Consider the following 57,671-nt stretch of genomic DNA (forward strand, 5'->3'; position numbering starts at 1 on the left):
TGCTGATAATGCTTACATCATGATTGTCCACAATCAGTGTATAAATCTTTTTTCTTGTCATCATTCTGTAAAATCCCCCTTGTTTTTGATTGGATACAGGTGATATGTTGAGTCTTTATTGAGACTGTACATGATTCTTGTCTTGAAACGATGCCAGTTGAGGTATCCGTTTGAACTGTGTTTCAGCAGCTTGATGGATTTGTTTCTGTTTTCAATCAGGCCGTTTGATATGCGTCTTCCATTTGCCGGCACAAATGAATTCACAATCTCATATTTCCATTTGACCAGTGTATTCCCAAAATCCATCATTTCCTTGATCTGGGAATTCCTGAAGGATATGATCAGCTCTTCTATGTTCTTCAATGCGTTTTTTTTCATTGGATCTGCTGTAAAATTCATCCAGCTCATATTTAAGATCATAGGCTAGATCCAGTACAGGGTCATGTCTGACCATGAACTCAAGGATATCATAATAGTTGTAATACCCCTCAAGGGTATGATTGTATATCTTCTTTTCGTTAGGGTCGAATATTCTATTGTCATTGGAGAAGAGCATCCAGTTGAATTTCTTTAATGCATAATAATGCTTGGATGCTTCCTTTAACTCAAGCTTTTCAGTCTTGGTTTTTTCTTTTTTCTTCTCAAGATATTTTTTTCTGGAATAATACTTATTCATGACATCGATTCTCACTCTGTCAATTTTTCTTCCAAATTCCTGCTTCACATGAAAATGGTCGGTTGCACATATTGCATTTGGAAACATGATTTTCGATACGATTCTGTATGTTTCCCACATGTCAAAGGAAACAATTTTGACATTCTTCCTTTCCTCAAGAGGAATGGAGAAGAAATAATCCATGAGTGTCTGCTTTCTTCTTGACGGAAGGACATCGACTATATTTTGTGTTTCGAAGTCGACAAGAACGCATACGTACTTACTGTGAGCAGACTTGAATGCATAGACCTCATCTATCAGCAGATACTCAGGCAGAGGTCTTCTTGATATGGAGACAAATGAGTCAAATACATGTGCAGCTGTTGTCTGGGATATGTGGTATCGTTCGGCCACATCCCTGAATGTCATGTTTGGCTTTCTCAAATCCTCCAGGATATTATATACAGTCGCCAGAGAGATTCTTGAGCCAGCAACGGTAAAGGGATTGGACTCCATAAATGTCTTATGGCATTTTGGACATCTATATCTGCGAGCTCTGTAATTGATGATGCATTTCTTGTTTGTCAGTATGGAATGGTTGATATGCTTGACACTATAGTCCTTGACTCTGTCTGTCATGTTGAGGCAGACAGGACACTGGTGGGGCTTCTTCTTCAGTGTCACATCAATATAGATACCATCCTTTTGATGATGGATATCGAATGTTTCGATATCCTTGTCCTCGATATTGAAGAAAACAAGGAAATCATTCTGGGAAATGATGCAGCTGGACATGGTCGTGGTATTATCACACATCGTCATCACCATCCAAAGCCAATAGAATCTGTAATTTCATAAAACATCCCGTCCTTTCTTTTTCTACATCTTCATGATAGAGGAAATGGAAGCAGAAAGACATAAAGGTCATGTGGTTTGAAAAGAGAAATACAGTTTTCTGGAAAATTTCTTATAGATGAGCAGTTCATCTATTGGGCAGTTGCCAAGCTTAACGATGAAATAGTATATGTGAGACAGTTCGATAATAAGATGATCTGTTGAATCAGAAAGAATGGAAACAATATCATCGAAGGAGACGGCAGATAGGAAAGGAATCATGGGAAAAAGAAGCAGCGCATGAGTTTTGCCGCAATGAGGGCATATGACTCTCTGGATGTTGATGGAGCTGTCCTTGAAGTTTCTTTTATAGTAGCCATGAACAGACAAGCCTCTATGAGAGCATTTTGGACATGACAGAAGAGACAAATCCAGTGAAAAGATAACATTGGAATAATTTTTTTGATTAATGGTATTGATTTTTCTGCTGGTTTTTAATATTATCATATTGTCGTTAGGACAAGATGAGACTCAACTTTGGTCGGGAGGGTTTCATCTTTTTTTCTTTCTATAGATTTCAGAAGATATATCCTGATAATACCATTATAGAATTTCCCGTGATTTTAAACCAGCATAAGAGAAAACAAAAAAAGAGATTTCCCGTAAAACTTATTCGTTTTGGGAAACCCCGTGACTTCTTAGACTATCTAAATAACTTGCATGAGAATGTCTTAGTCCATGTACTGTTATTTTTTTTAGCCCAGATTTTTTTATATCTTCATTAAACCATCTTCTAAGTGTAGCTATAGAGATGTAAGTTTGATCTTTATATAAATAATAATCATCATTAAATCCCTCTTGTTGAGAAACAATAATATATCGCCTTTTTAATTTTTCTACCAGTCTATTTGGTAATTGAATAATTCTATTTGAATGTGAAGTTTTAGGTGATGTTATTTGTGATGTAATCGCACTTAATGATTTAGATATTCTTAGTTTATTATTAATAAGATCGACATCTTTCCATTGTAAAGCACAGAATTCACCAATACGTAAACCAGTAAGAAACATAAATTCATAAATATCCCTTTTATATTCATCTTCAACGCTATTAATAAATTTGTGATATTCATCTATTTCCCAAAAATTTTCTTCACTAGATTGTCTTTTTATAATCTTATTTGGATCTTTAGGTGGTTTAACTTTATGACATGGATTCTTTTGTAACCAGTCATGATCAACAGCATATGTGAATAAACCTGACAGGTGCAGTAAAATATTACGTGTAGATGATTCGCCATAAATTCTCCCATCATATCCACTTTGTGAAATAGCATTAATCCAACGTGTAATTTCTAATGTTGTAATATCATCAATATAACGATTACCAAAACTAGGTGATATGATATTTTTCTCAAATCTCTTATAAGCTTTGATAGTTGATTGTTTGATATGATTGGGAGCATCTTTATGATACTCCTCAATCAAATCATTTAATTTTATACGAGTTGGTAAAATATTATTATATTGTTTCAAAAATTCTGCTTCCGCTAATTTTGCTGCTTTTTTACTTTTAAATCCCCTACGTTTATAATTCTTTCTTTTTCCATTTTCATCTTTCGGTAGTTTTCCATAAAATGACCATGTTCCATTACTTTCCTTTTTTTGAGCCATCACATTGCTCCTACAACAGCATTGTGATAATTCTTTCTATTGATGTCATCTTGTTTACGTTTTTCAACAGTCTGTTTACTTATAATAGCTTTACTTTTATTACTGACATCTAAACCAATATAGTCATCTTGGAAAGCACGAATAATTTTTTGAGGAAACATATAGTTTTTACCTGTCTTAATACCATCTATTATCCCTACTTCTCGTAACATTGATACAGTATTCACATGAACATGTAGAAATTCTGCTACTTCTTCTCTTGTTAACATTTTTAAATCTTCCATATTATATATCACTCCTAACGCATTATATTTTTCATTGTATGACTATCACTATCTTGTTTTATGTTTTCATTTGTAGGTCGATTTTGACTTTCTAAGAACATAATTCTGTTTGCGATACTTTCAACTTTCTTAGATACTTTCTGTAAGACGGTTATTCCAATATCTTTAAAAGATTTTATATTCATTTCATAATCGTTATGAATAAGCATTTTTTTAAATTTTTGGAATACTTTATCTAAACCTAACCATGAAATAAATGTTTGGAATATTGATAGCTCATTTTTTAATTTTGTTACTTTATTATCTAAATGATGATTATTATCTCTTAATATTTGATTATCATTTTCATAATCATGAATTTGATTTTCTAGTGAATCAATAGATTGATAAAGATTGTTGATAATTTCTTCCTTTTGTTTAAGTTGTTTCGCTAAAGGCATGGATCTATACATGTCTAGTTCTTCTTTTTGAATCGTGACAAGATGTGTTAAACCTAATACTTCTTTTTGATATTGATTTAGGCTATGTTTAAGCCCATCAATAACTTGATTGCATTTTTTAAGTGTTCTTGTCTTTTCCAACAGTCCGGATGGATTGTAATTGATTTGATTAGATTCATCAATAATGTTTTGAGTTGCTTCATTATGCTTATAAATGTTTTCTAAACTCTTTTTAAAGCTTAAATCTTCTTGTTGTTTCAACTCTTTTATTGTGCGATTTCCGTTGATTGTAGCGTTATTTTGAATGGAAGGCATATAACCTAAGGCTTGTTCAAGAAACGCCCCTAAATCTGGATGAAATCGCTTGAGTTCTTTCTTTGTGAGAATATCCTTGCATTTCAATCTTTCAACTCCATCTATTTCAATAACTGGTATAAATGAAAAGTGTATATGTGGTGTTGCTTCATCATTGTGCACCCAAGCACTGACAACGTTCTTTTGATTATATTTTTGGGTAAGAAATTGGAATGTCAATTCAAAGAATTTCTCTTGATCTTCTTGAGGTACATCTTTAGGAAGTGTCACAATCCAATCCACCATATAAATAATATCATCTCTCTTGAGATGTTTGACTTCACTTATTCTTTTCTTTAAAAACTGTTCAGGTTTCATTGGTTGAATATCACATGCTAGATTATAATTAAGATGGGTTCTACTTTTATCTATATCCTGATTAGACAGTTCACAGCCCTCTCGTCTTTCACAATGGATAACCAATCCAATGACACCTTGCTTTTTCATTTTTTGGGCATGAGCCATATGATTTCATCCTTTCCAAAAGCCCCCCGGCAGGGCAAGTTTCCAAAAGGCTTTGGCATTTTGGTATAACTTGCTAGACCAATGTTTTGGTCTTTCTTTTTAAAGATTGCCGATAGGCTTCATATTTTATTTTCAATGTTCTTGTTCTGTGACAGAATGACAGTTGTTTTCGTACCGATTTCATCTGTCATACTGTCATTTTTCATTTTCATCTTTATGATAAATAATCTTAATTGTTCTTTTTTGACCAGTTCTATCATTAGTAAATGTAATATGATTTTCATCTAAATATCGTTTATTTTGTTTCAGATATTTTGTAAGATAATTTGGATTGAGTTCCATTTTAGACTTTTGAACAATTTCTTGACAAGTTCCAATAAGTTCATGTTTTTCTAGACCAACTACTGCGTTAATCAACTGAAGAATATTTTTAGGTATTTCTTCCGTTACAGTCTGTTCATCAGTATCTAATACCCAGTTAATATTCTTTTCATCCTTTTTAATTTTAATGATAGATTTATTGTTTCTTAGTATCAGTTTCAATTCCCCATGTGTATCAAATTCATTTCTTACAGAAAGCAATAATGTACCTGTAGTTGCTCCTGAAAGTGCCTTTGAACCTATGAGATTATCTTGATCTATTCTTTCTTTATTTTTCTTTGTATGATGAATAAGAATACATATAAGACTTTTCTTCACAACAATATCTCTTAGTTCCTTTAAAATTGGATAAACTTCATAATAACTATCATTAGAAGAAATAACCTCATCTAGTCCAACATAAGAATCAATAATAATGAGTTTGTATTTTTCAATATCTGATATTTGACTCAATCTTTCATTAATATCATATATTGATTTTGAATCATTAAATTCATACAATACCTCATTCGTCTCTGAAAGATTTAATGAAATAATTCTACTCTTTGTTTCAAAATCATAATTATCATTATCAAAATAAATAACTTTACCTTTAGGCATAGGTCTACCAAGAAAATCATTCCCTTGTGCTACACAATTTGCCATTGTTGTAGCAATCATTGATTTCCCTACTTTGCTTGATCCAGCTAAAACATATAAACCCGGTCTAAGTAACCCACCGAACAGATTAACTCCTTCAGATTTAAATTCTTTTTCCAATAATTCTTTTTGAGTTATCGGCATATAAAAACTCCTTTCTTAAAATTTGGTTTGAAAGGAGACACATTGTCTGATATAATTCTCTTTGAAAGAGCATTATAAAAACATGTCTCTTTTCGGGTATGACTATCTAGAAAGTTTGGCGATGGACTAGATAGTCTTTTTGTTTGATTCAATTTCAATGGACTGATCAAAATATTTTTCAACCAAATCCAAAGGTAATGTACCTGCTTTAGGTAATCTTTTCTTATCAATATGAAATGCATTGATAATTCTTTTAGAATGTACTTGGGCAACTTGTTGATAGCTACACCCAAGAGCATCTGCTAATTCTTGATAAGTAATAAATTTAGTCTTTAATATCACTTTACTTCACCTCCTTTAGGTATAAAAATATTTATTTTTTATATTATTTTTTTATACCTACAATTAGAATATCATATTGGTATATATATTTCAACACAAAAATATATTTTATTATACTTTTTTGTTTTCTTTTAAAAAGAAATATCATATAATATAATCTATAAAGGCGGTGAAAAAATGTCATTTCAACAATATTTTAAAGTATTAAGAGAAAGTAAAAATCTAACCCAAAAAGAGTTGGCTCATGAGTTAAATATATCAGTACCAACAATAAAAAAAATTGAAGGTGGATTTACTAAAATGCCTAGTAATAAATTATTAGAAATACTATCTGTTTATTTAGACACACAACCAAGAAATATTATAAGAGATATATTATTTTACGATGAAACAATATACCCAATTAATACACCTATTTTTCTTCAATACTTTTTGTCATCAATGTATATAGAAGGTTGGAATATTCAAATAGGTCCAATTTATAAATCACCATATGTTGGAAAAAGAATTTTATCAGCATTGGTTTCATCAAGGAGTGGAACTTTAGTAAAAGGGGTAGTAGATATTCCTAATGCATTAGCTGGTTATAAAGACTTACAGATAGATGAACAACAAGTACAAGCATTTATAACTAATAGATTATTAGAAATAGCTGAACTTGAAGATTTACCATCAATTAAGCAAATTTGGTTGGTATTTGCTGCCGACAAAGAAAAAGATGTCCAAGTTTATAATGCCATCAAAAGATTACCAACTAAATTTTTTAAGATAGACATTATAATTTTCTTGTATGATCAAAAAACAAATGTTGTAAAAGAAAAAGTATTTAAATAAATTTTTTAGCTTATAGGACAAAAAACTGTCATCACACATCTATATGATGACAGTATAATTTGATTGATCAATATTTTTCAATACACAAGATATTTTTTTCAAGATGCATATCTAACTTTTTTATGATAGATTTCCATTTGCAGAACAAGTCAATGTCACTGATGAATTAACAGTTTTGGCGCATATTCCTAAAAAAGTATATTCTTTCGCAGTTACCGAAGCATTTGCTGTAGCTCCGGACTTTGTTGCTTTCTTATTGCTAAGTTTCCAATTGGATGCATTACATGTTGTATCTATAGTAGAACTAGTACAAGTTGCCGATTTTCCTGTATATGTAAATTTTCCTATTACTTTTAATGACCAAATAATTTTTCCATTTGTATCTTTATAATTCTTTGTTTTAGCTCCTGATATTGTAGAACTTCTTTCCAAATTAGCAAATTGTTCAGTAATAACTTCAATGTAACTACCATCCTCAAACTTTTCTTCTATATATACCTGCGTATTATGTACATCATTTTCTAAAGCATAAATATTTGTGCGACTAAATCCTAAAATCAATGAAATAAACAAACAAAAAACAAGTATTTTTCTCATATTTTCACTCCATATTACTATAAAATTAATTTTCTTTGTAAACTAATTTATTAAATTTAATTTTCAATTTAATTCTTCCACTACTTATAACCAATTATATATTCGTTTAAAAGGCAACTATGCAGTATAATGATTATACTCTTATCATATTATAGACCAACTCAATATAGCTGATATAGATAAAATTTAAAATTATATCATGCATATATAAAACTTACTTATCATAAATCTCGACAATTTCCTCCTCCTTTATAATTTTTTGATTCATTATTTCATAAATACTATATAATTCAAATATAGAAATAAGTGTTATAAGTATCAGAAAAAATATAAGTGTCTTTTTTAAAAATGCAGCTACCTGCATTTTTTTTAATACATACTCATTCTCGCATGATCTAATGTATGATTCTATAATATCTTTAGGTGTTCCAAATTCTTTTTCAATATCTTCATAACTTGTCAAATCTGTTGAATCACAATATGTTAAAACTCCTTGCTTTAGTCTTGAAAAAAACTGTTTTTCCTTTTTTCCAAAAAAAGGAAAAACCTCTCTACAATTTTTTATATATTGTTTCATGTCTTTATTCATTATCATCATCTCCCTTCCATTTCATAATAGAATCAATACATAAACTCATATCTTGATACTCACTATATATTTTTCCCAAATACTCTTTTCCTTCATCAGTTATAGAATAATATACTCGTGTTCTTCTTTTCCCAACCAACTCTTTTTTATCATTAACATATCCAGCATCTACCAGTTTATATAAGATAGGATATAATGTACCTTCAGCCAAGCATATCTTATCACACGATAATTGTTTTAATATTTGGCTTATCTGATATCCATAGCATTCTTGCTCATTAAGTATTTTCAATAATAACATTTCAACTTTAAAAAAACTATTAGCACTTTTAGGCATATCTTCAACTCATCTCCTTACAACCCCCTTTTATAAAAATTATAAATATAAATAATATAATATTCAATACCTATAATATATAAATAATAGTTGACGATTATAATATTTATTATTATAATTAAATTAAAGAGAAAACGGAGAGTAGTAATACAAATCAATATAATAATATATTTTAACCTATTCACTCATACAACCTATTTTTAAAATTAAAATGGAAATTTGATACTGAAAGGAGAAGAAATTTATAAAAAAAAATTATGGTATTATTAGCAGCAATTAGTATGACACTATGTAATACTGTTTGTGTTAGTGCAAAAGACGATATTGATTTGGAAAATATCTTATCAAGAGAGGCAACTATAGAAGAAGTAGAGGAAGTAGGAAAAAGAATTGAACAAGAAAAAAATTCAAACAATAAAGCAAGAATGGACGAAGAAGTGTGGTCATTAAAGACAAAAACCAAATTATACAGTAGACGAGCAATAAAAGGAAAATTTGGTAAACAAGTAGCAAGTTATACTGATGAAACAAGTTCAATATCTGTTCCATTATCAGCAAAGTTTGATTATAAGCCAACTTCGACTATTACACTGAGCTTAACAGGTGGAATAACTAAAAGTGCTTCAGTTACTTACAAAGGACCAAACGGAGAAAAGTTACCTAATGGACAAAAAGCAACTGCTAGACTATTTTTTGCCATTATGTATGGAGAAATATATCAATACAAATATGAAGTAAGAACAAAATATACAAATTCTTTTGTAAGATACGAATATGTAAATGCAGTTGTTGCTCCAGAAGTATTTGCTTTATCGCAATTAATGACACTAAATTCTGGTGGATCAATAACAGTCGCAAATAAGAATGGTACAGCATGTAAGAATTACTCAAATTTAGCATCATATGCTTGTGAACAAGTTTATTTCTTTTAACAGATAAGATTAAATAATAGATTCCAAATTAATTATGAAAAAAAAACAATAAAATATACTACATCATTATTTCATTAGTAATGTTATGTATTGGTTTTTTACTAGGATCAAGTCAAAAAAAGAACATTGTATATGAAAAATATACGAAAGGAAAGTATATAAATTATATTTTTAAATATTGTTATTTGTGGAAAGGGGGAGGTGGTACCAATGGTGTTTTATATGAAAATTATATCAGTTCAATAACACGATTACAAAAAATATTTATCTCATTACTATCAAAAGTTACGTAAATTTATTTAAAAAAGGAGTTTTTTATGAAATTATTTAAAATATTACTAATAAGTTCACTTATTATACCTAGTGTTGTAACAACATCTCATGCAAAGAATCTTAATCAAGATGAATTAATTTCAAAATTATCAACTCAATTAGTGATAGAAAATATTGATGTAGAATTCGAATTAAGAAAAACAATATCTGAGTATGAGAATGATATACTTTATGAAACAAATCAATCAGAAATTTCAAAACTTAAAAATTTAAAGCTTGCTACTGAGAAATTATTAAATGACTATTTGATAATTTCAAATAAAAATACTTATGCCAATCCACCTAATGTTGCCGTTACAATGGTAGTTGCATATTTTTCAAACAAAAAATATTATTTATCTCGTGAATTACTTTTGCAATCGACCTTAAATACAAACAAAAATTCGACATATAAGCCTTCCAATGGAAGTGTTATAAAATCTACATCTGCTATCAAAAAAATAGCGAATGGAACTTCAACTAGTGGTTCATCTATATTCAGTAGTACTTCTACTGTTTCTGAAGGGGATGCCAAATATGCACTCCATAGATTTAAATACACAAAGTCTAGTTCTAACAGTAGGACAGTTAAAGTGACCGATTATTATGATTTTGCTTCTGGAGATTATAATGGATTGGAAGGTTTGGCTGTTGATGCCATGGTCAATGCTCAAAAAAATGGATCGATAGTTCCGTATAATGTATCAATTACAGTTACTGTTAATTAAAAAGGATGATATAGTTTGAGAAAAAGGAATATTTTGATTATTTTGTTTTGTATTATAATGTTTGTAGGTGGTATTTATTACTTTAATCAAAACAACGATGATTATTTGGAAAATAACTGGAATCTGAATTTAAAATCCCAAGCAAATTCAATTTTGAAAAAATATCCAGAACCATCTTTTCATAACGATGGAATATATTATGAAGTATTAGAAACCTTGACATATAACTCTTCAATTGATTTTAATGATAATAAAAATTCAGAAATTGAAACGATGTTTTTAGAATATACATCGGAAGCAAATATTTCTGAAGAATACTTACCTTGTTTTTCAAATAAATATGAATATTATACAAAGAATAAAGAAAATGCTTCACTAATTATTATTAATCAAAATCAAAAGTTATATGTTGTATCATATAAGATATAGCTAATAGTCGAATAAAAAAATTAAAGTTGTTTTACTTTACTTGGTATGACGTATGTCTGATTGTGTTACGTGAACAAAGAAATAAATATGTTGTTAATAAAAAAGGAACTCAACGTGAAACGGGGATTGTAGATGATTATTAATCTCATTCATCAAATCCTTATTAACATTATAAGAAAATGGATTGTTATCATGAAATAAAAAAAGATAAATATACTAATAGGTATATCAATAATAGCAGTATTATATATTCGCTATAGTACCTAGTATAATTGATGTTGATAATTTAAAGGTTATGTATCATATAGATGATAGACAAACAGATGAGTATGTATATTTATTAATTATATTCTCTTTAAATGATCTCTCTTTTATTGAAAATTTGAACAAATTGAATGTAGTAGCATCATATCATTGATTATATGCATTTTAAGTTTGGCATACTCTCTGGCATACAAATTAAAATATATATGTATAAAAAACTAAAATTTCATGTGTTTTTGAATATGAAATAACACAAAAAAACATATAAAAACGCATATAAAAATTATATAAGGATTGAAATGGATTTAGATTATGTAGAAGCTTTGGAATACGGATTACCACCAACAGGTGGAATGGGTATGGGTATTGATAGATTTGTGATGTTATTAACTGGCCAAGAATCTATCCAAGAAGTTATCTTGTTCCCACAAATGAAACCAAGAAATAAATAGCGATAAAATTAAGATAATTTGAATTTGATGATCAAAAAATATAAATCACCGAAAGGACTACCGAAAGACCACCGAAAGACTACCGAATCATATTAAATATCCGCTTTTTCGGTACCTTTAACAGTGAATACCCAAAATGCTAGACAATGGTAAAATATCATAAAATAGAATTTCATTTTACAATTAACATTTTTTGATGTATGAAAATGACTTATACAATCTATTCATCAATCGAACTTTTTATATCACAATGCAAAAAATGTAAATAATCGTATTTCTCAACTTTCCCTGTTTTAAAATAAACGAAACACTAGATTAGTTATCATTATAAAAAGAGTTCTTACTATCATTTAAGCAAGAACTCTTTTCATTATCCATTCATTTTTTTAGTATAAGCTTTTCTTCTTTCATTTTCTGTTAATAAACGTTTTCTTAAACGAATATTCTTTGGTGTAACTTCTACAAGCTCATCATCATTAATATAATCTAAACAAGCTTCAAGATTGAAAACTCTTGGTTTCTTTAATACAACTGTTGAATCTTTTGTTGATGAACGTGTATTTGTTAATTGTTTTCCTTTTGTGACATTAACAACCAAGTCATTATCACGACTATGTTCACCAACAATCATACCTTCATAAACATCTACACCTGGACCAACAAACATAACTCCACGATCTTCAACACCACCAAGAGCATAAGCTGTTGTTTGTCCTGTATCTATAGAAACAAGTACACCTAACTGTCTTTCTCCTACAGAATCTCCTTCCATTGGACGATAATCTAAGAATGAGTGATTAATAATTCCATAACCCTTTGTCATAGTGAGGAAGTTTGTCATGAACCCAATTAAACCACGAGATGGAATGATGTAATGCACTTTTGTCATCCCATTATCAGATTCCATATTTTCCAGTGTTCCTCGTCTAAATCCTAAAGATTCAATAATACTTCCTATACATTCATCAGGAGCTTCAATAAACACTTCTTCATATGGTTCACATTTGACACCATCAATTTCTTTAATAATGACTTTTGGTTTAGATACCTGTAATTCAAATCCTTCACGACGCATATTTTCAATTAAGATAGATAAATGTAATTCTCCACGTCCTGAAACAATCCATTCTTCAGCATTTGGCACTCTTTCAATCTTTAAAGACACATCTCTGTTTGTTTCTTTAAACAATCTTTCTTCAACCTTACTGGCTGTGACAAATTTTCCTTCTTTTCCAGCAAAAGGTGAAGTATTTGTACCAAATACCATTTGAATTGTTGGTTCATCAACACGTAACAATGGTAATGGTTCTTCATGTCCAATTGTACAAACTGTTTCTCCTACACCAATATCTGCAAGTCCTGCAATAGCAACAATATCACCAGCACTGGCTTCTTCAATTTCAATACGATGCAATCCTAAAAAACCAAATAATTTTTGAACTCTAAATTGTGTTTTTGTGCCATCAGCTCTTAAACAAACAACTGTTTCATTGACTTTAACCTTACCTCTTTGAATACGACCAATACCAATACGTCCTACATAATCATTATAATCAAGTAATGCAGGTTGGAATTGCAATCCACCTTCTTCATCAACTAATGGTGCAGGAATTTCTTTAATAATCATATCAAATAAGCAATCCATATTTGGAACCTGTGTTGAAATATCAGGATCTAAACTTGATGTTCCCATCAATGCTGATACAAAGACAGTTGGGAAATCTAACTGATTATCATCAGCACCTAATTCCATAAATAATTCCAATACTTCATCCATAACTTCATGAATACGTACAACAGGTCTATCTACCTTATTAATCACAACAATAGGTTTGACCTTTGCTTCAAGTGCTTTCTTTAATACAAATCGTGTTTGAGGCATTGTCCCTTCATATGCATCAACAACTAATAATACACCATCAACCATATTCATGATACGTTCTACTTCGCCACCAAAATCAGCATGTCCCGGTGTATCCATAATATTAATACGATAATCTTTATAATGAATAGCTGTATTTTTTGCTAAAATTGTAATTCCACGTTCTCTTTCAATCGCATTTGAATCCATTGCTCTTTCAGCAATCTGTTCATTATCTTTTAAAGTTCCTGATAATTTTAATAACTGATCTACTAAAGTTGTTTTCCCATGATCAACGTGTGCAATAATTGCTATATTTCTAATGTTATTCATGTATTTTCACTCCTTTTTTGCCTTTTTGATTATAACACAATTCATTGAAAAGACAATACAAAAAGCTTATCACTTTATGTAATTCATAACGAAAAATACAGGGTTTTTATCCCTGTATAAAAAAATCATATGTTAATTGAATAACTTGACGAATATGTTTCAAATTATCATAGTTATGTGTAGCTCCTTCAATAGGATAAAAAGTTGGATTTACAAATCCTTTTAAATACTTTTTTGATATTTGAAATGGAACTGTTGTATCCTCTGTTCCATGAATAATCATTAAATCATTTTTATAAATATCCAAATCCTTATATAAATCTCTCGATGTTATATCTTCAACAAACTCATGAGAAATTTCAAAACCACCATGATCATAATAAGGAGCCTGTTCAACATGTCCTTTTAAATATTCAATCGCATCAGGTAGATTAAAAGCTGGTGCCCATAAACACATTTTAGAAATATCCTGTGGGAATCTTTTTGCTACTTCACTTGCAATGGCTCCACCCATAGAATGACCTAATAAATAAATATCTGTCACACAATCCATTTTCTTAACTTCTTCTAAAAGCTGAATAGCTGAATCCAGTTCATTTTGAAAAGTCATATCTTTAAATTCCAAATCTGATTCTCCACTTCCTAAAAAGTCCATACGCAAAGTTCCAATATTTTGCTTTTCTAACATTCTTGACAACTGAACATAAGAAAATTTTGTTCCTGTTTTTTGACCTGTAAACCCATGAAAAATAAGGCATACAGGAAACTGATTAGCATGTGGTTTATGAAAGAAACCTCTCATTGTTCCACGTTTTGTTTTCATTTCATAATACTCTTGCATATCATTTCTCCTTTATGGCTTTTAGAATCACTTCTGTTAAAACTTGATAACCATCTTCATTAATATGTAAACCATCAATAAAACAATTTGCATTTAATTGTCCATTTTCAAATAAAGAATCATAAACATTAATAAAATGAACATATTCATAAGGAATCATACGTTTATATTCTTGCATAATCATTTGTAAAATATCGTTACTTCTTAATCCTTGATGCATTGATTGATAACCATGAAGCTTTTCAATACACGGAATAGGACTTAACAAATGAATTTGGCATTCTGGTAAATTATAATGAATAATCTCCACCATCTCTTTAACATTCAAAGCAATATCTCTAGGACTTGCCATAATCGTATTTCCTAAATCATTTGTTCCTATTAATATAAAAACTTCACGTGGGCGATATTTAATAACACCTTCATCAACAAAATGCAGCAACATATCAGAAGTAATCCCACCAATACCACAATTATAAACAGGCCCTAAATCCTTAAAAACATGTTCTACATCATAATATTCAATAATAGAATCCCCATAGAAAACAATACTATTGTCTTGAATATATCTTTGTTGTTGAATAATTTGAATCATTCTTTTTAAAACTGATTCTCTCAACTGATAAACATTTGTATCATATTTCATACTTTCACGCATACAACCATCTCCTTATCACTATTATAACATAGCTTATATGAAAAGAATTTGAACAATGTATGTATTTATTGTTAAAGATTTTTTATATATGATATAATTATTATTGCATTTATCAATAGTGTGCTATGGAGGAAAACTGGTATTGATGTGATTTAATGGAGGAATATTAATGGAGTATTTAATTATACTCTATTTAATTCTTGTAGTTACATACAAGTTTTTAAATAAAAACTAGTGAAAACTACATTTCATTAAATTTATATCTTTAACAGTTAGCTAAAATAGCTAAAAGGAAGAGTTCCTGCTCTTCCTTTTCTTTATATCTTTACCAGTCTTTTGACTACACTTATAGTATAGCACAAACAATAAAAATGTAAACTTATTTATTTTATATGAAAATAATTTGAACACATAACATATAAACAAGAGTTCCTCCAATAATAGATAATAACGTGTTACGTTTGATAAGATGTAAAAGAATGACAGTTCCTACACCAATCATTTCACAAATCCCATGATTTCCACTCAGTAAATCAACACTTCTTAAACAATACACTACGAGCATTGCCATAATAGCATAAGGTAAAACATCTCCAAGATATTCAATGATAGGATATGATTTATTTTTAAAGATGAAAAAAGGTAGAACTCTGGTTAAAAAGGTTATAACTGCAATAATACTAATCAGTATAATCTCATGCATTTCCCTTTCCTCCTTTTTCGTATACATAAATCAAACTTAAAATAATACCTATCATAGACGGGATAATAAAAGCATCACTACCAAAAATCAATAAGCAAACAATACTGATTCCAAAACCAATATAAGTATAAAGATGTTTTGTTGAATTTAAATATTGATCTACAACAATCACAACAAATAATGCCGTCATTGCAAAATCTAATCCCGTTGTATTGATTGTTAGTAATGAACCAACAATACTTCCTATTAAACTCCCTATCACCCAATAACATTGATCAAAGAAAGAAATAAAAAACATATAATATTGAGGTAAACATCCTTTTGGTGTTTTTGCACTCACTAACAAAGAATAAGTTTCATCCGTTAAAGAAAAAATCATATAAGGCTTTAACTTCCCCATATCCTCAAATTTTTTAATCATAGATAATCCATAAACCAAATGTCTAGCATTAATCAATAATGTCATTATAGCCACATTTATTAATGTTGCTCCTGATGTTAATAAATTAATAGCGACAAATTGCATACTTCCAGCATAAATAAAAACAGACATGGCCAAAGCATAAATAAATGAATAACCTTTACTTTCTAAAAGCATACCAAAAGCCATACCTAATACAATATAACCCATCATAACCGGAATAGAAGCAATTAAGGCTTCTTTCATTGTTCTTTTCATTATTTCACCCCAAATCTATATGGCTCATATTTTAACATTATTCAGTTAATTTGTGAAATACAAAAATAGATTTTAATCATGAAAAATATAAAATTATATATTATTTTTGTTATTTATACAAAAAAAAGAAACACATCTTACAATGCATTTCTTTTAAAAGCATTATTATTTTTTAATTAAAACAAGAGATTCATATGGTTTTAATTGAATTGTATTTTCTAATGTTTGACGCCCTACATTAGATAATAGAATATCATATTGTGAAGCCTCAACTTCAATAGTTGTTGTTTCATCACCATAGAAATGATTATAGACAATGATTTCTTGATCTTGATATTGACGTTTATATGCATAAAGTGTTGGATGCTCTAACAATACAGGTTCATATGTTCCCAAACTAATGACTTGATATTGCTTTCTTAATTGAATTAATTTTTGATAGTAATAGAATACTGAATCTTCATCTTCTAGATTTTTTTCTACATTAATATCTTTATAATTATAAATTGGTTCTATCCATGATTCAACATCACTAAATCCTGCATAAGGTTTATCATTCCATTGCATTGGTGTACGTGCATTATCTCTTGATTTTGCTAATAAGATTTGATAAATTTCATCTTCTGGTATACCTTTGTCTCTTAAAATCTGATAAGCATTCAAGCTCTCGACATCACGATATTGATGAATATCTGTAAAATAAGCATTTGTCATACCAATTTCTTCACCTTGATAAATATAAGGTGTTCCTCTTAGCATATGGATTGTTGTTGCCAGCATTTTCGCTGATTCTTTTGGATAATTTTTGTCATCTCCAAAACGTGATAAAACACGTGGTTGATCATGACAGCACCAGAACACAGCATTCCATCCATGACCTTCTTGTATACCTAATTGCCAATCGTTTAATAATTGTTTTAATTCTTTAAAATCAAAGGGCATTAATGTCCATTTTTCTTTATTTTTATAATCAACTTTTAAATGATGGAAATTAAAAGCCATTGAAAGTTCATGATGTTCAGGATTAGTATATCCAATACAATTTTCAATAGAAGTTGCTGACATTTCTCCAACAGTGATAATATCATCATATTGTCCAAAAGAATTTTGAGCAAGTTCTCGAAGATAAGTATGAACCAAAGGACGATCTGTATAAAATCTCTTTCCAACACCTTCAAAGTCATCTTCAAAAGACTCTTTATCAATCAAATTAATAACATCAAATCTAAATCCCTTAATCCCTTTTTCAATCCAGAAATTAATAATATTTGCCATTTCTTTTCTCACTTCTGGATTTTTCCAGTTTAAATCAGCCTGTGTTTCATCAAAAAGATGAAGATAATATTCATCAAATTCTTCAACATATTTCCATGCATTTCCACCAAATTTTGATTCCCAGTTAGTTGGTGGATTATCATTCTTTCCTTTTTTAAAGAAATAATAATCTTTGTATTTTTGATCTCCTGATAAAGCTTTTTGAAACCATTCATGATAAGTTGATGTATGATTAAACACCATATCAAACATCAAATAGATATTTCTTTTCTTTGCTTCGCTAATTAATAATTCTAAATCTTCCATTGTTCCATAACGAGAATCAATAGAATAATAATCTTGAATGTCATAACCATTATCATTTTGTGGTGATACAAAGATAGGATTCATCCAAATATAATCAACACCTAATTTTTGCAAATAGTCAAGATGTTGAATAATTCCTTGTATATCTCCTAATCCATCATGATTCGTATCTTGAAAAGATTTAGGATAAATCTGATAAACAACTTTATCTTGAAAAGTCATCATTAGTTATCAGCTCCTTTCCATTGAAAAATATTTTCTTGTTTATATTGAACATCCTGGCCTTGACATTCAATATGTTGTCCACTTGTAAAAACGACAGGGGAAACAACAGATTTTCCTTGTGATAAAACATAATCAATATCAACTTTAGCTAAAACCTGTCCTTGAACAACTTGATCACCTTGTTGAACATAAGATTCAAAACCTTCACCATTTAATTGAACAGTATCCATACCAATATGAATCAAAACTTCCAGACCATCTTCACGTCTTAAACCATAAGCATGTTTTGTTGGGAAAGTCATGACAACTTCACCACTAAATGGAGCAAGAACTTGCCCATCTTTTAATTCAACTGCAAAACCATCACCCATTAATCCTTGAGAGAAAACTTGATCTTCTACTTCCGTTAATGGCATCAAACGTCCTTGCATTGGTGAGATAAAATCTTTTTCTTCTTGTTTTGTTGGAACTGTTAATTTCTTTTTACCCACAATCATTGTTAAAGCAAAAGGAACGACAATGGCAACTGCCATAGCTAATAAGAAATAAACCCAAAATTCTGGTTTAATAGAAATAATTCCTGGTAAACCTCCAACACCTATACTAAATGCCTGTACGCCACAACCAACAGAAATGACTGCTGCAATTGCTGATCCAATCATTCCACAAACAAGTGGGAAACCATATTTCATATTGACACCAAATAACGCTGGTTCAGTAACTCCTAAATAACAAGATATACATGCTGGAACATTAATTTGTTGAGCACGTTCATTATGTCTTTGTAAAATAGACATAGCTAATACACTTGATCCTTGCGCAATATTAGATAAAGCAATCATTGGCCATAAAATAGTTCCACCAAACATATTTGTTAATGTTGTATCAATAGCATTTGTCATATGATGTAATCCTGTCATAACGATAGGTGCATAAACCAATCCAAACACAGCAGCAAATAATACACCAAAACTTGAAGTTAAACCACCATAAACAACATCAGCAATACCATTACCAATAGCCCATCCAATTGGTCCAACAACAGTATGTGCAATAATCACTGCGGGTACTAATGAACAAAATGGAACAACAATCATACTAATGACACTTGGTGTGACTTTTCTAAAGAATTTTTCAAGATATACCAAAACAAATCCAGCCATCATGGCAGCAATGACCTGCCCTTGATAACCAATCATCTGCACTTGAGCAAATCCAAAATCCCATACTGGAATTTGATTAGCCGGTGTACTGGCTACACTAAATCCATTTAATAACTGAGGCGATACAAGTGTTAATCCAAGCACAATTCCCAGCATTTCTGTTGTTCCCATTTTCTTTGTGATAGACCAGACAATACCTACTGGTAACAAATGGAAAACAGCTTCACCAATTAACCATAAAAAGCTATATGTTCCAGCCCAGAATTGTGAAATATCTGCTAAACTTTGTGTTCCATTATTAAAGAAATTAATTTCTCCAATAATATTTCTAAATCCTAAAATCAAACCTCCACAAATCAATGCTGGAATCAGTGGAGCAAAGATTTCTCCTAATGCTCCCATCATTTTCTGTAACCATGTTTGATTTGTTTTTGAAGCATTCTTCACAGCTTCCTTACTTACACCTTCAATACCACTCACTTTAACAAAATCGTTATAAAATTCTGAAACTTCATTACCAATAATGACTTGAAATTGTCCTGATTGTGTAAATGTTCCTTTTGCAGAAGGTAGTGATTCAATTTTATCAATATCTGCCTTCTTAGAATCAACTAAAACAAAACGCATTCTTGTGACACAATGTGAAACAGCATTAATATTTTCTTTACCACCCACATACTCTAATAAATCTTTAGCATCCTTTTCAAACTTTCCCATTTTTTCTCTCCTTATCCTGTACGTACATGTTTTGTTTTCGCTTACATTTTAACTTGTACGTACATCTTTGTCAATAAGAAAATATGATTTTTCCACAAAAAAATAGACACATGACGTGTCTAATAATCCATATGTGATCTTCTGGCAAATTCAACAAATCTAAACTTATCTGGACGATGTTTTGATTCCGTGTATTGAAACAATGTCGCATCTTCTAAATAGGTATAACTTTTCACACATACAAGCAAATCAAAACCATCCATATCTAATAATTCTTTTTCCTGATCACTTGCCTGAATGACTGTAATTTCTTTTTTTGCAAAAGAAACTTTTAATCCCAAATCATTTTCAATATATTCATAAATAGAATCTTGAACAATTTCTTTTGTTAAATGAGGTATGACTTGAGCATTAATATAGTCAATATCTAAGATAATTTTTTCCCCATCAATATCTCTAATTCTTTCGATATGATAAACATCACCTTTTTGCATATAAAGTTCTTTTTTCAAATAAGTTGTCACAGGTATCTTTTCAAAACAATGCACAATAGTCATTACATCTCCCGGTAAAGTATGTGAAAGTTCTTTAAAGCTTGTTAAACCAGCAACTGGAAAAGCAATCTTTTCATGATCCAAAACAAGTGAACCTTTCCCTTTAGATGTATGGATATACCCATTTTGTTGTAAAAGAGATAATGATTTACGTATAGTATCTCGTGATGAATGGTAAAGTGTCATCAGTTCATTTTCGCTTGGTAAGAAAGTATGTGATGGAATTTCTTTCTTTTCAATTTTTTGTTTCAAATCTTCATAAATTTGCAGATATTTACTTAACATTTTCCCATTCCTCTATGATTTCTTTTAATTCCTTTAAATCTTCAACAATATAATCACAATGATATTGTTGAAATTCCTCTAAATTTCCATAACCATATAAAACGCCAATACATGGTATATGATTTTGATGTGCTCCAACAATATCATGTTGACGATCTCCTACCATGATACAATCTTGATTATTTAAATGCTCTTGCTTTAAACAATGTGCAATAATATCTCCTTTATTTTTAAGTTTTCCATCTAAACTAGCTCCATAAATTTCAGTAAAATAAGGAGTCAAAGAGAAATGATCCAAAATTTTTCTAGCAAAGACTTCAGGCTTACTTGTACATACATATAAATGTTTATCAGATAAGGATTGTAAAAATTCTTCCATTCCATCATACACCTTATTTTCAAATAATCCTTTAGTTGAAAAATATTCACGATATTTTTCGACAGCTTCCCAGCTTTGCTTTTCATCCATATGATAATATTCTTGAAAAGACACATCTAAAGGAGGTCCAATAAAAGGCTTTAATGTTTCTAAATCATGCACCTCAATACCAAAAGATTTCAAACTATACGCAACAGAGTGTGTAATACCTAAAAAAGGATCAGTCAAAGTTCCATCTAAATCAAATAAAATATTTTTCATTTCATCATCACCATTATCTATTATACATGATTTCCAAAAAGAAAAAAGAATCAGAAACCTGATTCTTTCTAGAATACATATTTTAAAGGGAGTTTTTATGAATTCTATTATCTTTACACCCATAATATACTTTGTCAATATGAATTAGATATGAACATTTCATTTTTCTTTAATTTTCTTTATATAAATGTTGAGGTATTTCAATATCATCAAATGTGACATAAGATATTTCATAACCTCGATGAATCCCCCTATAACAAGAATCTTTCCATAAGGGATTAACACTATAACCCCTGTTTTCTATTTCTTTAATAATATACATATGGAAAGTATAAAGATATAAATAAGGGTATGCAAAAACATAATGTTGCGTTTTTTGCCATCCATCTCCTCTTAAATAACAAATATAATCATGTTGTTGGAATAACTCTTGATTTGATAGTTGAGATATATTTTCCTGATGACATAAATCCATATGAACCCCTCCTCATATATGATTATGCATCAAACAAAAAAATATACAAAAAAGTGAAAGAGATGCTTTGGGGTTGCATCTCTTTCTTAGGGATATATGATAGATTTGAGGGGAATCAATACTATCGTATTTGTCTTTCGACACTATTAATATATATGAGAAATATGTCTTGAGTATGAACTTTTAAAATTTATGTGGTTTATTTAAAATTTCATGACAATGACGACAACGTGGTTCATAATGATCAACTGCCCCTACTAGAACAATGGGATCTTCAAATGATGCAGGATGTCCATCAACAAGTCTTTGCGTACGTGTTGCTGGAGCACCACATTTTGCACAAACAGCTGTTAATTTTGTTACAAATTCAGCACGTGTCAACAATTCAGGTAAAACACCAAAAGGTTCACCTCTAAAGTCTTTATCCAATCCAGCCACCATTACACGTAATCCTTTATCTGCCAGATATTCACATACATCAACAATATCTCTATCAAAAAACTGGACTTCATCAACGGCAATCACTTCTGTATCGGGTTTGACATATTTTAAAATTTCCTTTGAATCTTTCACCACAATACAAGGAACTTTCGTCCCAGCATGAGAAACAATTTCTTTTTCCGAATAACGATTATCAATAGCCGGTTTAAAAACAATGATATTTTTTTTAGCATAAGAAAGAACATTAATACGACGAATCAGTTCTTCTGTTTTTCCAGCAAACATACATCCACAGATGACTTCCAGCCAACCTTCACGATATTGATTATACATAATTTCAACCTCCACGAATAATTATTATACTATAAATATCCACAAATTTATACATCATTTATAAAATTATAGAAGTACATATTTCATTCATAATTCATCTTTATAATAAAGCACAGGTGATAAAAATGAATTGGTTAAGAAATTTTATGTATGGTAGATATGGTGTCGATCAATTGGGTAACTTTTTGTTTATCAGTTATATTATTTTGTTTGTTATTTCCTTATTTGTTCCTTATGTTGGATTTTTATGCTATGCTTTGATTATTTATAGTCTTTTTAGAATGTTCTCTAAACAAATCTATAAACGACAGGCAGAAAATGAATGGTTCTTATCAAAAACAACTGGGATTAGAAAATTCTTTAATCGTCAAAAAAACAAATGGAAATATCGTAAAACACATAAATATTTAAAATGCCCCCATTGCCATCAGTATTTAAGAGTTCCTAAAGGTAAAGGAAATATTACTATTACCTGTCCTACATGCCATCAACAATTTGATAAACGCACATAAAAAATGATATTCATCTTTTGATGTCTATCATTTTTTTATTGATTTTATTTTGTACGTTCAATTGTATATAAATAATGAAGTGTCTCTCCGTTATAATATCCTGTCATAAACTCATCTACCTTTTTCATACCAAGACTCTCTGCCACCTTGATAGATGAAATATTATCAGCTTTAATGATGGCATATAACTGATCTGCCTGTAAATTTTCAAAAGCATATTTTTGACAGCTTAATGCAATTTCTTTGGCATATCCATGATGCCAGAACTCCTCTTTTAACAGATAACCCACTTCCAATATCTGGGTATTCTGATAAAGCTGCATTGTCAGCCCTGCCTGACCAATCATTTCATTTGTCTCTTTTAAAATCATGGCCCATAATCCAAAACCATATTCCTTATATCTTTTTCTTTGACGATCTAGCCATGTCTGAACATCTTCTTTTGAAAAATCATGTTCATAAGCATACATCACATGTGGATTCTGTAATATTTGAGCTAAATCATCAAAATCACTTTGTTCTCATTCTCTTAAAAACAAACTATAAATGCTACTATTAATATGTACAAAAATGATCATATAAAAATGTACAAAATCAATTCAACATAATATAATAATTCAGTTTTTATTGGAGGTTATATTATGATTATGAATTTAACAGTCAATTCAAGTATTGAGATTAATTGCTTGCTTGATTTACCAAAATTGAAAGTATTAGTAGAGGAGTTAAAATTGAAAATAAATAAATCACAGATTGCCAGAGAGCTTGGTGTCGATAGAAGATTGATAGATAAATATATGAATGGTTATACTAAGCCAAAGAAAAGAGAAAGAAAAAGTAAGTTAGATAAATTTTATCAAATAATATATGACTTACTGATCAATCAAAATACTCAAGTTTTCTTTTATAAAAGAGTTTTATGGCAGTATCTAAAAGATAATCATGGATTAGAATGCTCAGCTTCACATTTTAGAAAGTGGATCAGTCAACATGAGGAATTCGATAAATACTTTAATGGCAGAACAAACAGGACAGTGAATGGTAAAGTTAGAAACAGTACTACAAATCATCAGTCAATCAAAAGAGAGACGGGTATGGGAGTTGAAGCACAATTAGACTGGAAGGAAAATATGCATTATACCTTAAATACAGGTGAAGTTATTGAATTAAATATCTTTGCACTTGTTTATTCCTATTCAAGATATAAAGTTAATTTTATTTCGCTTACAAAAAAGCAAGGTGCTCTATTCCATTATCTTGATCAGGCATTTGAAGCAGCAGGTGGTGTGCCTGACATTTTAAAAACCGATAATATGAAAACGGTTATGGATGAGGCAAGAACAGAATATTCGAGTGGAAAGGTCAATGCGAAGTTTCAACAATTTGCAAATGATTATGGCTTTGTAGTGAAACCATGTATTGCCGGAAAACCATGGAGTAAAGGAAAAGTTGAAGCACCAATGAAATTATGGGATGAACTATATGCCTATAATGGAAAATTAAACTATGCACAACTGAATGAAAAAGTAACGGAAATTAATGAAAGGCATAATTGCCAGGTGCACAGTGAAATAGGAAAAATTCCGAAGCTTCATATTCAAAAAGAAAAAGATTTCTTATCCCCCTTACCACAAGAAAAGATAAGAAATCAATATAAAATCACCATTAAACCAGTAAAAGTAGATTCACAAAGCTTATTTTCCTATAAAGGAAATAAATATTCCGCACCACCAGAATATATTGGTAAAACAGTGAAACTACAAATATTTGATGATTATATACATGTGCATTTTAACACAAAACTCATAACAATTCATCAAATATCTCAGTCAAAATACAATTATCATGAAGAGCATTATCAAAAAATATACGAAGTAAGTTTTAAAGATAGTTCGGATGAAATTAAACAACTAGCTAAGGAAAATTTAAATTTGATAGGAGAAATATACAATGAGTAGTACATATATGCAATTAAGAAATAACCTGAATTATTTGAAACTAAGTCAAATGAATGAAAATTTAGATGAGATATTGGATTACATAACTAAGAACAATCTATCCCTTACTGAAGGATTGATTAAATTGACCCAAATAGAAATCGATCATAGAGAAAAGAATATGATCAAATCAATGGTTAAAGTAGGAGCTTTTCCTCACCATAAAGAATTAAGGGATTTTGATTTTGATTTTCAATCATCAATTAATAAACAACAGATATTGGATTTTGAGACACTCAGATTCATTGAGAATTGTGAAAATATCGTATTTCTAGGTAATAGTGGTGTAGGTAAAACACACTTGGCTGTAAGTATAGGCATCGCCGCAGCAAAGCGTAGAAATAGTACATATTTCATCAAATGTCATGACCTTATTCAACAATTGAAGAAAGCAAATAATGAGAACAGATTGGAAGATCGACTTCGCCATTTTACCAAATATAAAGTATTGATCATAGATGAACTTGGCTATCTTCCAATTAATAAAGATGATGCGAAATTATTCTTTCAACTGATAGATAGACGTTATGAAAAAAGAAGCACGATATTAACTACAAATATCAATTTTAGTGAGTGGGATGAAGTTTTCTGTGATGCGGTAATGGCAAATGCCATTTTAGATAGAGTCCTTCATCACGCGCATGTGGTAACTATAACGGGTAAATCCTATCGGTTAAAAGATCATATGAAGCCAAACGAAGAGGAATCCTAATATTAAGAAGTATTCCTAGTTATATTGAACAGGAACATAATTGTACATCATAAATGATCATTTTTGTACAAAATTATATTGACATTTATACAAACGTTCTGTTTCTAAAATCATGATATTCCCCCTTATCTTTTATCTATAATATGCTTTGAAAAAAGAAACCTAAACAAAGCACAATCACTCCCACAATTACAAATAATGTCCCTACAAGACAACGTATCCATTGTCCACTCTTCTTGATATATGAAAGATGAGGTTTTTTCTGATTATAGATGACATCACATGTTTTTCCAACAATAAACACACCATTTGATGTCCATTGCGTTTTTTGTGTATAGTGATGTCCATCCACATCATACTCAAATATAGCTATGGCATTTTGTCCATTATCCTCTATTTTTGTTATTGTTCCTATGACACGACCATGATACCTTAATAATCTCACATATTCAGGTACACAACATAAAAGCCCTACAACGAAAAATAAAATTCCTATAATCCAAAAGACAATCATAATATAACTTTCCTTGTGTTTTTATATAATTTCAAAATCTTCATTACGATAATGTATCCAGTCTACTTCATTGATATGCGCTTGTACCTTTTTAATTTTATCAAAATGATTTTGATGACATATCAAATAGAAAGTCAGTGTAGCTTCTGGATTCGTAATAGGAATATAAACTCTATCTTCATAGAGATGAAATCTTGGTATTGTCAAACTTGTTCTAAAAGTCAACAAAGAAGATTGTCTTTGAAGAATCCCATACAATTCCAAATCATCCTGTACAATAAAATGTGAATCAGGCATATTGTCTACACACACTTCATGCCAATAACCTGTATTATTATATTCCAAAAAATTTTCACCGTTTAATTCTTCAAAAGTTATGGTTTTTTTATTTGCTAAGGGGTGATGGGATGTTGTTGAAATGTTTAAAACTTCCTGGCATATTTGAAAACAAACAACATCTTCTTTATTTATTGGATAGTCTAAAATAATAGCTGAATAATCATGTTCATTGAAGCCTTGAATCAATTCTTCAGCGTCAGCCTTTGTTTCATATCCAAAAGACATATCAGGGTATTGACGTTTCATCGTATATCTCAAAGCCCATAATGGTGCCGGGGCACAAGAACCAATGAACATATTCATATTGCGATTATATTGATTCTTGACTTTCTCCTGTAGCTTATCAACATGATTGAGTATATCTTTTCCTTCTTCCACAACTGTTTTTCCATATTCGTTTAATATGAGTCGATTGTTGATACGATCAAATAATTCCATACCAAGTTCTTTTTCTAATGTTTTTAAAGAACGTGTTAAACCCGATTGTGATATATACAACTCTTGAGCCGCTTTGAGCATTGTGCCACATTCTGCTATTTTGATAACGTACTGTAATTGTCTTAATTCCATATAACATCTTCTCCTTATGCCTTGTAATCATATTATACTATGATTTATAGTCATATATCTATGATTTCTAACAATTATTTTTTTATTAATCTCTTTGATAAAATGATGTTGTCAAAAGGAGGAAAATCAAATGGAAAATGTAGAAAACAAAGTCATTATCATTACAGGAGCCACTTCTGGTATTGGTGAAGCCACAGCTAGAGTTTTAGCAAAGCATGGCGCTAAAGTTGTATTAAGTGGCAGAAGAGAAGAACGTTTAGAAAAATTAGCTAATGAATTAGGTGATAGTGCTATTTATTTAAAATCGGATGTAACAAATATAGAAGATATGAAAGCTATTGTAAAATTAGCTAAAGAAAAATTTGGAAAGGTCGATGTCTTATTTGCAAATGCAGGTATTATGCCAGCTGGAAATATGTCTGAATTAGATCTCAAAGGATGGATGGATATGGTTGATATCAACATCAAAGGTGTCCTCAATTCCATGTACGCTATTATTCCAGAATTCTATCAGCAAAATTCTGGACATATCATTATTACCTCATCAAGAGCAGGAACGACATTGGTTCCAGGAAATGCAGTCTATTGTGGAACAAAGCATTTTGTCAAAGTGATGTTACAATCTTTTAACAGTGAAACAAATCAGGAAGGTAAAAATATTCGTACAACAACAATTTATCCTGGAGCTATCAAGACAGAATTATTAAATCATGTCGTTGAAAATAATCATAAGAAGATGGTCGAAGGATTTTATGAACAATTTGGACTTCAACCAGAAACAATTGCGAATGCTGTCCTATATGCGATTTCTCAACCAGATGGTGTTGATGTTTCTGATTTAGTTATCCGTCCTACATTTGAAGGATAAATGATATATTGAAAACACACCCGCAGGTGTGTTTTTATTTTGTCTTTCATATCATGATTTTTTACTTATGATCCAATTCTCGTATTTTGACTTTCTTTGTGCATAATAGCCACAGGGCATATCTTTTAAAGCTGCAATGGAAGGATCTAAATGGAATACATATTCAAGAGAAACTAACCTTGCCTCATTACTACTATGTTGTTGATCACATAAAAATTGCCACATTCCATCATCTTCATCATGAAAAACATATAAAATGGAAGCATTTTGATCAAGAATATGACAACAGATCAGCGTTGCTGTATTGGGTGCATCTTCAAAAGGAAATAACATTATGAATTCCCTTCTTTCACCTTTTCCCAAGATTCTTTTGTCATATAATTTGTATGACCAATTCTTACTTCATTCAACAAAGGCACAGGCACTTCATCACAACTATGATGATAAATAAATCCTAGCTTTTCTTGTACTCTTAAAGATTTCGTATTTCCATCATAATACCCACACCAGATAGTCTTCATATCTAAATCTTCAAAGGCATGTCGAATCAATTCTCTACCAGCTTCAGGCATATAGCCTCTTCCCCAATAGGGTTTGGCCAGCCAGTATCCAAGCTCACATTCATCATCACGTTCAGTCATATCTGTATGCCCATTGAGTTTTAGTTCTATAGCCCCAATAGCTTCATGACTATTCCTTTTGCAAATCGCATAACATTCATCACCATTAAAAACATGACGTATCACATCTAAACTTTGTTCCACACTTTGATGGGGTGGCCATCCTGCAATCGGTCCAACATCAGGATCACTGGCATATCGAAAAAGACTTTGCGCATCACTTTCTTCCCACGGTCTAAGAATTAACCTTTTGGTTGTGAAAATCATAAGCGTTCCTCCTTTATAAAATCATTTTTAAATAAAAGGAGTCAAAACTCCTTCATTTTGTCAAATATTTATGTTCTTAAATCTTTAACACCTTCCAATGGGTTAATCTGTTGGTCAGCTCTAGCAGGATTAGCAAATTTACTAAATTGTTTCAAGAAAACCAATCGTATATCAGCCAATGCCCCATTACGATGTTTAGCAATAATAATATCTGTTGCTCCTTGTGTTTCTGCTTCTTTCTTTGGATCTTGATAATCTTCACGATGAATAAAAGAAACAATATCAGCATCCTGTTCAATAGCTCCAGATTCTCTTAAGTCTGATAAAACCGGTCTTTTATTATCACGTTTTTCAACTGAACGTGATAACTGACTTAAAGCCAATACTGGAACTTCCAGCTCTCTGGCAATCATTTTTAACTGTCTTGAAATATCAGAAACTTCCTGTTGTCTAGATTCACGACTATTCGCTGGTCCAGAAATCAACTGCAAATAGTCAATGACAATCATCTTTAAGCCCTGTTCTCTTTTTAAACGACGACATTTGGCAGCAATTTCTCCAACACGAATACCGGGTGTATCATCAATATATAGGTTACATTTCGATACCTTATCTGCCGCTGCATAATATCTTTCACTACTTTCTTTTAAAATAGAACCTGAACGCAAAGATTCAGCCTTTAAGCTTCCGGCAGAACAAATAATACGCTGAATTAACTGTTCAGCAGGCATTTCCAATGAAAAGATAGCCACTGCTTCATCTGATTTATAAGATACATTATAAGCCACATTTAAAGCAAAAGCTGTTTTTCCAACGGATGGACGGGCAGCCAAGATAATTAAGTCACCTTTTTGAAAACCCGATGTCAATTTATCCAAATCATAATATCCAGTTTTAACACCAGATATTTTTCCATCTGCTTTTTGTAACATCACCAAACGATCAGTCACTTTTTGAATCACAGATTTTACATTTTGAAATTCTCCAGCATTACGATCTCTTGTGACATTTAAAAAATCTTTTTCAACTTCTCCAATAAAATCATTAATATTGCCTACATCATCATAGGCTCTTTCAATGATTTGTGTTGACTCTTTAATCAGTCTTCTCAATAAAGATTTTTCATTTAGTGTTCTCAAATAATGTTCACTATGAGCCGTAGTTGGAACTGATTCACTTAATTCCAGTAAGTATTCCACTCCACCTGTTTTATCCAATAATTTTTTATCTATCAGATAAGACGTGACTGTCGTTACATCAACCGGCTTATTTTCATTATAAATGTTTTGCATAGCCTCAAAAATAATACGATGACTATCCAAATAAAAATCATCCTTTGAAGCTAGAGATAAAATATTTTGACATATATCACTTGATATTAACATAGAACCTAATAACGATCTTTCAGCCACAAGATCATGGGGATATTCTCTAGCCATTATATGATTCCTCCTTATTTTTCAGATAAATGTACCTTAATAGTTGCAATAACACCTTTATATAATTCAATCTTTAAATTTGTATAACCTAATGCCTGAATTGGTCTAGCATTAATAAATTTTCTCTTATCCACCTTAATATCATATTTTTTAGATAATTCTTCAACCACATTTTTTGTTGAAATACTTCCAAAAGTTTTTCCATCTTTACCAGAAGATAATTGAAATTCCAAAGTCAAACTTTCAATCTTTTCTTTTAATGCTTCAGCATTTTTCTTATTTTCTAATTCCTGTAATCTTTCTTTTTCTTTTGTTTGAGCAACCATTTCTTTTCCATGTTCAGTTGCTAAAATGGCTAAATGATTTTTAATCAAATAATTTTGACCATATCCATCTGCCACCTTCACAATATCATTTTTCTTTCCTAATTTTTTAACATCCTGTAATAAAATCACTTTCATTATGCTTCACCTCTATCATCTAAATATTCCTGTATTTTTTCTTCCAATAACAATCGCACTTGTTCAATGGACTGATCTTCAAATTGAGCCGCAGCCATACTAAAATGACCTCCACCATCCATTGCTTCCATAATCACTTGTACATTAATATCTTTTGTACTTCTAGCACTAATGGCCACCGTTGTTTTTGATACCTTTCCAATCGAAAAACTTGCTTTAATCCCACTAATCTCCAATAGTGCATTACTTGATTTTGCCAGTAAACTACGTGTGTATTCCTCACTTTCCTGTCCACAGGCAATTAAGATTTGAGGATTAAATTGATAAGCAGTTTGCGTAATAGATAAACGTTGCAAGGTTTCTTGATAAGAGTCTTTAATAAACTCATAAGCCATTGGAACATTCGCCTGTAGCTCTTTTAAATGAGCCGCTGATTGGAATGTTCTAACACCGACACGCTGTTTAAAATTGTTGGTATCAACAAGCATACCTGCATACATTATTGTAGCATCTAGCTCATTGATTTTCAAATCCACATTCTGATAATCACAAAGCTCAATCACTAATTCTACGGTACTAGAAGAAGCCGGTTCCAGATATGTTAATACGGGAGCCTCAATAAATTCTTCTCCTCGACGATGATGATCAATAATGACCTTATTTTTTACACGATCAAGCAAAGGTTTAGAAAGAGCTAAACTTGATTTATGATTATCTACCACAATCAATAAAGTATTTTTATTAATATTTTCCATTGCTTCATTAGCTGATATTAATAATCCTTTATAACGTTGATCAGCCTTTACCATCACAGCAACTTCTTTTGTTTTCTTTTCAATCGAATCAAAATCAATAATCACATTTGTCTTTTTCCCATATGCCATCGCAATTTTAGCTACACCAATCGAAGCCCCAAAAGAATCTAAATCAGAATTTTTATGTCCCATCACAAGAACTTGTCCAGCATTTTTAATCAGTCCAGCTAAAGATTGAGCAATAACTCTGGCACGAACCTTACTGCTCTTTTCAAATGTATCACTGTTACCACCAAAAAATCTCACTTTCTTATCTTCACCCGATTTAATCGCAACTTGATCACCACCACGTGAATAAGTTAAGTTTAAAGCAGCAGAAGCCATTTCATCCAGTTCTCTTAAAACACGGGAATCTTTCCCAATTCCAATACTCAAAGTCATGACTTCATCTAATTCCTTAGACATTTCTTTAAAAGTATCTAAAATTGCAAACTTATTTTCAACTTGTTTACGATAAATACGTTCATTAAAGAAAGCCAGATATCCACCAGATTTAAAACGTCTAATAATAATCCCATTAGAATAAGCCCAATCGACAATCACTTGACGAGAACGTGATTGTATTAAAGCCATCTTTGGTTCATCTGCATTTTCTAATGTTTCTTCATAATTATCTATGGTAATGTAGGCCATACAGACTTGTTGATCTAAATAATCCTGTTGCAACGATAACAGTTGTGTGACATCTTTTAAATAAATCAATTTTGTTTCTTGGCTATTATAGGCTTCAAATTTCTTCCCCTTAATATCAATGACTTTAACATCTTCATCATCAAAAAGACTAGCTAAATGAGGTTGCCATTCTAATAACTTTACCCCCACAACATTAATATTCATAGCCTTTAATAAATCACTCGTCCATACAATATTTCTATTTTCATCATATTGAATTAAAGCAATCCCACCAAAAAGAAAAGCATTTTTAGCATCCTTATTTAAAACTTCTTCTACACTTAAATGATTATTTTCTAATATATAAGATATATAAACAATAATAGTAAAAATAATTATATTTTTAATTAAAGCATACACACTAAACGTCAACAAGATTGAAGTATTCAACAAAAGATATAATCCAAATAATAAAGCACATTCTCCAACCAGTATGGCCATAATGAGATTTCTAATCTGTATCATTTTTCTTGTCATTATACCCCTCCTTGTCTATTATGTTTATTATACAATAGTTTTTCTCTTAAATCACTAAATATATCTATGATTCCTATGACAATATAAACCGGTAAAACAAATGGTATTAAAAAACCAAGCATAACTAAAATAATACCACGTGGTTTTTGATATAAAATCAATAACCAAGATAAAAAAGCAATGCCTTCTACTGCAAACACCAATGAACTCATTAATTGAATATATGTGAAATATAAAAAATGGAAATGAAAAATATTTTGCAAACAATAACTGAATATCCACAAAAATAAGACAAGCCACCCTATTATTCTATTGATATGCATATATGCAATATGAAATGAAGATGGAAAAGAAATATCCAATCGTGATAAAACCATTTGACAAAAAAGAAGAATAACATACATTTCTAATATTGACATGATTAATAGTAGTAAAGGTGCTAAAGAAAGAAAAGAAGTCAAGGAAATACTTTGTGATAAAGAGGGGATTATATCTTGCATCATAATATACATTTCTTTCATTTCCGCTATTAAATCCATTCCTAATAAACCGGCAAAAACTTCATAAAGCAAAACATTGTTTAAAAAAGTTAAAAATAAAGTACCTAACAACAAAGCGCCTCGAGAAGCGTGACGCTTTAAAGCTTGTCCTAAAAACAAACCAATCAGACAAGATGAAAAGGCTGAAATTGCAAAAAAAGGTAAACCAGTTATGATAATAATAAGCATAGATACAAAAGCGACTATCAAACTATCCTGTAAGGAATAATGATAGCTATACCATACAAGAGGTATAACCATAGCATAACAAATAAATATATCTAATAAACTTCCTGTATACGTATTAAAAATCGATAAAGCGCCGAAGATTGCTGATAGCATAGCACCTTGCACCATCTTTTTTATTTTAATATTTCCCATATGGATGATCCTTTCTTTTCAAGTATCGCTATTATAGCATAAAAGAAATCATTTATGCAAAAAGGAATAACTTTATGCTATTCCTTCATGGATTAAAGCTTTCATAATCCCATCACAATCAATAGAATCGGTAATATATGTCGCTTTTTGTTTTAATTCTTCTACTGCATTCCCCATTGCAATGGCATGACCTACTTCTCTAAACATTGCCTGATCATTATAACCATCACCAAAAGCATAGGCATCTGCTTTATCAATATGAAAATGATTTAAAAGATATGCAATTCCGTCACCTTTATCAAAACCAATAGTAGAACAATCACATGAACCATGTCCACCATGATCATTAATTACAAGTTCTTTTTGAAAAGCCTCAATCAGTTCATCCCTTTTTGAAAGACTATCATAAAACAAATCAAACGTATAGAAAGATAATTCCTTTGGTAACAATTGAATATGTTGTTTTCCATATTCTTTTTGTATTTCTTGTATCTGCTTTTCATCTAATAAATAAGGCACTGCAACATTATCAGACACAAACATAGCTCCAGCTTCTAATTTTTTTATTTTCTCCTGATAATCATATAATTCTTCCTTTGAAAATGCCTCACCATGTAATTTTTGATGATGATATAAAATATATCTGCCATTACATGTAATCAACCCATCCACAAGATTGGCAAACAGATTTTGTGCATAGAAAGGCGATCTTCCTGTACAAATAAATGTATAATAGCCACGTTCTTTCAATAATTGTAATGCTTTTAAATTACTTTCAGGGATAACCCCATGAATAGCTAATGTCCCATCAATATCAAAGAAAAATATCTTTTGCATAACCATTCCTTCTTTCTGCGTTGAACTTGATTAAAAATCATTCTCATTATCCTTACCATTTATTTTATTATAAAGAAAAGACTCTGATGATTTCAAGAGTCTTAATCAATACTTTTTCCTAATTCATATGCCTGTTTCATAAAAGCAGAATGTGATGTCATAGACGGTGTTCCACAGCCAGTAGCGAGAATCATACCTAAATCTTCAAAATGCATGTAATCAACCAATGCCTGATAATGTGCTTCCACAGCATCCATTGTTCTCTTTGAACTATTCCATGCGGCACAAATAAAAACTGTCTTTTTATGCATTGAGGATAATTTCATTGTAAAACTATAAATACGATCGATAGCGGCTTTTAACTGTGCAGAAATACCAAAATAATATAATGGCGATACAAAAACAATCACATCATGACTTAACATCAATTCCTTTAATTCATTCATATCATCTTTTTGTACACAAGGTCCATCCATGCCACAATGTTCACATCCTAAACAAGGCGCTATATGATGATGTGCAACATCAAATTCTGTAACCTCATGATGATTTTCTTGAACCCCTTTTATAAATTGACTTGTTAGAAGATTGGAAGAACCTTTGATATGAGGACTTCCTTTTATGATCAATATTTTCATATTCATTTCACCCCTCATCATTATCATAGCCCTGTATCCAACCTATGTCTAATACTTATATTTTATCTCTAGCAATACCTTTTAGGTATAATAAAAACCAATTTCTGAGCAATCTTCTATTAATTAAAAATATTTTTCAATATTTCGGCAAATTCCTCAATATAATAATTTGTATTCCTTTTATTCCAGCATACAAAATAATTCCTTTGAATTGGTTTTCCATTTTTATAAAGTGGAATCCTTTTGATACCTTTTACAGGTATATCCATATGCCCCATCACATCAATTGGTAAATATCCTCGATTCCCTACCACCATCAAACGTGCCTGTTCCAAAGAATCCACATATAAAAATTGATGTGATAAACCTAAATCCTTTTCATAAAAATTCTTTTCTGATTGTTCATAACCTTTAGATACAACCAATATACATGACATAGATTTTAAATCTTCTGTTGTTAGTATTGGTTTTTTAGCCATAGGATGAACAGATGCTATTTCCACATATGATTCACTATATTTTAGTTCATCATTATAATAATCTTGATTATAGGTTCTTCTTTGTTCACTGACTTTTAAATCTATTTTTCCTTGTAATAAAAGTTCATACAATTCTTCATGTGTCCCACTCACAATAGAAATCTTAACTTCTGAATATAAATCATAAAACTGAGTAATCGCTTGTTGAAGTTCATGCAAACTAAAGTTTTTAGGATATCCAATTCTTAAAGCTAATTCATGATCTTCTCCTAATCTTTTTGTTTCTTCAGTTATGTGTTCTACTTCTTTTAAAATAGCTTTCGCATGACGATAAAAATATTTTCCTGCTTCCGTTAATTCAATATGCCTTTTTTGCCTTATCAACAATTGTACTTGTAAATCAGCTTCTAATGATCGGATTTGTTGAGAAATTGCAGATTGAGAAATATAGCACTGTATAGCAGCTTCTGTAAAACTTCCACATTCTGCAATTGTAATAAAATACTTCATTTGTTTCAGTAGCATCATTTCTCACCTCTAATTTCATTTTATCAAAAAAGACTTTATCAAACAACTGACCAATATTTCATCTTTTATCCAATATTTTCTAAGTTCATTTTTCACATTTGAGAATAAATGAAAACTCACAAAAGGCTCACTTTTTAACGAGCCTTCATTTCTTCTATATGACATGTATGTTTCTTTGTTTTCTTGTCATAACTGATTCCAACAATCAGTAAGTTATCTTTATACTTCTCTAATCCTTTTGGATATTTCTTTTCTTTGATCTGATCTATCGCTGTCTTGACTTCTTGATTCCATTTCAGCTCTATAATCATAGCTGGCTTATCTCGATATGGAATCAAAACAACATCCGCAAAACCTTTTCCAGTAGGCATTTCTCTTATCATTGTGTAATGATTTTTGGCATAGATATATGCTAAAGCAAGTGTATATGACAAAGCATTTTCATTGTTGTAAGTTAGTATTGCTGTGTTGAGATGGGCTTCTTCGATATATCTTGCAACGGCTTCTTCATCTTTTCTCCATGTTGCCTCTAATAATTCACGACTATTTAATAATGCCTTTGTCGTTTCTTCCCAGTTTGAATCTTCTATGGAATCAATAAAGCTTGTTGATACTTCTTTGTTAGGAATATAGCAGGTATGATCTGAATTATTATATCCCAGATATCCAAGATGTATTAGAAGTGTTAAGACATCATCCTTTGACTTGAACGTTGTCATATCATTTTGGAACTTGCTTGTATTAACATCTACACTCTCTCCTGACAATAATTGAACGATATTATCTTTCAAGTCATCAAAGTTCATATCTATATAAACTTGCAGGGCTTCATAAGTTTCTGTTGATGTCCAATAGTTTTCATACTTTCTGTCCATAAGAGCATAAACAACAGAGCGATGATTGTAGACAGAAATATCATTGGACATGCGATAGCCATCATACCATTGTTTCATCTCATTATAATCCATATTGTATTTTAAGCATAAATCATAAACTTCCTGTTCAGTAAATCCCATAAAAGATTCTAAAGGTGTTGCATTCAACATGGATATTTCCTTAAACATATTTAAGGCACTGTGTGTGCCATATTTTTTAATAGGCAATATCCCTGTCATATAAGCAAGTTCTACATATGGATGATCTTTCAATAGGTTTCTTAAGAAATCAAGATATTGTTTTTGTGCTTCTTTATCTTGAACATATTCTCTAAATATACAATCCCATTCATCTATGATAAAAATAAATTGATCTTTTGTGGATACGTAGATATCTTCTAGAGATAATGAAAGATTTGTTTCATCAAAGAAAGTGACCGAATATTCCTGTTTGAGCTCATTTAAAAATTCTTATTGTTAGTAATTGGATCATTTTATCAATATTGTGTGTATTGCTTAAAAAGCTTTGCATATTAATATGAATGACATGATGCTGGTTAAGATGTTCTAAATAATAATCAGTTTGACTGATTTTGAGTGAATCAAAAATATGATGAGAATCACAACCTTTAGAGTAATAGGCAACAAGCATATTAGCATCTGTACTCTTTCCAAAACGTCTTGGTCTTGATACACAAATATATTTATTGATCTTATTTCTTAAATATTCAATATGTTGAATAAGCAATGACTTGTCAACATATATTTCCTTATTGACTGCTTCATAAAAATTTTGATTGGTTGGATTTAAATAGATTCCCATGCTTATCACCCTTTCTTGTTTTATTATACCATTTGCATAAATAAAATACCATGACTATATATGTTGCTAATTGTTTATGATAATTATGCTTTGTCTGTGAATTTTATTTTTTTAGAAAAATAATAGAGAATATGAAATCATACTCTCTATTTATTATATTTTTATAAAATGAATTGATGTTATAACTCTCTATGATTTAATGTCCACCAAAAACTTCAAATTCCATATGTTCTAATTGATAATCAATTATTTCGATATCTTCATAAGAAAGATGAATGTTTCCAGCCGCAAAATTTGATGCTAGTCTGTCTATTTTTCTAGAACCCGGAATAGGAATAAGATTATCGAATTTAGACAACATCCACGCTAAAGATATTTGAGCATTTGTAGCGTTATATTTTTTAGCAAGCTCACTTACTATTTTTAACAATTGATTTGTTTTTATCATACCTGTTTCACTATATTGTGGCATATTTCTTCTAAAATCCTGCTTATCATCTTTAAAATCTGCTTGAGAATGATAAGCTCCTGTTAATGCACCATTAGCTAATGGCGAAAAAGCAATATATGTGATTCCTAATTCTTGACAAACATTTATTAAATGTTCATGCCATCTAGCCATCATTGAATATCTATTTTGAATAACAGTCACTGGACAGATAGCATGTGCCCTTCTTAAATAGTCTTCATTCACTTCACTAATTCCCCAAGCTTTGATTTTTCCTTCTTGAATGAGTTCTTTCATCACACCTGCAACAATTTCTGGTTCTACTTGAGGATCAATTCTATGTTGATAATAAATATCAATATAATTTGTTTGCAATCTTTTTAATGATCCTTCGATAGATTCTCTAATCTTTTGTGGTGAACTGTCTAATTCTAAGTGATTACCTTTGTGTGTTACACCAAATTTTGTACACAGAACAATCTCATCTCTAAAGTTTTTCACAGCTTCGCCAACAATTTCTTCATTATGACTAATACTTCCATCAAGATAAATACCCGTATAACATTCAGCTGTATCATATAAATCATAACCTATATGATGTGCTTCCTGTAAAATATGAATGGCTTCTTCTCTAGCAACAGGTGTTCCACTGGCATGAGATAGTCCCATACATCCAAGTCCAACCATATTAACATACATATCTGTTTGTCCTAATCTTCTTTTTTCCATTGTTTAAACCTCCTCTTATATATCAGCACTTTTATTCATATATTGAAATTGATTTATCATTTTGATAGTCTTTTCAAAAAGTTCTCTAGCACAAATAAGTATCATCACATTCCTATCATTTTTTTATCATTTTCATTTTTAAACTTATAGAATGTTTTATCTTTCTTCCATCATTCATTTTAATGATTCTTATTCTTTTTGTACAATATCAATATAGAAATCTGCTATAACGAAAAAGAATAGTCAAATCATCTATATCATAAAATAAATATCTTTTACTTTGATTGTAATGAACCATAAAAATAACTTGCTGTTGCTCCACCATCAATCAAAAAATCTGAACCTGTTATAAAAGCACCCTGTGGACTCATAAGAAGTTCCGCCACATTGGCAACTTCATCTGCTGTGCCCGGTCGTTTGGCTGGACATGAAGCAAACATATTTTTATAAAAATCACCTCTTGGTCCATTGAATTCATCAATAGCTAACGGTGTCACAATAATGCCCGGTGAAATAGAATTAATTCTGGCTCTTTTTTGACCCCAAATGACGGATTCAGCCATTACTCTTTTTTCATTACACCTTTTTGCAAGTTGGTATGCATGTAAAGTATCTTTTATTTGATGTGGTTGCAAAAAATCCAATTGCAATAATTCTTCTGTTGGAGTCATCGCCAACAATCGATCTTTATATTCACCTAATTGCTCCATACGATGTCCGGACTGCGAAGAAATTGTTACTCCGACACCTCCGGGCTCAATCACTTTCCCAACTTCTTCTAATAAAACAGCTGTTCCATATAAATCAACTTTTAAAATCATTTCAATAGATGCCTGACTTGGTGAAACACCTGCCCCATTGATTAGCATTGTTATAGGTCCATATTTCTTAGCTTCATCTATCATATCTAATATAGATTTTCTAGAAGCTAAATCCATTTCAAAAGGAATAACATCAAATCCTGCCTTATTCATAACTTCTGCGATAGCTTTTGCATTGTTGATATTTTTATCTCCCATAATAATCTTTTGACCATAGCCCATTCTTCTGGCGATAGCCATACTGATTTGTCCTGCACCTGTAACAATCATCACATTTTTCAATTTCACTACCTCCTATAAGCACATTTTATAAATATTGAAACAATCTTCTTGTGTTAATGGTCGATATGCTCGAGATATTATTTCTTGACCACCACAAGCTTTGACTGCCATTTCTTTAAATTTTGTATCATCTATCTTCAATTGTGATAAAAACATAGGCAATCCTAGTTCATCTTGAACAAAAGATTGTAGAGCCTTAATCGTCTGATAAGCATCAATCTTTTTATTGTCACTTGCTTCAATACCCATCACATTAACACCAAATCTTGCAAAATCATCAATGACTGTTTCATCTCTATCCAATAAATATTTCATCCATTGTGGCATAATAATTGCTAGAGCTAAACCATGAGTCATATCATAAGTTGCTGAAAACTGTTCTAAAGTATGTAAAGAGGGTTGCGTTTGAAATCCAGAAGTACAAAAACTATTTAATGACCAACTTGCTGCCCACAACATCGTTGCTCTTGCTTCATAATTTTCTGGTTCTTGAACAGCAATCGGTAACTGTTGTCTGACTGTTTTAAGTAATGTTTCAACAACATTGAACTGTAATGGATATTTTTGAGCATTTACAAAATAATTCATATCTAACATATGAGCCATAATATCAAATCCCCCACAAGCTGTTTGAAATGGTGGAACTGTCATTGTATTCGTTGGATCCAAAAAGGCAACTTTTGGTCTAATAGCTTCACCATGAATCCCCTTCTTGACTCCTAATTCAACATTGGCAATGACACATGATTTGTCCATTTCACTGCCTGTTGAAGCTATTGTTGGCATGGCTATGACAGCTAAGGCTTGATTCCATTCTTTACCTTCTACTAAATCCCAAATATTGTCGGTCTTTGATAAAGTTGTTGCTGCAATAGCTTTACAACAATCAATGGTCGAACCACCACCTATAGCTAATACAGTTGGAATCCCATTTTCTTTACAGATTTTCACACCACGATTGACTGTTGTATGTCTAGGGTTAGGCTCTACTGCCCCCCAATTCATATACAGTAATATGATGTGATTGAAGTTCATTGATCACTCGACTATATAATGAAGAATTCTTAATAAATTCTCCACCATGAGCAATTAAAATCTTATCACCAAAACGTAAAACTTCTTCGTGTAAATGTTTTAATTGATTTTGACCAAAGTAAACTTTTGTTGTATTTTGAAAAATAAAATCGTTCATAAAATGCTTCCTCCTTTGTTATGCTTATTGTATGATTTTTATCATTTTGTAACAATTTCAATTTCTAATCCAATCCATAAGTTTTACTTATAAAAAAAGAAATGACTTTAGCCATTTCAAAATATGTCTATAAATAAGTTTGAACATCAATTTGACAGCTTTTCATTGTTTCAATGGCTGCCTGATGTTTATCTGGTGTGACTCCTGCACAAGCATTTTCATAAACGATGATAGGCGTTTCAGGGAAATATGCTTTTAAAATCAAAGCATTAGAAATCACACATATATCGCTGCAAACACCTACAAGAACGATTTGTTCTGGTTGATTCTGAGATATAAGTTGAGGTAATTTTAAACTTCCAAATGTAGGTTTTTCCACCATTATAGCTTGATGTGTCCATTCTTTTAATTCTGGGATAATTTCCCATCCTTTTGTTCCTTTCATACAATGTTCAACAGGTAACATTTTTCCTTCACTCGTTGAAAGATAATCCTCATGATGTGTGTCTTGGGTAAAGATAATTTGATTTTCTTGATTTTCTTTTAACAGTTTTTCAATTACAGGAACTGTTTTACAAGCTTCTTTTGTTCCTAAACTTCCTGTCACAAAATCGTTTTGCATATCCACAACAATTATTGTCTTTTTCATATGACCCCTCCTTAATTTCCTATTATATCATATTTATAACGATTATAAAATTTCTTCAACCCATCTTAAAAAAGTACTTTGAGCAATACCTAATGCTCTGGCTGCTTGTCTAGAAGATATTTCATTTTCTTGCCATTTATTTCTGATATCCCAAAAATTCTCTGGTACATCTTTACGTGGTCTACCAAAAACAACACCTCTTTGTCTAGCTGCACAAATCCCTTCTTTTTGTCGTTGTTTGATGTTTTCTCTTTCAATTTGAGCAACATAAGCCAGGATTTGAAGAACCATATCAGCAATAAAAACACCGGTTAGATCATTTTCATTTTTTTGCCTCGTATCTAATAATGGCATATCCAAAACAACAATATCTGCCTGTTTTATTTTTGTAATGATTCGCCATTGATTTTGTATTTCATCATAATTTCTACCTAATCTATCAATAGATAAAATCATAAGCACATCTCCTTTTTTCAATTTTTTCATTAATCGTTTATACTGTGGTCGATTAAAACTCTTTCCACTGATTTTATCCACATATATATTTTTGTGACAAATATCATATTGTTTTAATGCCATCAATTGACGATCTTCACATTGATCCTTAGATGATACTCTTATATACCCATAATTCATATTATCTCCTCCTTCACATTATGAGTTAAATAACAGTATACAAAAAAGATAGAAATCTTTGATTAATGTCACGTCAAAGTAACACTTCAAAAGCAAAACATCATTTTTGTGACTTACTTAAATATATTCTTGAATAAAAACATCCCCCATAAACCAAAACTTATCTCATATTAAAAAAAAGACAAGAATCATCTTGCCCAATGGAGTCAACTTAGTAAGTTGGCTCTTTTTTATTTTTTTGGAAATAAAAGAGTGTCTTTTTTTACTTGTAGTTAAGTATAATTATCTATTTATTATCTTATTTCCTTTACTTTTGTTGTATAATGTAGTTAAGAAAGAAGGTGCTTCTATGTTCGTTAGAGTTATCAAAAATAATAAGGGTAAGAAAAATACCTGTTTTTGCGCACTCGTTGAATCCTATCGTGATTCTTCTGGCGTTCCTAAACATCGTGTCCTTATCAACTTTGGGCAGGTTGATGAGGAATCCGTTCCTTTTCTGAAGGCTGCTTTCGCCAAGAAAAAGCCTCGTCTTGTCTATGATGATGAATAATGTAGTTAAGTCTTCTCAGCTGGCTGCTATCTTCAGTGAGTTTAATGCTATCATTCATTCTGATATCACAAACAGACTCTGTCGCAAGAGAACACAGGACTTTACCAGAAATAGAAATATGAATTTCTATTCGCTCATCTATTACTTCATCTTCAGAAACAGAACCACAACCAATGCTGAACTCTCTCATTTTTATTCTTCCATAGATCGATTTGAGAAGAGAATAAGCAAGCAGGCTCTCAACAAGGCCATTAGAAAGCTGAATCCAAATGTTTTTCATATCTCATCAATCGATTTTCAGCCATCTATTATACATCGTCGCTCCCTAAAAATATAGAGGATATTTCCTGATTGCAGAAGATGGGACCTATATGGAAATCCCATACAATGTCTATAATATCTATGATTTTCATTTTGTGGAGAATCAACATATCATTGACATGTTCGATGTCAAAAAAGTCCAGTCCAAGGCCGGAGGACTCTATGATGTCCTTAATGGTCTGTTTATAGATTTTTCCCTTAGGCCTGCACCATATTCAGAATTGCCTCTTGCGTTTTCTCATCTCTATCGAAGTCAAAGTATATTCAAGGGAAAGGATGTCATTTATCTTGCTGACAGATATTATGGATCAGCCGAAATCATATCCCACCTTGAGTGTATTGATTATCATTATATCATCAGAGGAAAAAGCAATTTCTATAAGAAGCAGGTTGCGCTCATGAAATCTGATGATGAATGGATTGAGGTGGAAATTGATGAAAAATGGAGAAGGAGATTCCGATTTTCACCTGAAGCCATGGAATTGAGAGAAAATAATCCAGTCATGAAAATCAGGGTCATTAAAAGAAGAATTGAATATATCAACAATCATGGAGAGGCGTGTCAGAAAGAGCTTATTTTCTTTACCAACCTAGGAGAGGAATTCTCTGCTCAGGAAATCATTGAGCTATATACATATAGATGGGATATCGAAGTTTCATACAAGACACTCAAAACAGGCCAGGAGATAGAAAGGCATATAAGCAGTGATGGTGATGTTGCACGAAATGATATATATGCAAAGGTACTGTTTCATAATATTGCAGGAATCATGAGAAAAGAGTTGAACCGTTCACTTGAAATGAAAGAGTCAAATAGACAGTATGTTGTCAACATAGCACAGCTACATGAAATCATACATGATGTCAACATTCTGCTTTCAATGATCAATGGTAAAAAAAGACAGCTAAAAAAGAAGATAGAACAGATAGAGAAGATGCTAGACATAAAAAAAGGACAAAATAAATTTTGTCCATGGCGATTAATCATCTTTGATGATTATCGCTTTTTTGTATTGTATAATCATCTTAGGTGATGTTCTTATGATTGATCTCTCTACTCCTGATACTCTTTTATACGATTCTGCTGTCTTATCTTCTTATATAAGAAAGAATACTAAAGAATCTTTTGGTTATATTTTTTTTGATAATATCGATTATATTACTAAGCTTTACAATGACAATAGAATGCGTGATGTGACTTATAAGAATATTCTCGATACTATCCTCTGTGGTTCCGTCTATCTTGGTTTTGATACGTATGAATGTCCTGACTGCGGTTTTGAAACGACCATCCCTCATACCTGCAAATCCAGGTTCTGCTCTAAGTGTGCCGCTAAATCAGCTAAACAGCGTTCCATTTCCATCTCTGCCATGACTTTCTCCTGCAAGCATCGCCATATCGTTTTTACTGTCGCCCAAGAGCTCCGTGATTATTTCATCAGAGATCGTTCTCTCCTCGACCTTTTATTCATCGCTTCCAGAAATACCATCAGCGCTCTTGCCAACGATGCTAAATTCAGAAAAAACAAAAGACTCGAAAAACACAGAAAGCTCCGAAAATCCTCTTCCCCCTATCTCTATAAGGATACAAAGGATAATGTTGTTTTTGGTGCCATCTCTACCCTTCATACTTTTGGCAGACCCCTTGAATTCAATCCTCATATCCACATGCTTGTCTGTCAGGATGCCCTCAATCTCAGGAAGGACTGCATCAAAAGCCTTGCCTATATGGATTTCAATAAGCTCAGAAAAACCTGGATGTTTCAGATCCTTGACCTTCTTGACAGGAAAATCAACACAAGACAATTCCATGCACTTAAAAATTACCTTTATAAAAACTATCCCGACGGTTTCTATGTCTATGCCAAAGAACCAAAAAAAGACCAGAGCGAAGATGATGTTGATGATACCGTCGCATATATAACACGCTATACCAACAGACCTGTCATGGCAGAAAGCAGAATTGTAGAATATAATGACACGACCAAAATGATTCATTGGTTCTATAATCGTCATGAGGATGACAAAAGAATCGATGTCACTGAAAGAGTTGAGAGATTCATCCAAAAAGTCATCAGACACTGTCCGGATGAAAACTTCAAGATGACTCGCTACTATGGATTCTATTCCAACAGGTCGACCAGACATTACAATAGAATGGCTGAGCTTCTGGCTCATAAGCAGAAAAAGGAAACACAGTACAAGAAGGAAAGACAGGCCATCGCAAAAATTCAAATCCAGAAGACACATTTCCGTTATTTTATGATACAATCATTTCAGAGGGATCCCATCAAATGCAGATGTGGAATGATCATGAATTATGCTGAAACATATAATCCCTTTGAAGGAGGACGGAAGAATGACATCCCGTACAAAGAAAGATGCATCTACACATCAAAATATCTCAGAAGTCAAACCATTAACGCCAGAAGAAGTTGATGAAATGCTTCTCCATGATGACACATATGAGTCAGATAAGGTACTTATGAAATGTGACAGATGCGGATGTGAAATGGAACTTGACGGATACATATTAAGTGAAATAGCGGAGGCTGATGGAGATGATGAACTGTCATGCATCTGCATGAAATGTGGAAAAGGAACAATGCACCAGGTCAAGAAATGATATATCTGGTTACGTTTTTGCATGCAGAAAAATAGAGTAATGCTGGTGCATTACTTTTTATTTTGCTTATTGTTAATATTTGCTTTAAGCATTTATCAGCCATACGAAACCAAATTCCTATAATAAAATAAAAGTGCCTGTTCGCCCAAACAGGCACTACCAACGATGGGGACGAGTCATGATTTCACCACCAAGCTATCGCTTCAGACTTGATGGAAGAAACAATCCAAAAGTCAGACGATACAAATCAGCGCTCATGACAATATCCCCGTAGTTAAGAATACAATTATATTGTATCATAAATTTAATGGGATAAAATTTTAAAAAACGAAAAAAATCAACAGGGGCTTTATGCGCTTTTTTTGCATAATAATAAAGAGTACATATAGTCATACCACAAGAATTACAGAAATAAAAAAAGAGTCACCTAGTCTAATATACTAAGTTGACTCCATTGGACAAGAATCATCTTGCCTTTAAAATCATATTTTATATCTGTAATTATATTCTTGTGCAATTAAACTTGCGATAAATTGTAACTGATAAGGATGACTTCCTTGATCCTGTAAAGATTGGAAAGTTAAAACTTCATCAACAAAATAGGGATAGTTTTCTTGAACACTTGTAATCATCCATATTTTAGGAGCTTCTAATCTCTTTTGTAAAACTCTCAAATTTTCATATTCAAAATAGGAACCTGTATAAGAAAAGATAATAATTAAATCATTTTCATCTGCATTTAAAATATAATCCATTTGTTGGAAATAAGATACATAAGATTCAACTTGTTTTCCTGTCATTAATAAATCTGTCTGTAGATTCATGGCAGCTGTTTGTGCCTTTAATAAGCCAAAAATACCAACTCTTTGATATTGATATAAATCTTGACACAAAGAAATAAGTTGTTTGAGATTTAATGATGATTCTACCATTTGTATGCTTTCATAGATTTTCTGCCCATAATCTCTTACTCTCACTTGCAAAGAATCAGACTGTGACTGTTCTTCAAAATAGAAATTGGGATCTGCCAATAATTCTTTGAGCTGTGCAAAATCTTTTAAACCAATTTCCTTACAAAAGCGAGAAATAGAACTCATCGCCACATGACAACGTTTTGCTAAATCTTGAATACCAATATTTTGCATTTCATCAATATGCTCTAAAATATAGGTTGCTATTTGATGATTGGTTGAATCTTTTTTCTCACTTGTTAAAACACTTAAAAACACAACCGGTAACTTTCCATAAATCATCCTTAATCACTCACTTTCTTTATCTTCCTCCAGCAAAATTATACATCAATCTCTCCTTCATTTCACTTGTATCTTGACCTAATGCTTCAATGATTTGAAAAGCAAAAGGATAAGGTGTCGCTGGTCCTTGACTTGTGATTATATTTTGATCATAAACAACAACATCATTTAAGAATAGACCACCTTTTAACTTTTCTTCATAACCTGTATATCCTGTAACTTTTTTACCTTCAATGACTTTAGCATCAGATAGAACGATTGTACCTGAACACATAGCTGCTAAAATTTTATGATGTTGATTAAAATATTGAACCATTTGAATCACATCTTCATTATTTCTTAAGTTTTCTCCACCTGGTCTACCTCCTGGTAAAACAAGGACATCATAATCTTTGATTTCATCACCAAACTGCTGATCTGCTTTGATCATCATATGATGCATTCCTTCCACAAATTCATTATCAAAATAAAATGTATGACATTCTATATTGGCTCTCCTTAATAAGTCAACAATCGTAAGGGTTTCTCCTTCTTCATATCCCTTCGCCATCAATACAGCAACACGCTTCATATGACTCGTCCTCCTTTACATCAAAAGCATTGAAATAAACCATACGTTTTTTCACTGCCAAAGAATCTCCACCTAATAAATCAACCAGTTTATAAGCAAAAGCATAGGCTGTTGCCGGTCCTCGACTTGTTACAATTTGACCATCAATAACAACCTTATCTTCTAAATAATGTCCTTGATGTATCTTTTGATCATAACCTTGATATGCTGTAAAGTTTCTTCCTTCTAATAATCCAGCTCTTTCTAATACAATCGGAGCTGCACACATAGCACAAATATATTTTCCTTTTTCATTCATTTGATGCAATAAATCCATCATCAAATCACTATCACGCATAGCTCTCGATCCACCATAACCTCCTGGTAAAACAATCATATCATAATCAAGAACTCTTTCACTTAAAACATCATCACACGCAACTTCTATATCATGTCCTCCTTGAACAACCTTGTCAAATCCAAACATATCACATTGGATATGTGCTCTACGCATAATATCGACAATTGTGAGTGTTTCTCCTTCTTCAAATCCCGGTGCTACAACAACTGCTACCTTTTTCATACCCATCATCTTCCTTTCTTGCCTGTATCATAAACTGTTTCATCACTTTCAACAATGTATTTCCTAAATTAGGAAATGAAAATAAAAAAAGAAAATCATTTCAAATTTTCTTTCCTTCATAATTCATATTATTTAATGCATAATGAATACCATCATGATTATTATCCAATGTCGCATATTTGACTTGTTTTTTGATTTCTTTTGGTGCATTTCCCATTGCCCATCCATATCCTACCTCTAACAACATATCTAAATCATTATACTGATCTCCAAATGCTACTGCTTTTTGAATAGGAATATTCCATAATTGACATAATTGTTTAACAGCTTGTGCTTTATTAATTCCTTGTTCCATGATTTCAATAAGTATATCGGATGATTTAACGATTGTCAGTTGTGGAAAATCTTTTTTTAATTGCTTTTCAACTATTAATGTCTGATTGGGACGACAGATACATAATATTTTATGAACAACTGGTAATGACAACAAATCATCTAAAGAAGCCTCTTGAGATTGAGCTTTTACAATGTTTTCTTCTCTTTGAATCTTTTCATCTTGGCGATTTTGAACATACCATTGATCAAAAGAATATACACACCATGTTATATTCATGGCATTTAACTTCTGAATAATTAACATAGCTAGTGGTGTCTTCATCCCTTTTTCATAGAGTATATGTCGATACTCATCCATAATAAGTGCTCCACTATAGGCAATGAGATGAGATTTGAAATGATTTTCTTCCATGATTGGAAAAATACCTGAAGGACTACGTGCTGATACAATCACAAATGGAATTTGTTTATTATGTAGCCAAATAATAGATTGTTGTGTTAATGGTGTCATTTGATGTTGATCATTCAACAAAGTTCCATCAACATCACTGAATACAATTTGATACATTTTATTCTCCTTATTGAAAGAGGATTGTTTTGACAACAATCCTCTTATGATTTCATTATATTAAGTATTTTACGAACATTATCATATCCATTTTTATATCCCAATCCAACAAGTATACATGATAGGATGCTTAATATCATGAATATAACACTTATGACTTGTACAAATGGATGAATGGATGATCCAAACAAAACAAAGACAAGAGAAATAGAGGAAAATATGATAAGGTTTCTTAACCATTTTTTTAAATGATTGAGCATTTTTGTTTGATATTGTACTTCTGCTATATAAGCTTCTTTGCGTTTGGTATCCATGACACTGTCCTCCTTTTAATATTGTAAACCTGGATTAAAGAATCCAACTAATACACCAACTAAGGCAATCACAACAAGTAATAACATAACTTTGATTGGTGACATTTTTCTTTTTGCTAGTAAATACCAGCAAAGCATAACAAATGCAGCTGTTAAAAATCCTGGATAAACACTATCTAATGTTTTTTGTAAATTCAAGTATGGTTCTGTTGCTCCTTTAGCTATTAAAGTAAAACTTGTTTGCACTGATACCCAAGTAGCTGCAACAGCTCCAATAACAATTCCACCTAACATTGTTATAGATTCTCTTAAAGCCTCTCCTTGAGGTCCTACTAAGAAATCAACAGCTTTACCACCTAATTCATAACCTTTGAAATATAAGAATTTCATTCCAAAGTAAGCAAATAAATTCCAAACAATAATATAGAAGATAGCTCCTAATGGTGAACCCCCATTAGACATTCCTAGTGCTACACCTAATAAAATAGGAATGACTGTTCCAACGACTAATGAATCTCCAATTCCTGCTAAAGGTCCCATTAACCCAGCACGTAATCCATTAATTGTTTCATCATCTACATCTTCACCATTGGCACGGGCTTCTTCTAACCCTGCTGTCATACCAACAATGACTGAACCAATCTGTGGTTCTGTATTAAAGAAAGCTGTATAAGTTTGTGAACCGCCCCTGTCAAGTAGACAGGTGAAATAATTAAAAATGTTTTTGATGAAGTTGCCGAGGAGACAACTTCATTTTTCTTTATGCAGCTAATGTTGTATTACTTGTATAATGTTCTTGTTTATATTTTATGATTCTTTTATTTTCTAATATTGGATATTGATTTGGTGTTTGTAATGATAGTGCTTCTCTTCTCACTTCATATGGTGTCTTTACTCCAAATCTTCTTTGATATCTTTCATACATGTAATAATGAATCCAATCATCAATAGCCTTAATAAGTTCGTCCTTTGTGTTGTAATGTTTTCCATAATAATACATCTCACATTTCATGATTCCCCAAAAGCCTTCCATTGGTCCATTATCTATGCAGCAGTGAACTCTTGACATGCTTTGTGTCATTCCCTGCTCTTTAAGCATATTTACAAAGGCTGGACTTGTGTATTGATATCCTCCATCCGAATGACATAAAGGATGTGCATCTTTATTAGCTTGAATTGCTTTATCAAATGTATTAAAAACAAGAATATTATTATTGTGATTACCAACTTCATAACTGACGACTGTTCTATCATAGAGATCAAGAAATGCACTCAAATAAAGCTTATATTCATTATGTGGGCCATATTTGAATTCTGTGACATCAGTTACCCATTTTTCATTTGGTCTTGATGCATTGAAATCTCTATTAAGATTATTCTTAGCTGTGTTGTTATTTTTTCTAACTGTACAACTTCTTCGTTTAGGTCGAATGATGCTTTGAATACCTAATGTCCTCATGATCTTATAGATACGTTTGTCACTATAATGTCTATGATGATCTCTATTTATTCTATCAGCCATCATTCTATAACCTAATAATCCGTTATATTTTTATGATATTCTTTGATCAGCTCAGCTATCTCTTCATTTTCCTTGTCTACAATACTCTTTTCATGATGAAGCCATTTATAATAGTTTGCACGTTTGACATCAAGTATTCTACACATAAGTGATATATTTGGTGTGTTTCCTTTATCTACTTCTTCTTCGCTAATTTCTTTGATTGCTTCATATTCTTCTTCATATTTGCTTTCTCTGTATATCGCCTTCTTTCTATCTCGTCCAATTTTTTTAACATTCTTACCTCCAATAGTGCCATTTCAAGTTCATATTCCTTTTGTTTGAGCTGTCGTTTTAATAAAGTCATTTCATCAACTTCTTCATCAGCTTTATGATGTCCACGTCTATCACCTAAACCATCTTCGCCTTTTTCCTTATACTTCTTGACCCAATTAAAGACATTAGCGTAAGTTGTTTCAAATACCTTAGCTGTTGTCTTATAGTCCAAATCATGTTCAAGACAATACTTTACAATTTCAATACGTTCTTCTTTATTTACTTTTCTGCTTTTCGCCATATAGATATCTTCTCCTCCAGGAATGTAATCCTTCAATTCCATATGACTATTATAATCTTTTATCCACTTTATGATAGTGCTATTAGAAGAAATATTATATTTTATTGCCAGATCATCTAATGAACCTTCGCCGTTTAAATAAGCATCTACAACCATCCGTTTAAATGTTTTAGTATATGCATTATTTGATTTTAAATCATCAAAAGCTGATTCACCAAAAGCATTGTATTTTTTAACCCATCTATAAACAACCATATTATTTGTGCCGATTTCATCAGCTAATGAATAAGTAGAACCTTCACCATTCAAATAACGTTTACATATTTCTATTTTTAGTTCTTTAGAATATTTGCTTTTTCTTCCCAATATAAAAACCTCCCGTATCAGTGTTTAATTATTTACACTGTCTACTAGGAGGTTATCATATCATTGCATAGCTTTTGCTTTATCTTGTTTTTGATTATACAATTCATTAACAATTGGAAGCATAGAACAAAGATATCCAAAAGTCTGCATATGTTCTTGTGAGAAACATGTTAAGTTTCCATAATACCAATTATGAAATGACTTTGTCAGAGTCTTTTTTGTTAATTTCTTTTCCATCTTAAATATCCTCCTCGTCATCATCATCAACATTTGAATTGACTGCTGGTTTATTGATTGTCAACATTTTAATACGATAATTAATTAATGCAAACATACCAGCAATCACAGTTGCAGATACAAGGTTAATTCCTAATGCAGCTGCTAAAGTAAAACCAAAGAAGAATGGAATGAAGTCAACTGCTTTTGTGGCAATCTGTTTTAATAAAATCGCAATTCCGACACATGGAAGTAATGAACCAACTGTAAATAATGTCATCATTGCTATTCCATCCATTGGTAAGTAATTTTTAATTAACTCTACCATTGGTGCTCCCATTTTACACATAATTAAAGTTGGAATAAATGAGCAAAGAATATGTGAAATCCAAGGCAATCCCATATTGACAACATATAATTTATTGAATTCACCTTTTTCAACGGCACGCCATCCAATATGTTGCCAAACAAGGTTAATTGTTGCTGTTCCATAGAATAAGACAGTTCCTAAAGTTCCAACCATTGTTCCAAATGAAGTTGCCATTGCTTGTCCATCTGCACTTCCAGCATCTAAACCATAACTCTTTAAAGCAATCATAGCTAATGGAATACCAATGTAACTTACGGCACGTACATCTGCTGAAACAGTACCACCCGGTGTCACCAAAGCAATATATACAACTTGCATTGCAACCCCAACTAAAATACCTGAATAAATATCCCCTAAAATAATACCACAGACTAAACCACCAATTAATGGTCTACCTAATGTGTAGTTCCCAATTGATGTTCCACCTAAACCAGGCATACTTGATAAACATGCAAATAAACCTAATAAGGCAGCTTGTAACCAACTAATTTCCATAAATGAAACCTCCCCTTTTTAATAACCGAACTTTCCTTTAAAATCATCCCATGTTCCTATAGAAACATCTGGCAATAAAGCAAATTTAATTTTATATCCTGCTTTTGCAATTTTTTCAAAAGCATCAGCTTCTTCTTGTGTAATAGATTGATTATTTCCTAATTTCACAGCTCCTTCACGATCATTACAAGGACCTACAATGACTGTATCAACACCACACTGAAACCCTTGATCCACTAATATTTTACACATATCTACAGGATTTTTTGTAATCAAGAAATAACGTGTATCACTATCTAATACTTTTTGTGCTTTCTTTTGAAAATCTTCTAAAGTCCAGACAAATGTTTTCTTTCCACTGGCAGCTTTATAGGCCGCTTTTAACACATCATTTTTAGCTGCTTTATCATTTACAGCAATTAAACCATCACAAGGATATTCACGAGCCCAACGTGTACATGTTTGACCATGAATCATACGATCATCAATACGAATAAATGAAACTGACATTTTTCTTTCCTCCTTTAAATATCTTCATCTTCATCATTTTCAATTTTCAATTCTCTTAATGCTGTAGTTGCTTCATTCAAGATTTGCACAACAAGATCATTTGTTGACATTGTATCTTTCATCAAAACAGTTGTAAGAGCTAATGGTAAATTCATACCTCCAATGATTGTACAATGGAGTCCTTTTTCACTTACAACATTCATAGCTGTTGTAAGTGGTGATCCACCAATTAAATCACCTAATAAAATTATTTCATCATCTTGACAAATCGGGTTTATGATATTTGAAAATTCTTCTGCAAATTCATCAGCACTTTTACCATTTTGTAACCCTAATGCTAAAACATCTTCACGTTGCCCTGCTAACATAGAAAGAGCATCTTTCAATCCTTCAGCAAACTGTCCATGACTTACCATTATTAAATATTTCACCTTTTTCCCCTCCTTCATTTGACACTATCATTGTATCAATGATAAGGTTCTATTCCATCTGTCTATTGTCATATTTTCATCATGACAGATGATAGGAAATCAGTATGACAAATGTCACAATACAAAAAAAGCCAAGAATCCTTGACTTTATCATTATCTTATTCTCTTAAGTATTCATTGATTTCATTTTGTAAAGAAATCAATGATAAATCTAAATCTTCATTGTTTTGAATCATTTGATTGATTTGATTATTCATAGTTACAATTGCAGAATTATATTTTCTAAACTGACTTTGACTCATAGCATTTTCCATAACATCATTCAACAAATCCAAATTCACTTGTGTATCTTCCAAAATATCACTATTTAATAAACTTTCTACATCATCGGACTGAATAACTGTTTTTAAAGATGAAATACCTTGCGAATACTGAAAAAGCGTGTTTTGTGTCTGCGTATCATAAGTTAATAGTTTTAAAAATTCCCAAGCTTCTTGTATGTGAGATGTTCTTGAAGAAATCCCCATCAACAGCGATGAAACCTCACTACTATTATTTTCATCTGCTCCGGGCATTTGAATACAATCCCATTCAAATTGTGAATATTTTTTAACACGATAAGGATAAGGTTTGTATGTTCTATATTCAGCAAAGGACATAGGTGCAAAAGCGACTTTGCCCATATCAAAATCTTGTGATGTGACAGTGTACCCCTGATTAAGATTATATATTTTTTGTACAAATGAAATAGCATTTTTAACATCTTTTTGATTTAAATAACAAAATTCTCCATTTTCATCAAATAAATTGACCTTATGGCTATAAACAGAATCTAACCAATCATAATTATAACAACCATATTGATCTATTTGTCCATCATTATTTGTATCTTTTGTCACCTGTTGACAAATCGTATAGAAATCATCCAATGTCCAATCATTATCTGGAAGATGAATATGTTCTTTTTTTAATAACGTTTGATTAACAAACATTAACGTTGGATTACTTTCATAAGGCAATGCATATTGATGATTATGATATTGTCCAGAATATAAAACACTGGCATAATAATTCTCAATATGAAATTGCTGATCTTTCTGTATCAAACTATCTAAATTTTTTAATGCCCCTAACGCACTTAAAGTATTAAAATCTTCTCCCAGAATCATAAAGACATCTGGTTCTTCCCCTTTTAAATATTTAGCTGAAAGCCATTCTGAATAATCTTCTTTTAAAATTCCACTCTCATATTCAATTTGAACCATTGGATATTCTTTTTCATACCTTTCAATGGCCTGATCAATAATTTTATAACAATCTCCATTCGGAACATCCCAATTACTCCCTGCAAAAACACCAATCGTAAGAGTGAGCTGACGTGGACGATAAATAATCAAAATAAAACATGCAATCATCACAAGGATGCAAATTATCTTTTTCTTATTCATCATGAAAATCCTTTGTTGTTATACCGGTTTGTACAGCCCATATGGCTAATTGTGTACGATCTCTTAGATTGAGTTTTGATAAAATAGAGCTTAGATAATTTCTAATTGTTCCTTCAGAAAGATATAATTTTTGAGCTATTTCTTTATTAGACAATCCAAAGGCCACTTGTTGAATAACACGCCATTCTGGATGACTAATATCTTTTATCGAACTTTCATCTACTTGGACAGCATAGTTATTTTGAGTCATCTTTGAAAACATACTAAAGACTTTTGTCGCAATATCCGGATTAATCATGGCACCACCACTATTGACTGTAATAATTGCTTGATACAGTTCATCCATTCCTACACCTTTTAAAAGATATCCACTCGCTCCATATTTTAATGCACTAAAAACAAAGTCATCATCATCAAAAGTTGTTAAAATAATAATCTTTATATGGGGATATTGTTCTTTAACAATCTTCGTACAATGAACACCATCCATTCCAGGCATTCGTATATCCATCAAAATAACATCCACTGCTTCACGTTCTAAAATATGTAAAACATCTGATCCATCTCCTGCTACTCCCACAACTTGTATATCATCATGTGTTCCTAAAATAATCTTTAATGACTCTCTAATAAGTTCCTGATCATCTGCAATAACAACTTTAATCATGCTTATCCCTCTCCTTTCTTGGTAATGTCACTTCTGTTAAAAATCCTTGATGTCCATCAAAATGAACTTCTCCATTAATCATCGCTAAGCGCTCTTTCATCTGCGTTAAACCAAAACCAAAATGAACATCATCACACCCTATACCATTATCTTTTATTTTCAGATGCAAAAAGTTTTTATCATAATGCATATTAATTTTAACCTCAGTGGCATGTCCATGTCTTAAAGCATTCGTAATTGACTCTTGTATAATACGAAAAATAATATCTTCATCTGTTTTCTCTAAGTCAATATCTTCCAGCTGATAATCTAATTCAATTGTTAAATCACTGACACTTGAAAATTCTGCAATCATACGTTCAAGTGCCTCTTTAAAGCCATGTTCTTCTAAAGCTCCAGGACGTAACTTATTTAAAGAATTTCTCACATCTGTTATTCCTTGTCTAACAACTTTAGAAATCACTTGAAGCTGTTGCTTTGTAGCTGTAGGATTTTGATCAATCATCGCAATACAGGCATCCACTCCTGCTGCTATGCCCGTTAATGCATGACCTAAAGTATCATGAATTTCTCTTGCTAGACGTTTTCGTTCTTTGTTTTCCCCAATTTTTTCAGTAATAGCTGCATAATTTTGAAGTTCTTTGTTGACTTGATTCACCATATCTAATTCTTCTGAAATATATTGATTTTGTCG

General features: G+C 31.3%; 66 protein-coding genes and 5 pseudogenes (2 of these 71 only partly in view). 13 read left to right on the forward strand and 58 right to left on the reverse strand.

Going from position 1 to position 57,671, the window contains the following annotated elements; genetic code table 11:
• On the reverse strand, positions 1 to 64 hold the beginning of the coding sequence (locus tag KEC48_RS10190; RefSeq protein ID WP_087358087.1) for a hypothetical protein. 173 nt of this gene lie to the left of the window's left edge; 64 of the gene's 237 nt are visible here — the first part of the coding sequence; its start codon is at positions 62 to 64; the stop codon falls past the left edge of the window.
• 204 nt (positions 65 to 268) lie between these two features.
• On the reverse strand, positions 269 to 1,294 hold the full coding sequence (locus KEC48_RS10200; protein ID WP_249191435.1) for a transposase: 1,026 nt from the start codon (positions 1,292 to 1,294) through the stop codon (positions 269 to 271).
• Here KEC48_RS10200 and KEC48_RS16220 point away from each other — a divergent pair.
• Positions 1,181 to 1,513: a hypothetical protein gene (locus KEC48_RS16220; RefSeq protein ID WP_249191397.1), complete on the forward strand. Its 333-nt coding sequence runs from the start codon at positions 1,181 to 1,183 to the stop codon at positions 1,511 to 1,513. The genes KEC48_RS10200 and KEC48_RS16220 overlap by 114 nt on opposite strands.
• Positions 1,514 to 2,158: 645 nt before the next feature.
• Here KEC48_RS16220 and KEC48_RS10205 read toward each other — a convergent pair.
• From KEC48_RS10205 to KEC48_RS10225, 5 genes are all read right to left on the reverse strand, one after another.
• The gene (locus KEC48_RS10205; RefSeq protein WP_211962148.1) at positions 2,159 to 3,163 is read right to left on the reverse strand and encodes a site-specific integrase; all 1,005 of its coding nucleotides are present in this window, start codon (positions 3,161 to 3,163) and stop codon (positions 2,159 to 2,161) included.
• Complete coding sequence (locus tag KEC48_RS10210; protein WP_211962149.1) at positions 3,163 to 3,447, reverse strand: helix-turn-helix domain-containing protein; 285 nt, start codon at positions 3,445 to 3,447, stop codon at positions 3,163 to 3,165. Before KEC48_RS10210 ends, KEC48_RS10205 begins: the two co-directional genes overlap by 1 nt.
• A 14-nt stretch (positions 3,448 to 3,461) precedes the next feature.
• The gene (mobV, locus tag KEC48_RS10215; protein ID WP_283092187.1) at positions 3,462 to 4,706 is read right to left on the reverse strand and encodes a MobV family relaxase; all 1,245 of its coding nucleotides are present in this window, start codon (positions 4,704 to 4,706) and stop codon (positions 3,462 to 3,464) included.
• Positions 4,707 to 4,901: 195 nt separating this feature from the next.
• Positions 4,902 to 5,870 (reverse strand): AAA family ATPase, encoded by a 969-nt coding sequence (locus KEC48_RS10220; RefSeq protein ID WP_211962151.1) that lies wholly within the window; start codon positions 5,868 to 5,870, stop codon positions 4,902 to 4,904.
• A 126-nt stretch (positions 5,871 to 5,996) separates the two neighbouring features.
• Positions 5,997 to 6,212, reverse strand: coding sequence for a hypothetical protein (locus KEC48_RS10225; protein WP_205090600.1), 216 nt, complete (start codon positions 6,210 to 6,212; stop codon positions 5,997 to 5,999).
• Positions 6,213 to 6,389: 177 nt separating this feature from the next.
• Here KEC48_RS10225 and KEC48_RS10230 point away from each other — a divergent pair, with 177 nt between their 5' ends.
• Positions 6,390 to 7,046: a helix-turn-helix transcriptional regulator gene (locus KEC48_RS10230; protein WP_205090602.1), complete on the forward strand. Its 657-nt coding sequence runs from the start codon at positions 6,390 to 6,392 to the stop codon at positions 7,044 to 7,046.
• Between the two features lie 120 nt (positions 7,047 to 7,166).
• On the opposite strand, the gene KEC48_RS10235 is transcribed toward KEC48_RS10230, so the two are convergent.
• From KEC48_RS10235 to KEC48_RS10245, 3 genes are all read right to left on the reverse strand, one after another.
• Positions 7,167 to 7,643, reverse strand: coding sequence for a hypothetical protein (locus KEC48_RS10235; RefSeq protein ID WP_205090604.1), 477 nt, complete (start codon positions 7,641 to 7,643; stop codon positions 7,167 to 7,169).
• A 214-nt stretch (positions 7,644 to 7,857) separates the two neighbouring features.
• Positions 7,858 to 8,232, reverse strand: coding sequence for a DUF6120 family protein (locus KEC48_RS10240; protein WP_205090605.1), 375 nt, complete (start codon positions 8,230 to 8,232; stop codon positions 7,858 to 7,860).
• Positions 8,225 to 8,569 (reverse strand): PadR family transcriptional regulator, encoded by a 345-nt coding sequence (locus KEC48_RS10245; RefSeq protein WP_205090606.1) that lies wholly within the window; start codon positions 8,567 to 8,569, stop codon positions 8,225 to 8,227. The genes KEC48_RS10240 and KEC48_RS10245 overlap by 8 nt, the downstream gene beginning before the upstream one ends.
• Positions 8,570 to 8,826: 257 nt before the next feature.
• Between KEC48_RS10245 and KEC48_RS10250 the strand changes: the two genes are divergently transcribed.
• The 4 genes and pseudogenes from KEC48_RS10250 to KEC48_RS10265 all read left to right on the forward strand — a co-directional run.
• Positions 8,827 to 9,501, forward strand: a complete 675-nt coding sequence (locus KEC48_RS10250) for a hypothetical protein (protein ID WP_211962152.1) — start codon at positions 8,827 to 8,829, stop codon at positions 9,499 to 9,501.
• A 317-nt stretch (positions 9,502 to 9,818) separates the two neighbouring features.
• On the forward strand, positions 9,819 to 10,541 hold the full coding sequence (locus tag KEC48_RS10255) for a hypothetical protein (protein WP_211962153.1): 723 nt from the start codon (positions 9,819 to 9,821) through the stop codon (positions 10,539 to 10,541).
• Positions 10,542 to 10,556: 15 nt separating this feature from the next.
• Complete coding sequence (locus tag KEC48_RS10260) at positions 10,557 to 10,970, forward strand: hypothetical protein (RefSeq protein WP_205090608.1); 414 nt, start codon at positions 10,557 to 10,559, stop codon at positions 10,968 to 10,970.
• A gap of 563 nt (positions 10,971 to 11,533) precedes the next feature.
• Positions 11,534 to 11,686 (forward strand): annotated as a pseudogene (locus KEC48_RS10265) (amino acid--tRNA ligase-related protein); the annotation flags it as partial.
• A 370-nt stretch (positions 11,687 to 12,056) separates the two neighbouring features.
• On the opposite strand, the gene typA reads toward KEC48_RS10265, so the two are convergent.
• The 11 genes from typA to KEC48_RS10320 all read right to left on the reverse strand — a co-directional run bounded on the left by typA (position 12,057) and on the right by KEC48_RS10320 (position 23,175).
• Positions 12,057 to 13,880, reverse strand: a complete 1,824-nt coding sequence (gene typA, locus KEC48_RS10270; protein WP_205090282.1) for a translational GTPase TypA — start codon at positions 13,878 to 13,880, stop codon at positions 12,057 to 12,059.
• A 106-nt stretch (positions 13,881 to 13,986) separates the two neighbouring features.
• Positions 13,987 to 14,721 carry an alpha/beta fold hydrolase gene (locus KEC48_RS10275; protein ID WP_211962155.1) on the reverse strand — a complete coding sequence of 245 codons (735 nt, stop codon included), beginning with the start codon at positions 14,719 to 14,721 and terminating at the stop codon, positions 13,987 to 13,989.
• A gap of 1 nt (position 14,722) precedes the next feature.
• Positions 14,723 to 15,379 (reverse strand): GDSL-type esterase/lipase family protein, encoded by a 657-nt coding sequence (locus tag KEC48_RS10280; RefSeq protein WP_211962156.1) that lies wholly within the window; start codon positions 15,377 to 15,379, stop codon positions 14,723 to 14,725.
• Between the two features lie 388 nt (positions 15,380 to 15,767).
• A complete protein-coding gene (locus KEC48_RS10285; protein WP_211962157.1) occupies positions 15,768 to 16,082 on the reverse strand; it encodes an AzlD domain-containing protein in 315 nt (104 codons plus the stop codon).
• A complete protein-coding gene (locus KEC48_RS10290) occupies positions 16,075 to 16,761 on the reverse strand; it encodes an AzlC family ABC transporter permease (protein WP_211962158.1) in 687 nt (228 codons plus the stop codon). Before KEC48_RS10290 ends, KEC48_RS10285 begins: the two co-directional genes overlap by 8 nt.
• A 165-nt stretch (positions 16,762 to 16,926) precedes the next feature.
• Positions 16,927 to 18,564, reverse strand: coding sequence for an alpha,alpha-phosphotrehalase (treC, locus tag KEC48_RS10295; RefSeq protein WP_349291059.1), 1,638 nt, complete (start codon positions 18,562 to 18,564; stop codon positions 16,927 to 16,929).
• A 2-nt stretch (positions 18,565 to 18,566) separates the two neighbouring features.
• Positions 18,567 to 20,447, reverse strand: coding sequence for a PTS system trehalose-specific EIIBC component (gene treP, locus KEC48_RS10300; RefSeq protein WP_211962160.1), 1,881 nt, complete (start codon positions 20,445 to 20,447; stop codon positions 18,567 to 18,569).
• Between the two features lie 119 nt (positions 20,448 to 20,566).
• On the reverse strand, positions 20,567 to 21,286 hold the full coding sequence (treR, locus tag KEC48_RS10305) for a trehalose operon repressor (protein ID WP_211962161.1): 720 nt from the start codon (positions 21,284 to 21,286) through the stop codon (positions 20,567 to 20,569).
• Positions 21,276 to 21,926 carry an HAD family hydrolase gene (locus KEC48_RS10310; protein WP_087357325.1) on the reverse strand — a complete coding sequence of 217 codons (651 nt, stop codon included), beginning with the start codon at positions 21,924 to 21,926 and terminating at the stop codon, positions 21,276 to 21,278. Before KEC48_RS10310 ends, treR begins: the two co-directional genes overlap by 11 nt.
• Positions 21,927 to 22,095: 169 nt before the next feature.
• A complete protein-coding gene (locus KEC48_RS10315; protein WP_211962162.1) occupies positions 22,096 to 22,401 on the reverse strand; it encodes a pyrimidine dimer DNA glycosylase/endonuclease V in 306 nt (101 codons plus the stop codon).
• Positions 22,402 to 22,584: 183 nt separating this feature from the next.
• The gene (locus tag KEC48_RS10320) at positions 22,585 to 23,175 is read right to left on the reverse strand and encodes a thymidine kinase (RefSeq protein WP_087357323.1); all 591 of its coding nucleotides are present in this window, start codon (positions 23,173 to 23,175) and stop codon (positions 22,585 to 22,587) included.
• A 125-nt stretch (positions 23,176 to 23,300) separates the two neighbouring features.
• Here KEC48_RS10320 and KEC48_RS10325 point away from each other — a divergent pair, with 125 nt between their 5' ends.
• A complete protein-coding gene (locus KEC48_RS10325) occupies positions 23,301 to 23,687 on the forward strand; it encodes a hypothetical protein (RefSeq protein ID WP_087357322.1) in 387 nt (128 codons plus the stop codon).
• A 44-nt stretch (positions 23,688 to 23,731) separates the two neighbouring features.
• On the opposite strand, the pseudogene KEC48_RS10330 reads toward KEC48_RS10325, so the two are convergent.
• Positions 23,732 to 24,196: pseudogene (locus tag KEC48_RS10330) on the reverse strand (GNAT family N-acetyltransferase); the annotation flags it as partial.
• A 132-nt stretch (positions 24,197 to 24,328) separates the two neighbouring features.
• Between KEC48_RS10330 and istA the strand changes: the two are divergent.
• Positions 24,329 to 25,641 (forward strand): annotated as a pseudogene (gene istA / locus KEC48_RS10335) (IS21 family transposase).
• Positions 25,638 to 26,396 (forward strand): IS21-like element helper ATPase IstB, encoded by a 759-nt coding sequence (gene istB, locus KEC48_RS10340; RefSeq protein ID WP_087298346.1) that lies wholly within the window; start codon positions 25,638 to 25,640, stop codon positions 26,394 to 26,396. Before istA ends, istB begins: the two are co-directional and overlap by 4 nt.
• Positions 26,397 to 26,532: 136 nt before the next feature.
• On the opposite strand, the gene KEC48_RS10345 is transcribed toward istB, so the two are convergent.
• Together KEC48_RS10345 and KEC48_RS10350 are read right to left on the reverse strand one after the other, a co-directional pair.
• Complete coding sequence (locus KEC48_RS10345; protein ID WP_087357321.1) at positions 26,533 to 26,910, reverse strand: DUF3592 domain-containing protein; 378 nt, start codon at positions 26,908 to 26,910, stop codon at positions 26,533 to 26,535.
• A 21-nt stretch (positions 26,911 to 26,931) separates the two neighbouring features.
• Positions 26,932 to 27,819, reverse strand: coding sequence for a LysR family transcriptional regulator (locus KEC48_RS10350; protein ID WP_087304961.1), 888 nt, complete (start codon positions 27,817 to 27,819; stop codon positions 26,932 to 26,934).
• 130 nt (positions 27,820 to 27,949) lie between these two features.
• On the opposite strand from KEC48_RS10350, the gene KEC48_RS10355 reads away from it, so the two are divergent.
• Complete coding sequence (locus KEC48_RS10355; RefSeq protein WP_211962164.1) at positions 27,950 to 28,687, forward strand: SDR family oxidoreductase; 738 nt, start codon at positions 27,950 to 27,952, stop codon at positions 28,685 to 28,687.
• Positions 28,688 to 28,738: 51 nt separating this feature from the next.
• On the opposite strand, the gene KEC48_RS10360 is transcribed toward KEC48_RS10355, so the two are convergent.
• From KEC48_RS10360 to KEC48_RS10440, 18 genes are all read right to left on the reverse strand, one after another.
• Positions 28,739 to 29,020, reverse strand: coding sequence for a hypothetical protein (locus tag KEC48_RS10360; protein WP_087357319.1), 282 nt, complete (start codon positions 29,018 to 29,020; stop codon positions 28,739 to 28,741).
• Positions 29,020 to 29,574: a GNAT family N-acetyltransferase gene (locus KEC48_RS10365; protein WP_211962165.1), complete on the reverse strand. Its 555-nt coding sequence runs from the start codon at positions 29,572 to 29,574 to the stop codon at positions 29,020 to 29,022. The genes KEC48_RS10360 and KEC48_RS10365 overlap by 1 nt, the downstream gene beginning before the upstream one ends.
• Positions 29,575 to 29,642: 68 nt before the next feature.
• Complete coding sequence (dnaB, locus tag KEC48_RS10370) at positions 29,643 to 31,013, reverse strand: replicative DNA helicase (protein WP_205090309.1); 1,371 nt, start codon at positions 31,011 to 31,013, stop codon at positions 29,643 to 29,645.
• 14 nt (positions 31,014 to 31,027) lie between these two features.
• Entirely contained in the window at positions 31,028 to 31,474 is a 447-nt protein-coding gene (gene rplI, locus KEC48_RS10375; RefSeq protein ID WP_087357316.1) for a 50S ribosomal protein L9, read from the reverse strand.
• Positions 31,474 to 33,438 carry a DHH family phosphoesterase gene (locus tag KEC48_RS10380; RefSeq protein ID WP_087357315.1) on the reverse strand — a complete coding sequence of 655 codons (1,965 nt, stop codon included), beginning with the start codon at positions 33,436 to 33,438 and terminating at the stop codon, positions 31,474 to 31,476. Before KEC48_RS10380 ends, rplI begins: the two co-directional genes overlap by 1 nt.
• Entirely contained in the window at positions 33,438 to 34,358 is a 921-nt protein-coding gene (locus KEC48_RS10385; RefSeq protein WP_211962166.1) for a DUF2232 domain-containing protein, read from the reverse strand. Before KEC48_RS10385 ends, KEC48_RS10380 begins: the two co-directional genes overlap by 1 nt.
• A 72-nt stretch (positions 34,359 to 34,430) precedes the next feature.
• Positions 34,431 to 35,195, reverse strand: coding sequence for a Cof-type HAD-IIB family hydrolase (locus KEC48_RS10390; protein ID WP_211962167.1), 765 nt, complete (start codon positions 35,193 to 35,195; stop codon positions 34,431 to 34,433).
• Positions 35,196 to 35,296: 101 nt separating this feature from the next.
• The gene (locus tag KEC48_RS10395) at positions 35,297 to 35,833 is read right to left on the reverse strand and encodes an NAD(P)H-dependent oxidoreductase (RefSeq protein ID WP_087357312.1); all 537 of its coding nucleotides are present in this window, start codon (positions 35,831 to 35,833) and stop codon (positions 35,297 to 35,299) included.
• A 119-nt stretch (positions 35,834 to 35,952) separates the two neighbouring features.
• Entirely contained in the window at positions 35,953 to 36,822 is an 870-nt protein-coding gene (locus KEC48_RS10400) for a LysR family transcriptional regulator (protein ID WP_249191349.1), read from the reverse strand.
• 152 nt (positions 36,823 to 36,974) lie between these two features.
• Positions 36,975 to 38,108 (reverse strand): AAA family ATPase, encoded by a 1,134-nt coding sequence (locus tag KEC48_RS10405; RefSeq protein ID WP_349291060.1) that lies wholly within the window; start codon positions 38,106 to 38,108, stop codon positions 36,975 to 36,977.
• 64 nt (positions 38,109 to 38,172) lie between these two features.
• Positions 38,173 to 38,538: an AAA family ATPase gene (locus KEC48_RS16435; RefSeq protein WP_349291028.1), complete on the reverse strand. Its 366-nt coding sequence runs from the start codon at positions 38,536 to 38,538 to the stop codon at positions 38,173 to 38,175.
• A gap of 196 nt (positions 38,539 to 38,734) precedes the next feature.
• Positions 38,735 to 39,715, reverse strand: a complete 981-nt coding sequence (locus KEC48_RS10410; protein ID WP_211962169.1) for an aldo/keto reductase — start codon at positions 39,713 to 39,715, stop codon at positions 38,735 to 38,737.
• A 275-nt stretch (positions 39,716 to 39,990) separates the two neighbouring features.
• Positions 39,991 to 40,824, reverse strand: coding sequence for an SDR family oxidoreductase (locus tag KEC48_RS10415; RefSeq protein ID WP_349291029.1), 834 nt, complete (start codon positions 40,822 to 40,824; stop codon positions 39,991 to 39,993).
• Positions 40,825 to 40,830: 6 nt separating this feature from the next.
• Positions 40,831 to 41,823 carry an iron-containing alcohol dehydrogenase gene (locus KEC48_RS10420; protein WP_211962170.1) on the reverse strand — a complete coding sequence of 331 codons (993 nt, stop codon included), beginning with the start codon at positions 41,821 to 41,823 and terminating at the stop codon, positions 40,831 to 40,833.
• Positions 41,798 to 42,010 (reverse strand): iron-containing alcohol dehydrogenase, encoded by a 213-nt coding sequence (locus KEC48_RS10425; RefSeq protein WP_211962171.1) that lies wholly within the window; start codon positions 42,008 to 42,010, stop codon positions 41,798 to 41,800. Before KEC48_RS10425 ends, KEC48_RS10420 begins: the two co-directional genes overlap by 26 nt.
• Positions 42,011 to 42,137: 127 nt before the next feature.
• A complete protein-coding gene (locus KEC48_RS10430; RefSeq protein ID WP_087357308.1) occupies positions 42,138 to 42,659 on the reverse strand; it encodes an isochorismatase family cysteine hydrolase in 522 nt (173 codons plus the stop codon).
• 42 nt (positions 42,660 to 42,701) lie between these two features.
• Positions 42,702 to 43,295 (reverse strand): recombinase family protein, encoded by a 594-nt coding sequence (locus tag KEC48_RS10435; protein ID WP_087357307.1) that lies wholly within the window; start codon positions 43,293 to 43,295, stop codon positions 42,702 to 42,704.
• 458 nt (positions 43,296 to 43,753) lie between these two features.
• Positions 43,754 to 44,035 (reverse strand): hypothetical protein, encoded by a 282-nt coding sequence (locus tag KEC48_RS10440; protein WP_087298203.1) that lies wholly within the window; start codon positions 44,033 to 44,035, stop codon positions 43,754 to 43,756.
• 181 nt (positions 44,036 to 44,216) lie between these two features.
• Between KEC48_RS10440 and KEC48_RS10445 the strand changes: the two genes are divergently transcribed.
• From KEC48_RS10445 to KEC48_RS10455, 3 genes are read left to right on the forward strand one after another with little or no spacing between them, the layout of a single operon-like run.
• Positions 44,217 to 45,200 (forward strand): transposase, encoded by a 984-nt coding sequence (locus KEC48_RS10445; protein ID WP_211962172.1) that lies wholly within the window; start codon positions 44,217 to 44,219, stop codon positions 45,198 to 45,200.
• 7 nt (positions 45,201 to 45,207) lie between these two features.
• Positions 45,208 to 46,605 (forward strand): transposase, encoded by a 1,398-nt coding sequence (locus tag KEC48_RS10450; RefSeq protein WP_211962173.1) that lies wholly within the window; start codon positions 45,208 to 45,210, stop codon positions 46,603 to 46,605.
• Positions 46,526 to 46,792 (forward strand): hypothetical protein, encoded by a 267-nt coding sequence (locus KEC48_RS10455; protein ID WP_087936652.1) that lies wholly within the window; start codon positions 46,526 to 46,528, stop codon positions 46,790 to 46,792. The genes KEC48_RS10450 and KEC48_RS10455 overlap by 80 nt, the downstream gene beginning before the upstream one ends.
• 482 nt (positions 46,793 to 47,274) lie before the next feature.
• Here the strand turns inward: KEC48_RS10455 and KEC48_RS10460 are convergent, their stop codons facing one another.
• The 16 genes and pseudogenes from KEC48_RS10460 to KEC48_RS10530 form a co-directional block, all read right to left on the reverse strand.
• Entirely contained in the window at positions 47,275 to 48,045 is a 771-nt protein-coding gene (locus KEC48_RS10460; RefSeq protein ID WP_211962174.1) for a MurR/RpiR family transcriptional regulator, read from the reverse strand.
• A gap of 19 nt (positions 48,046 to 48,064) precedes the next feature.
• Positions 48,065 to 48,616 (reverse strand): DJ-1 family glyoxalase III, encoded by a 552-nt coding sequence (locus KEC48_RS10465; protein WP_211962175.1) that lies wholly within the window; start codon positions 48,614 to 48,616, stop codon positions 48,065 to 48,067.
• A complete protein-coding gene (locus KEC48_RS10470) occupies positions 48,579 to 49,178 on the reverse strand; it encodes a DJ-1 family glyoxalase III (RefSeq protein WP_211962176.1) in 600 nt (199 codons plus the stop codon). The genes KEC48_RS10465 and KEC48_RS10470 overlap by 38 nt, the downstream gene beginning before the upstream one ends.
• Before the next feature lie 100 nt (positions 49,179 to 49,278).
• The gene (locus KEC48_RS10475) at positions 49,279 to 50,082 is read right to left on the reverse strand and encodes a Cof-type HAD-IIB family hydrolase (protein ID WP_211962177.1); all 804 of its coding nucleotides are present in this window, start codon (positions 50,080 to 50,082) and stop codon (positions 49,279 to 49,281) included.
• Positions 50,083 to 50,126: 44 nt separating this feature from the next.
• Positions 50,127 to 50,396 (reverse strand): hypothetical protein, encoded by a 270-nt coding sequence (locus tag KEC48_RS10480; RefSeq protein ID WP_087357303.1) that lies wholly within the window; start codon positions 50,394 to 50,396, stop codon positions 50,127 to 50,129.
• Between the two features lie 15 nt (positions 50,397 to 50,411).
• Positions 50,412 to 51,074, reverse strand: a pseudogene (locus KEC48_RS10485) (PTS system mannose/fructose/sorbose family transporter subunit IID); the annotation flags it as partial.
• A gap of 82 nt (positions 51,075 to 51,156) precedes the next feature.
• Positions 51,157 to 51,918 carry an IS3 family transposase gene (locus KEC48_RS10490; RefSeq protein WP_211962178.1) on the reverse strand — a complete coding sequence of 254 codons (762 nt, stop codon included), beginning with the start codon at positions 51,916 to 51,918 and terminating at the stop codon, positions 51,157 to 51,159.
• 11 nt (positions 51,919 to 51,929) lie between these two features.
• A complete protein-coding gene (locus tag KEC48_RS16355; RefSeq protein WP_283092188.1) occupies positions 51,930 to 52,064 on the reverse strand; it encodes a hypothetical protein in 135 nt (44 codons plus the stop codon).
• Between the two features lie 29 nt (positions 52,065 to 52,093).
• Positions 52,094 to 52,840: a helix-turn-helix domain-containing protein gene (locus KEC48_RS10495; RefSeq protein ID WP_211962179.1), complete on the reverse strand. Its 747-nt coding sequence runs from the start codon at positions 52,838 to 52,840 to the stop codon at positions 52,094 to 52,096.
• Between the two features lie 63 nt (positions 52,841 to 52,903).
• Positions 52,904 to 53,077, reverse strand: a pseudogene (locus tag KEC48_RS10500) (PTS system mannose/fructose/sorbose family transporter subunit IID); the annotation flags it as partial.
• Position 53,078: 1 nt separating this feature from the next.
• Positions 53,079 to 53,921: a PTS sugar transporter subunit IIC gene (locus KEC48_RS10505; RefSeq protein WP_087357301.1), complete on the reverse strand. Its 843-nt coding sequence runs from the start codon at positions 53,919 to 53,921 to the stop codon at positions 53,079 to 53,081.
• 18 nt (positions 53,922 to 53,939) lie between these two features.
• Positions 53,940 to 54,431: a PTS sugar transporter subunit IIB gene (locus tag KEC48_RS10510; RefSeq protein ID WP_211962181.1), complete on the reverse strand. Its 492-nt coding sequence runs from the start codon at positions 54,429 to 54,431 to the stop codon at positions 53,940 to 53,942.
• A gap of 14 nt (positions 54,432 to 54,445) precedes the next feature.
• The gene (locus KEC48_RS10515; protein ID WP_211962182.1) at positions 54,446 to 54,862 is read right to left on the reverse strand and encodes a PTS fructose transporter subunit IIA; all 417 of its coding nucleotides are present in this window, start codon (positions 54,860 to 54,862) and stop codon (positions 54,446 to 54,448) included.
• 158 nt (positions 54,863 to 55,020) lie between these two features.
• On the reverse strand, positions 55,021 to 56,277 hold the full coding sequence (locus KEC48_RS10520) for an extracellular solute-binding protein (protein ID WP_249191350.1): 1,257 nt from the start codon (positions 56,275 to 56,277) through the stop codon (positions 55,021 to 55,023).
• A 25-nt stretch (positions 56,278 to 56,302) separates the two neighbouring features.
• Positions 56,303 to 56,977 carry a response regulator transcription factor gene (locus tag KEC48_RS10525; protein WP_087357297.1) on the reverse strand — a complete coding sequence of 225 codons (675 nt, stop codon included), beginning with the start codon at positions 56,975 to 56,977 and terminating at the stop codon, positions 56,303 to 56,305.
• Positions 56,970 to 57,671: the 3' portion of a sensor histidine kinase gene (locus tag KEC48_RS10530; RefSeq protein ID WP_087357296.1), read on the reverse strand. The gene runs 606 nt beyond the window's last position; the window shows 702 of its 1,308 coding nt (coding positions 607-1,308); the start codon falls outside the window, past its right edge — the gene reads right to left on this strand; it ends in the stop codon at positions 56,970 to 56,972. Before KEC48_RS10530 ends, KEC48_RS10525 begins: the two co-directional genes overlap by 8 nt.

Origin of the sequence: Clostridium sp. C1, from assembly GCF_018223625.1 — a bacterium.
Classification (GTDB): Bacteria; Bacillota_I; Bacilli_A; order Erysipelotrichales; family Coprobacillaceae; genus Allocoprobacillus.

What these genes read in the sequence shown, in the direction of transcription:
- KEC48_RS16220 (WP_249191397.1), top strand. Translation starts at nt 1,181, where the DNA reads ATGGCATTTTGGACATCTATATCTGCGAGCTCTGTAATTGATGATGCA.
- KEC48_RS10200 (WP_249191435.1), bottom strand. Translation starts at nt 1,294, where the DNA reads ATGACAGACAGAGTCAAGGACTATAGTGTCAAGCATATCAACCATTCC.
- KEC48_RS10205 (WP_211962148.1), bottom strand. Translation starts at nt 3,163, where the DNA reads ATGGCTCAAAAAAAGGAAAGTAATGGAACATGGTCATTTTATGGAAAA.
- KEC48_RS10210 (WP_211962149.1), bottom strand. Translation starts at nt 3,447, where the DNA reads ATGGAAGATTTAAAAATGTTAACAAGAGAAGAAGTAGCAGAATTTCTA.
- mobV (WP_283092187.1), bottom strand. Translation starts at nt 4,706, where the DNA reads ATGGCTCATGCCCAAAAAATGAAAAAGCAAGGTGTCATTGGATTGGTT.
- KEC48_RS10220 (WP_211962151.1), bottom strand. Translation starts at nt 5,870, where the DNA reads ATGCCGATAACTCAAAAAGAATTATTGGAAAAAGAATTTAAATCTGAA.
- KEC48_RS10230 (WP_205090602.1), top strand. Translation starts at nt 6,390, where the DNA reads ATGTCATTTCAACAATATTTTAAAGTATTAAGAGAAAGTAAAAATCTA.
- KEC48_RS10235 (WP_205090604.1), bottom strand. Translation starts at nt 7,643, where the DNA reads ATGAGAAAAATACTTGTTTTTTGTTTGTTTATTTCATTGATTTTAGGA.
- KEC48_RS10240 (WP_205090605.1), bottom strand. Translation starts at nt 8,232, where the DNA reads ATGAATAAAGACATGAAACAATATATAAAAAATTGTAGAGAGGTTTTT.
- KEC48_RS10245 (WP_205090606.1), bottom strand. Translation starts at nt 8,569, where the DNA reads ATGCCTAAAAGTGCTAATAGTTTTTTTAAAGTTGAAATGTTATTATTG.
- KEC48_RS10250 (WP_211962152.1), top strand. Translation starts at nt 8,827, where the DNA reads ATGGTATTATTAGCAGCAATTAGTATGACACTATGTAATACTGTTTGT.
- KEC48_RS10255 (WP_211962153.1), top strand. Translation starts at nt 9,819, where the DNA reads ATGAAATTATTTAAAATATTACTAATAAGTTCACTTATTATACCTAGT.
- typA (WP_205090282.1), bottom strand. Translation starts at nt 13,880, where the DNA reads ATGAATAACATTAGAAATATAGCAATTATTGCACACGTTGATCATGGG.
- KEC48_RS10275 (WP_211962155.1), bottom strand. Translation starts at nt 14,721, where the DNA reads ATGCAAGAGTATTATGAAATGAAAACAAAACGTGGAACAATGAGAGGT.
- KEC48_RS10280 (WP_211962156.1), bottom strand. Translation starts at nt 15,379, where the DNA reads ATGCGTGAAAGTATGAAATATGATACAAATGTTTATCAGTTGAGAGAA.
- KEC48_RS10285 (WP_211962157.1), bottom strand. Translation starts at nt 16,082, where the DNA reads ATGCATGAGATTATACTGATTAGTATTATTGCAGTTATAACCTTTTTA.
- KEC48_RS10290 (WP_211962158.1), bottom strand. Translation starts at nt 16,761, where the DNA reads ATGAAAAGAACAATGAAAGAAGCCTTAATTGCTTCTATTCCGGTTATG.
- treC (WP_349291059.1), bottom strand. Translation starts at nt 18,564, where the DNA reads ATGACTTTTCAAGATAAAGTTGTTTATCAGATTTATCCTAAATCTTTT.
- treP (WP_211962160.1), bottom strand. Translation starts at nt 20,447, where the DNA reads ATGGGAAAGTTTGAAAAGGATGCTAAAGATTTATTAGAGTATGTGGGT.
- treR (WP_211962161.1), bottom strand. Translation starts at nt 21,286, where the DNA reads ATGTTAAGTAAATATCTGCAAATTTATGAAGATTTGAAACAAAAAATT.
- KEC48_RS10310 (WP_087357325.1), bottom strand. Translation starts at nt 21,926, where the DNA reads ATGAAAAATATTTTATTTGATTTAGATGGAACTTTGACTGATCCTTTT.
- KEC48_RS10315 (WP_211962162.1), bottom strand. Translation starts at nt 22,401, where the DNA reads ATGGATTTATGTCATCAGGAAAATATATCTCAACTATCAAATCAAGAG.
- KEC48_RS10320 (WP_087357323.1), bottom strand. Translation starts at nt 23,175, where the DNA reads ATGTATAATCAATATCGTGAAGGTTGGCTGGAAGTCATCTGTGGATGT.
- KEC48_RS10325 (WP_087357322.1), top strand. Translation starts at nt 23,301, where the DNA reads ATGAATTGGTTAAGAAATTTTATGTATGGTAGATATGGTGTCGATCAA.
- istB (WP_087298346.1), top strand. Translation starts at nt 25,638, where the DNA reads ATGAGTAGTACATATATGCAATTAAGAAATAACCTGAATTATTTGAAA.
- KEC48_RS10345 (WP_087357321.1), bottom strand. Translation starts at nt 26,910, where the DNA reads ATGATTGTCTTTTGGATTATAGGAATTTTATTTTTCGTTGTAGGGCTT.
- KEC48_RS10350 (WP_087304961.1), bottom strand. Translation starts at nt 27,819, where the DNA reads ATGGAATTAAGACAATTACAGTACGTTATCAAAATAGCAGAATGTGGC.
- KEC48_RS10355 (WP_211962164.1), top strand. Translation starts at nt 27,950, where the DNA reads ATGGAAAATGTAGAAAACAAAGTCATTATCATTACAGGAGCCACTTCT.
- KEC48_RS10360 (WP_087357319.1), bottom strand. Translation starts at nt 29,020, where the DNA reads ATGTTATTTCCTTTTGAAGATGCACCCAATACAGCAACGCTGATCTGT.
- KEC48_RS10365 (WP_211962165.1), bottom strand. Translation starts at nt 29,574, where the DNA reads ATGATTTTCACAACCAAAAGGTTAATTCTTAGACCGTGGGAAGAAAGT.
- dnaB (WP_205090309.1), bottom strand. Translation starts at nt 31,013, where the DNA reads ATGGCTAGAGAATATCCCCATGATCTTGTGGCTGAAAGATCGTTATTA.
- rplI (WP_087357316.1), bottom strand. Translation starts at nt 31,474, where the DNA reads ATGAAAGTGATTTTATTACAGGATGTTAAAAAATTAGGAAAGAAAAAT.
- KEC48_RS10380 (WP_087357315.1), bottom strand. Translation starts at nt 33,438, where the DNA reads ATGACAAGAAAAATGATACAGATTAGAAATCTCATTATGGCCATACTG.
- KEC48_RS10385 (WP_211962166.1), bottom strand. Translation starts at nt 34,358, where the DNA reads ATGGGAAATATTAAAATAAAAAAGATGGTGCAAGGTGCTATGCTATCA.
- KEC48_RS10390 (WP_211962167.1), bottom strand. Translation starts at nt 35,195, where the DNA reads ATGCAAAAGATATTTTTCTTTGATATTGATGGGACATTAGCTATTCAT.
- KEC48_RS10395 (WP_087357312.1), bottom strand. Translation starts at nt 35,833, where the DNA reads ATGAAAATATTGATCATAAAAGGAAGTCCTCATATCAAAGGTTCTTCC.
- KEC48_RS10400 (WP_249191349.1), bottom strand. Translation starts at nt 36,822, where the DNA reads ATGAAGTATTTTATTACAATTGCAGAATGTGGAAGTTTTACAGAAGCT.
- KEC48_RS16435 (WP_349291028.1), bottom strand. Translation starts at nt 38,538, where the DNA reads ATGGGAATCTATTTAAATCCAACCAATCAAAATTTTTATGAAGCAGTC.
- KEC48_RS10410 (WP_211962169.1), bottom strand. Translation starts at nt 39,715, where the DNA reads ATGGAAAAAAGAAGATTAGGACAAACAGATATGTATGTTAATATGGTT.
- KEC48_RS10420 (WP_211962170.1), bottom strand. Translation starts at nt 41,823, where the DNA reads ATGAATTGGGGGGCAGTAGAGCCTAACCCTAGACATACAACAGTCAAT.
- KEC48_RS10425 (WP_211962171.1), bottom strand. Translation starts at nt 42,010, where the DNA reads ATGAACGATTTTATTTTTCAAAATACAACAAAAGTTTACTTTGGTCAA.
- KEC48_RS10430 (WP_087357308.1), bottom strand. Translation starts at nt 42,659, where the DNA reads ATGAAAAAGACAATAATTGTTGTGGATATGCAAAACGATTTTGTGACA.
- KEC48_RS10435 (WP_087357307.1), bottom strand. Translation starts at nt 43,295, where the DNA reads ATGAATTATGGGTATATAAGAGTATCATCTAAGGATCAATGTGAAGAT.
- KEC48_RS10440 (WP_087298203.1), bottom strand. Translation starts at nt 44,035, where the DNA reads ATGAGAGAGTTCAGCATTGGTTGTGGTTCTGTTTCTGAAGATGAAGTA.
- KEC48_RS10445 (WP_211962172.1), top strand. Translation starts at nt 44,217, where the DNA reads ATGGAAATCCCATACAATGTCTATAATATCTATGATTTTCATTTTGTG.
- KEC48_RS10450 (WP_211962173.1), top strand. Translation starts at nt 45,208, where the DNA reads ATGATTGATCTCTCTACTCCTGATACTCTTTTATACGATTCTGCTGTC.
- KEC48_RS10455 (WP_087936652.1), top strand. Translation starts at nt 46,526, where the DNA reads ATGACATCCCGTACAAAGAAAGATGCATCTACACATCAAAATATCTCA.
- KEC48_RS10460 (WP_211962174.1), bottom strand. Translation starts at nt 48,045, where the DNA reads ATGATTTATGGAAAGTTACCGGTTGTGTTTTTAAGTGTTTTAACAAGT.
- KEC48_RS10465 (WP_211962175.1), bottom strand. Translation starts at nt 48,616, where the DNA reads ATGAAGCGTGTTGCTGTATTGATGGCGAAGGGATATGAAGAAGGAGAA.
- KEC48_RS10470 (WP_211962176.1), bottom strand. Translation starts at nt 49,178, where the DNA reads ATGAAAAAGGTAGCAGTTGTTGTAGCACCGGGATTTGAAGAAGGAGAA.
- KEC48_RS10475 (WP_211962177.1), bottom strand. Translation starts at nt 50,082, where the DNA reads ATGTATCAAATTGTATTCAGTGATGTTGATGGAACTTTGTTGAATGAT.
- KEC48_RS10480 (WP_087357303.1), bottom strand. Translation starts at nt 50,396, where the DNA reads ATGGATACCAAACGCAAAGAAGCTTATATAGCAGAAGTACAATATCAA.
- KEC48_RS10490 (WP_211962178.1), bottom strand. Translation starts at nt 51,918, where the DNA reads ATGGCTGATAGAATAAATAGAGATCATCATAGACATTATAGTGACAAA.
- KEC48_RS16355 (WP_283092188.1), bottom strand. Translation starts at nt 52,064, where the DNA reads ATGTGTAGAATACTTGATGTCAAACGTGCAAACTATTATAAATGGCTT.
- KEC48_RS10505 (WP_087357301.1), bottom strand. Translation starts at nt 53,921, where the DNA reads ATGGAAATTAGTTGGTTACAAGCTGCCTTATTAGGTTTATTTGCATGT.
- KEC48_RS10510 (WP_211962181.1), bottom strand. Translation starts at nt 54,431, where the DNA reads ATGTCAGTTTCATTTATTCGTATTGATGATCGTATGATTCATGGTCAA.
- KEC48_RS10520 (WP_249191350.1), bottom strand. Translation starts at nt 56,277, where the DNA reads ATGATTGCATGTTTTATTTTGATTATTTATCGTCCACGTCAGCTCACT.
- KEC48_RS10525 (WP_087357297.1), bottom strand. Translation starts at nt 56,977, where the DNA reads ATGATTAAAGTTGTTATTGCAGATGATCAGGAACTTATTAGAGAGTCA.